The organism is Micromonospora sp. RV43 (assembly GCF_001029515.1).
Classification (GTDB): Bacteria; Actinomycetota; Actinomycetes; order Mycobacteriales; family Micromonosporaceae; genus Micromonospora; species Micromonospora aurantiaca.
The window spans coordinates 1-56,463 of sequence record NZ_LEKG01000016.1; the positions used below are offsets into that span (position 1 = coordinate 1).

52 protein-coding genes, 1 tRNA gene and 1 pseudogene (1 of these 54 only partly in view) are annotated in these 56,463 nt (G+C 73.2%); 26 read left to right on the forward strand and 28 right to left on the reverse strand.

Annotation, left to right across the window (positions count from 1 at the left end; genetic code table 11):
• The 6 genes and pseudogenes from ABD52_RS06195 to ABD52_RS06220 all read left to right on the forward strand — a co-directional run.
• A pseudogene (locus tag ABD52_RS06195) lies at positions 1-489 on the forward strand (histidine kinase); the annotation flags it as partial.
• Positions 486-950 carry a roadblock/LC7 domain-containing protein gene (locus ABD52_RS06200; RefSeq protein ID WP_013288866.1) on the forward strand — a complete coding sequence of 155 codons (465 nt, stop codon included), beginning with the start codon at positions 486-488 and terminating at the stop codon, positions 948-950. The pseudogene ABD52_RS06195 and the gene ABD52_RS06200, both read left to right, overlap by 4 nt.
• The gene (locus ABD52_RS06205) at positions 947-1,396 is read left to right on the forward strand and encodes a DUF742 domain-containing protein (protein ID WP_013288867.1); all 450 of its coding nucleotides are present in this window, start codon (positions 947-949) and stop codon (positions 1,394-1,396) included. The genes ABD52_RS06200 and ABD52_RS06205 overlap by 4 nt, the downstream gene beginning before the upstream one ends.
• Entirely contained in the window at positions 1,374-2,135 is a 762-nt protein-coding gene (locus ABD52_RS06210; RefSeq protein ID WP_200905166.1) for an ATP/GTP-binding protein, read from the forward strand. The genes ABD52_RS06205 and ABD52_RS06210 overlap by 23 nt, the downstream gene beginning before the upstream one ends.
• Positions 2,136-2,180: 45 nt before the next feature.
• Positions 2,181-2,675 (forward strand): hypothetical protein, encoded by a 495-nt coding sequence (locus ABD52_RS06215; RefSeq protein ID WP_047891118.1) that lies wholly within the window; start codon positions 2,181-2,183, stop codon positions 2,673-2,675.
• A 37-nt stretch (positions 2,676-2,712) separates the two neighbouring features.
• Positions 2,713-4,953 (forward strand): AAA family ATPase, encoded by a 2,241-nt coding sequence (locus tag ABD52_RS06220; protein ID WP_047891119.1) that lies wholly within the window; start codon positions 2,713-2,715, stop codon positions 4,951-4,953.
• A gap of 19 nt (positions 4,954-4,972) precedes the next feature.
• Here the strand turns inward: ABD52_RS06220 and ABD52_RS06225 are convergent, their stop codons facing one another.
• From ABD52_RS06225 to ABD52_RS06240, 4 genes are all read right to left on the reverse strand, one after another.
• The gene (locus tag ABD52_RS06225; protein WP_030272101.1) at positions 4,973-6,004 is read right to left on the reverse strand and encodes an SRPBCC family protein; all 1,032 of its coding nucleotides are present in this window, start codon (positions 6,002-6,004) and stop codon (positions 4,973-4,975) included.
• A gap of 3 nt (positions 6,005-6,007) precedes the next feature.
• The gene (locus ABD52_RS06230) at positions 6,008-6,463 is read right to left on the reverse strand and encodes a hypothetical protein (RefSeq protein ID WP_013288872.1); all 456 of its coding nucleotides are present in this window, start codon (positions 6,461-6,463) and stop codon (positions 6,008-6,010) included.
• Between the two features lie 150 nt (positions 6,464-6,613).
• Positions 6,614-7,123, reverse strand: coding sequence for a GNAT family N-acetyltransferase (locus ABD52_RS06235; RefSeq protein ID WP_013288873.1), 510 nt, complete (start codon positions 7,121-7,123; stop codon positions 6,614-6,616).
• Between the two features lie 150 nt (positions 7,124-7,273).
• Complete coding sequence (locus ABD52_RS06240; RefSeq protein ID WP_047891120.1) at positions 7,274-8,176, reverse strand: hypothetical protein; 903 nt, start codon at positions 8,174-8,176, stop codon at positions 7,274-7,276.
• Between the two features lie 152 nt (positions 8,177-8,328).
• Between ABD52_RS06240 and ABD52_RS06245 the strand changes: the two genes are divergently transcribed.
• The gene (locus ABD52_RS06245; protein WP_013288875.1) at positions 8,329-8,541 is read left to right on the forward strand and encodes a hypothetical protein; all 213 of its coding nucleotides are present in this window, start codon (positions 8,329-8,331) and stop codon (positions 8,539-8,541) included.
• Between the two features lie 6 nt (positions 8,542-8,547).
• On the opposite strand, the gene ABD52_RS06250 is transcribed toward ABD52_RS06245, so the two are convergent.
• From ABD52_RS06250 to ABD52_RS06265, 4 genes are all read right to left on the reverse strand, one after another.
• A complete protein-coding gene (locus ABD52_RS06250) occupies positions 8,548-9,036 on the reverse strand; it encodes a DUF3263 domain-containing protein (protein WP_047891121.1) in 489 nt (162 codons plus the stop codon).
• A gap of 136 nt (positions 9,037-9,172) precedes the next feature.
• Positions 9,173-10,186, reverse strand: coding sequence for an ABC transporter permease subunit (locus ABD52_RS06255; protein ID WP_013475074.1), 1,014 nt, complete (start codon positions 10,184-10,186; stop codon positions 9,173-9,175).
• Complete coding sequence (locus ABD52_RS06260; protein ID WP_047891122.1) at positions 10,183-11,181, reverse strand: ATP-binding cassette domain-containing protein; 999 nt, start codon at positions 11,179-11,181, stop codon at positions 10,183-10,185. Before ABD52_RS06260 ends, ABD52_RS06255 begins: the two co-directional genes overlap by 4 nt.
• 142 nt (positions 11,182-11,323) lie before the next feature.
• On the reverse strand, positions 11,324-12,109 hold the full coding sequence (locus tag ABD52_RS06265) for a DeoR/GlpR family DNA-binding transcription regulator (RefSeq protein ID WP_013288879.1): 786 nt from the start codon (positions 12,107-12,109) through the stop codon (positions 11,324-11,326).
• 199 nt (positions 12,110-12,308) lie between these two features.
• Between ABD52_RS06265 and ABD52_RS06270 the strand changes: the two genes are divergently transcribed.
• The 3 genes from ABD52_RS06270 (at position 12,309) to nagA (ending at position 15,389) form a co-directional block, all read left to right on the forward strand.
• Complete coding sequence (locus ABD52_RS06270) at positions 12,309-13,238, forward strand: SIS domain-containing protein (RefSeq protein ID WP_047891123.1); 930 nt, start codon at positions 12,309-12,311, stop codon at positions 13,236-13,238.
• Between the two features lie 112 nt (positions 13,239-13,350).
• Entirely contained in the window at positions 13,351-14,283 is a 933-nt protein-coding gene (locus ABD52_RS06275; protein WP_013475069.1) for an ROK family protein, read from the forward strand.
• Entirely contained in the window at positions 14,280-15,389 is a 1,110-nt protein-coding gene (gene nagA / locus ABD52_RS06280) for an N-acetylglucosamine-6-phosphate deacetylase (RefSeq protein ID WP_047891124.1), read from the forward strand. Before ABD52_RS06275 ends, nagA begins: the two co-directional genes overlap by 4 nt.
• Positions 15,390-15,402: 13 nt before the next feature.
• Here nagA and ABD52_RS06285 read toward each other — a convergent pair whose 3' ends face one another.
• On the reverse strand, positions 15,403-16,611 hold the full coding sequence (locus ABD52_RS06285; RefSeq protein WP_047891125.1) for a DUF4032 domain-containing protein: 1,209 nt from the start codon (positions 16,609-16,611) through the stop codon (positions 15,403-15,405).
• Between the two features lie 112 nt (positions 16,612-16,723).
• Between ABD52_RS06285 and ABD52_RS06290 the strand changes: the two genes are divergently transcribed.
• Both ABD52_RS06290 and ABD52_RS06295 read left to right on the forward strand, forming a co-directional pair.
• The gene (locus ABD52_RS06290) at positions 16,724-17,491 is read left to right on the forward strand and encodes a phosphatase PAP2 family protein (protein ID WP_047891126.1); all 768 of its coding nucleotides are present in this window, start codon (positions 16,724-16,726) and stop codon (positions 17,489-17,491) included.
• Between the two features lie 85 nt (positions 17,492-17,576).
• Positions 17,577-20,111 carry a glycosyl hydrolase family 18 protein gene (locus ABD52_RS06295; RefSeq protein WP_047891127.1) on the forward strand — a complete coding sequence of 845 codons (2,535 nt, stop codon included), beginning with the start codon at positions 17,577-17,579 and terminating at the stop codon, positions 20,109-20,111.
• A gap of 97 nt (positions 20,112-20,208) precedes the next feature.
• Here the strand turns inward: ABD52_RS06295 and ABD52_RS06300 are convergent, their stop codons facing one another.
• The gene (locus ABD52_RS06300; RefSeq protein ID WP_047891128.1) at positions 20,209-21,354 is read right to left on the reverse strand and encodes a hypothetical protein; all 1,146 of its coding nucleotides are present in this window, start codon (positions 21,352-21,354) and stop codon (positions 20,209-20,211) included.
• A 297-nt stretch (positions 21,355-21,651) separates the two neighbouring features.
• Between ABD52_RS06300 and ABD52_RS06305 the strand changes: the two genes are divergently transcribed.
• Positions 21,652-22,893: an APC family permease gene (locus ABD52_RS06305; RefSeq protein WP_047891129.1), complete on the forward strand. Its 1,242-nt coding sequence runs from the start codon at positions 21,652-21,654 to the stop codon at positions 22,891-22,893.
• A 144-nt stretch (positions 22,894-23,037) separates the two neighbouring features.
• On the opposite strand, the gene ABD52_RS06310 is transcribed toward ABD52_RS06305, so the two are convergent.
• Complete coding sequence (locus tag ABD52_RS06310) at positions 23,038-24,822, reverse strand: TrkA family potassium uptake protein (RefSeq protein ID WP_200905167.1); 1,785 nt, start codon at positions 24,820-24,822, stop codon at positions 23,038-23,040.
• An 87-nt stretch (positions 24,823-24,909) separates the two neighbouring features.
• On the opposite strand from ABD52_RS06310, the gene ABD52_RS06315 reads away from it, so the two are divergent.
• The 4 genes from ABD52_RS06315 to ABD52_RS06330 all read left to right on the forward strand — a co-directional run bounded on the left by ABD52_RS06315 (position 24,910) and on the right by ABD52_RS06330 (position 28,946).
• Entirely contained in the window at positions 24,910-25,389 is a 480-nt protein-coding gene (locus ABD52_RS06315) for an MSMEG_6728 family protein (RefSeq protein ID WP_047891130.1), read from the forward strand.
• Between the two features lie 197 nt (positions 25,390-25,586).
• A complete protein-coding gene (locus tag ABD52_RS06320; protein ID WP_047891131.1) occupies positions 25,587-27,131 on the forward strand; it encodes an FAD-dependent oxidoreductase in 1,545 nt (514 codons plus the stop codon).
• A 54-nt stretch (positions 27,132-27,185) separates the two neighbouring features.
• Entirely contained in the window at positions 27,186-28,325 is a 1,140-nt protein-coding gene (locus tag ABD52_RS06325; RefSeq protein ID WP_047891132.1) for a hypothetical protein, read from the forward strand.
• A gap of 180 nt (positions 28,326-28,505) precedes the next feature.
• Complete coding sequence (locus ABD52_RS06330) at positions 28,506-28,946, forward strand: HNH endonuclease (RefSeq protein WP_047891133.1); 441 nt, start codon at positions 28,506-28,508, stop codon at positions 28,944-28,946.
• A gap of 75 nt (positions 28,947-29,021) precedes the next feature.
• Here the strand turns inward: ABD52_RS06330 and ABD52_RS06335 are convergent, their stop codons facing one another.
• A complete protein-coding gene (locus ABD52_RS06335; protein WP_235437372.1) occupies positions 29,022-29,645 on the reverse strand; it encodes a TetR/AcrR family transcriptional regulator in 624 nt (207 codons plus the stop codon).
• Between the two features lie 69 nt (positions 29,646-29,714).
• Here ABD52_RS06335 and ABD52_RS06340 point away from each other — a divergent pair, with 69 nt between their 5' ends.
• Positions 29,715-30,266, forward strand: a complete 552-nt coding sequence (locus ABD52_RS06340) for a peroxiredoxin-like family protein (RefSeq protein WP_047891135.1) — start codon at positions 29,715-29,717, stop codon at positions 30,264-30,266.
• A 48-nt stretch (positions 30,267-30,314) separates the two neighbouring features.
• Here the strand turns inward: ABD52_RS06340 and ABD52_RS06345 are convergent, their stop codons facing one another.
• A complete protein-coding gene (locus ABD52_RS06345) occupies positions 30,315-31,079 on the reverse strand; it encodes an enoyl-CoA hydratase/isomerase family protein (protein ID WP_013475057.1) in 765 nt (254 codons plus the stop codon).
• Positions 31,080-31,155: 76 nt separating this feature from the next.
• Positions 31,156-33,555 carry a M4 family metallopeptidase gene (locus ABD52_RS06350; protein ID WP_013475056.1) on the reverse strand — a complete coding sequence of 800 codons (2,400 nt, stop codon included), beginning with the start codon at positions 33,553-33,555 and terminating at the stop codon, positions 31,156-31,158.
• A 170-nt stretch (positions 33,556-33,725) separates the two neighbouring features.
• On the opposite strand from ABD52_RS06350, the gene ABD52_RS06355 reads away from it, so the two are divergent.
• Positions 33,726-34,175 (forward strand): hypothetical protein, encoded by a 450-nt coding sequence (locus ABD52_RS06355; RefSeq protein ID WP_152748193.1) that lies wholly within the window; start codon positions 33,726-33,728, stop codon positions 34,173-34,175.
• A gap of 75 nt (positions 34,176-34,250) precedes the next feature.
• Positions 34,251-34,907 (forward strand): type 1 glutamine amidotransferase domain-containing protein, encoded by a 657-nt coding sequence (locus tag ABD52_RS06360; RefSeq protein ID WP_232236698.1) that lies wholly within the window; start codon positions 34,251-34,253, stop codon positions 34,905-34,907.
• A 1-nt stretch (position 34,908) separates the two neighbouring features.
• Here ABD52_RS06360 and ABD52_RS06365 read toward each other — a convergent pair whose 3' ends face one another.
• Positions 34,909-35,520, reverse strand: a complete 612-nt coding sequence (locus ABD52_RS06365) for a histidine phosphatase family protein (protein WP_047891137.1) — start codon at positions 35,518-35,520, stop codon at positions 34,909-34,911.
• Between the two features lie 64 nt (positions 35,521-35,584).
• Entirely contained in the window at positions 35,585-36,004 is a 420-nt protein-coding gene (locus ABD52_RS06370; protein WP_013288900.1) for a VOC family protein, read from the reverse strand.
• 160 nt (positions 36,005-36,164) lie between these two features.
• Here ABD52_RS06370 and ABD52_RS06375 point away from each other — a divergent pair, with 160 nt between their 5' ends.
• Positions 36,165-38,045, forward strand: a complete 1,881-nt coding sequence (locus tag ABD52_RS06375; RefSeq protein WP_047891138.1) for a hypothetical protein — start codon at positions 36,165-36,167, stop codon at positions 38,043-38,045.
• Here the strand turns inward: ABD52_RS06375 and ABD52_RS06380 are convergent.
• Both ABD52_RS06380 and ABD52_RS06385 read right to left on the reverse strand, forming a co-directional pair.
• Positions 37,980-38,501, reverse strand: coding sequence for a helix-turn-helix domain-containing protein (locus tag ABD52_RS06380; RefSeq protein WP_235437373.1), 522 nt, complete (start codon positions 38,499-38,501; stop codon positions 37,980-37,982). The two genes, ABD52_RS06375 and ABD52_RS06380, sit on opposite strands and share 66 nt — an antisense overlap.
• Before the next feature lie 38 nt (positions 38,502-38,539).
• On the reverse strand, positions 38,540-39,040 hold the full coding sequence (locus ABD52_RS06385; RefSeq protein WP_047891139.1) for a GNAT family N-acetyltransferase: 501 nt from the start codon (positions 39,038-39,040) through the stop codon (positions 38,540-38,542).
• Between the two features lie 160 nt (positions 39,041-39,200).
• Here ABD52_RS06385 and ABD52_RS06390 point away from each other — a divergent pair, with 160 nt between their 5' ends.
• On the forward strand, positions 39,201-39,587 hold the full coding sequence (locus ABD52_RS06390; RefSeq protein WP_013288904.1) for a VOC family protein: 387 nt from the start codon (positions 39,201-39,203) through the stop codon (positions 39,585-39,587).
• 83 nt (positions 39,588-39,670) lie between these two features.
• Here ABD52_RS06390 and ABD52_RS06395 read toward each other — a convergent pair.
• Positions 39,671-39,747: transfer RNA gene (locus ABD52_RS06395), tRNA-Thr, on the reverse strand.
• A gap of 365 nt (positions 39,748-40,112) precedes the next feature.
• On the opposite strand from ABD52_RS06395, the gene ABD52_RS06400 reads away from it, so the two are divergent.
• A complete protein-coding gene (locus tag ABD52_RS06400; protein ID WP_047891140.1) occupies positions 40,113-41,204 on the forward strand; it encodes an ABC transporter ATP-binding protein in 1,092 nt (363 codons plus the stop codon).
• 57 nt (positions 41,205-41,261) lie between these two features.
• Here the strand turns inward: ABD52_RS06400 and rlmB are convergent, their stop codons facing one another.
• Positions 41,262-42,377: a 23S rRNA (guanosine(2251)-2'-O)-methyltransferase RlmB gene (gene rlmB, locus ABD52_RS06405; protein WP_013288906.1), complete on the reverse strand. Its 1,116-nt coding sequence runs from the start codon at positions 42,375-42,377 to the stop codon at positions 41,262-41,264.
• Complete coding sequence (cysS, locus tag ABD52_RS06410; protein ID WP_013288907.1) at positions 42,377-43,792, reverse strand: cysteine--tRNA ligase; 1,416 nt, start codon at positions 43,790-43,792, stop codon at positions 42,377-42,379. The genes rlmB and cysS overlap by 1 nt, the downstream gene beginning before the upstream one ends.
• A gap of 63 nt (positions 43,793-43,855) precedes the next feature.
• Here cysS and ABD52_RS06415 point away from each other — a divergent pair, with 63 nt between their 5' ends.
• Positions 43,856-44,503 (forward strand): IclR family transcriptional regulator, encoded by a 648-nt coding sequence (locus tag ABD52_RS06415; protein ID WP_047891141.1) that lies wholly within the window; start codon positions 43,856-43,858, stop codon positions 44,501-44,503.
• A 1,115-nt stretch (positions 44,504-45,618) separates the two neighbouring features.
• The gene (locus ABD52_RS40640; RefSeq protein ID WP_235437374.1) at positions 45,619-46,197 is read left to right on the forward strand and encodes an endonuclease domain-containing protein; all 579 of its coding nucleotides are present in this window, start codon (positions 45,619-45,621) and stop codon (positions 46,195-46,197) included.
• 68 nt (positions 46,198-46,265) lie between these two features.
• On the opposite strand, the gene ABD52_RS06425 is transcribed toward ABD52_RS40640, so the two are convergent.
• The 3 genes from ABD52_RS06425 to ABD52_RS06435 form a co-directional block, all read right to left on the reverse strand.
• Positions 46,266-47,954: a S8 family serine peptidase gene (locus ABD52_RS06425; RefSeq protein ID WP_030272055.1), complete on the reverse strand. Its 1,689-nt coding sequence runs from the start codon at positions 47,952-47,954 to the stop codon at positions 46,266-46,268.
• Between the two features lie 88 nt (positions 47,955-48,042).
• Positions 48,043-48,741, reverse strand: a complete 699-nt coding sequence (locus tag ABD52_RS06430; protein WP_047891143.1) for an HAD family hydrolase — start codon at positions 48,739-48,741, stop codon at positions 48,043-48,045.
• Positions 48,738-49,700, reverse strand: a complete 963-nt coding sequence (locus ABD52_RS06435) for a DMT family transporter (RefSeq protein WP_123111468.1) — start codon at positions 49,698-49,700, stop codon at positions 48,738-48,740. The genes ABD52_RS06430 and ABD52_RS06435 overlap by 4 nt, the downstream gene beginning before the upstream one ends.
• A 72-nt stretch (positions 49,701-49,772) precedes the next feature.
• Here ABD52_RS06435 and ABD52_RS06440 point away from each other — a divergent pair, with 72 nt between their 5' ends.
• Positions 49,773-50,321, forward strand: coding sequence for a CGNR zinc finger domain-containing protein (locus ABD52_RS06440; RefSeq protein ID WP_013288914.1), 549 nt, complete (start codon positions 49,773-49,775; stop codon positions 50,319-50,321).
• On the opposite strand, the gene ABD52_RS06445 is transcribed toward ABD52_RS06440, so the two are convergent.
• From ABD52_RS06445 to ABD52_RS06460, 4 genes are all read right to left on the reverse strand, one after another.
• Positions 50,285-50,884: a GNAT family N-acetyltransferase gene (locus ABD52_RS06445; protein ID WP_047891145.1), complete on the reverse strand. Its 600-nt coding sequence runs from the start codon at positions 50,882-50,884 to the stop codon at positions 50,285-50,287. The two genes, ABD52_RS06440 and ABD52_RS06445, sit on opposite strands and share 37 nt — an antisense overlap.
• Before the next feature lie 54 nt (positions 50,885-50,938).
• Positions 50,939-52,348, reverse strand: a complete 1,410-nt coding sequence (locus ABD52_RS06450) for a class II fumarate hydratase (protein WP_184977698.1) — start codon at positions 52,346-52,348, stop codon at positions 50,939-50,941.
• 44 nt (positions 52,349-52,392) lie between these two features.
• Entirely contained in the window at positions 52,393-55,374 is a 2,982-nt protein-coding gene (locus ABD52_RS06455; protein WP_047891147.1) for a BTAD domain-containing putative transcriptional regulator, read from the reverse strand.
• 248 nt (positions 55,375-55,622) lie between these two features.
• Positions 55,623-56,463: the 3' portion of a fumarate hydratase gene (locus tag ABD52_RS06460; protein WP_013288918.1), read on the reverse strand. Its footprint extends 827 nt past the window's final position; the window shows 841 of its 1,668 coding nt (coding positions 828-1,668); its start codon lies off the right edge, out of view — the gene reads right to left on this strand; its stop codon occupies positions 55,623-55,625.

Genomic DNA, 56,463 nt, shown 5'->3' on the forward strand with positions numbered 1-56,463 from the left:
GGTTCGGCCCGGTCGGCGCCCGCCGGGTCATCCCCGGTCATGCCGGCGCCGACCGGGCCGAACCCGGTCGGACCGCCCGCCGGGCGGCCCGGTACCCGCTCGCCGATCCGGCAGCGGGTGCCCGGCGCGAACCTGCCGGCCACCCCGCCCGCCGGCCCGGCCGGACCGGCCACCGGCGGACCGCTGATCGGCGTACCGGCGGACCCGTCGAGCGTCCGGGCCCTGGTCGAGGCGTTCCAGGACGGAGTACGGCGGGCCGAGGGCGACGTCGACCACGCGCCCCCGGCTGCGGAACGGCCCCGGCTCAGCCGCCGGGTGCCCGGCGCGAACCTGTCCGTCTCCCCGGCGCAGTCCGTGCCCCCCACCAGCTCCGACCCCGGCGACCCCGTCGAGGTACGCAACCGGATCAGCGAGTTCGAGGCGGGCGTCGCCCGTGCTCTGCGCGAAGTCAGTACCGACCGCCGCTACGAAGAGGACCCATCACGGTGACCAGCCCCTTCCTCCACGAGAACGTCGAACAGAGCACCACCGGCGATCTCAGCCCCGAGGCACGCACCTTCAACTGGCTGCTCGACTCGTTCACCTCCAGCACCGCCGGGGTGATGGAGGCGATCGCGGTCTCCTCGGACGGGCTGCTGATGGCCATGTCCGCGATCAAGGACCGGTCCAACGCGGAACGGCTCGCCGCCGTGGTCTCCGGCATGACCAGTCTCGCCGGGGGCGCGGCGAGCTGGTACGCGCTCGGCGCGCTCAACCGGGTGATCGTCGACATGGCCGAGGGATACCTGCTGATCAGCGCGATCAGCAGCGGCTCGGTGCTCGGCGTCGTCGCCGACCGCACGGCGAACCTGGGCACCGTGGCGTACGAGATGACGCTGTTCGCCGGCCGCGCCGGCGGCGCCCTGAGTCCGCGCCTGATCGCCGAGCTGAAGAACGCCGTACAGCAATGATCCCAGGGGCCGCCGGCGCGGACCCGGAGCCGGAACCCGGCGTCCGGATCCGCCCCTTCCTGCACGCGTCCGCTCCGGTGCCGGAGCCGGACGCGGGCGACGGGGAGCCGACCGGCCCACGCCCCTTCGTGCTGACCTCCGGACGGGTGGACGGCGACCCGGCGATCGGCCTGGAGACCCAGGTCACCGCTCGTCCGGGCAGCACCTCGTGGGCGGTGACCGCCCGGTTGGCCCCGGAGCTGGCGGCGATCGTCGCGATCTGCGCCGAGCCCGTCTCGGTGGCCGAGATCTCCGCCCGGACCCGGATGCACTTCGGGGTGACCCGGGTGCTGGTCGGCGACCTTCGCGCCGCCGGCCATCTCGACGTGCACGTCGCGGACGTCGACGACGCCCTCGATCCCGACATCATCCTGCGAGTGATTGATGGACTCCGTGCGATCTCCTGAATGGCCGGCGGCCGCCACGGGTGGGCCGGCCGCCAACAGCGCCCCGAGCCGCTACGGCGGCCCGGCGCCGCTGATCGGCCGGGCCACGCCACCCCCGCCCACGCCGCCGCTGCCGTACCTGCCGCCGGGTGTGCCGCCGGCCGAACCTGCCCCGATCGTCAGCCGGGTACCGGCGCCCCGGCCGCCGATCCCGGTCAAGATCCTCATAGCCGGCGGGTTCGGGGTCGGCAAGACCACCACTGTCGGCGCGATCTCCGAGATCGCGCCGCTGACCACCGAGGCGGAGATGACCACCGCCGGCATCGGCATCGACGACCCGGGCGGGGTCGCCGGCAAGACCACCACCACCGTCGCCATGGACTTCGGCTGCGTGACCATCGACCGCAGCCTGAAGCTCTACCTCTTCGGTACGCCCGGACAGGCGCGCTTCGGGTTCATGTGGGACGACCTGGCCCGGGGCGCGCTCGGCGCGCTCGTGGTGGTGGACAGCGCCCGGCTCGACGACTGCTACCCGGCGATCGACTTCTTCGAGCGGTCCGGTCTGCCGTTCGCGGTGGGCGTCAACGCCTTCGACGGCCGGCTGGCCCTGGACCTGCCGTCGATCCGCTGGGCGCTGGCGATCGGCGAGCACGTGCCGCTGGTGCAGTTCGACGCCCGGGACCGCCTCTCGGTACGGGACGCCCTGCTCGTCGTCCTGGACCGTGCGCTGGACCGGGCCACCCGATCCCGGGCAGGCTGAACTCGCAGTCGTTTCGATCCGTTGTCTGGCGAAGGGGTGGACGCCATGAGAGGTGATCTGGACGAGACACTGGCCCGGATGGCACGGCGCGAGGAGGCGCTGCGCCGCCGGGCGCCGATGCCCGGCGAACCGGCCGGGACGCCCGAGCGGGACGTACCCGTGGAGGCGGCGGACGAGCCGGGCGACGAGCGGGCGGGACGCGGCGCGTACCGGCTGCGCGGTGGCGAGGCGCCGGTTCGGCGTGACCCGGTCGAGGAGGTCGCCGAGGCGGTCCGGCGGGTGGTGGCGGAGCACCCCGGGCTGGCCGTGACGCTGCGGGTGGAACTGGGCGAGCAGGCGTACCCGCTGCGGGTCTCCTGGTCCGGCGCGGCGGTGACGGTGGGCCCGGCGGCGCCGCCCGCGCCGCCGCCGGCGTGGCCCATGTCGGTGAAGACGGTGCCCGCGCCCGGCCACGACCCGCTGGAGTCCGACCCGGCGGCCCGGCTGGCCGAGATGATCCGGCGCGACCCCTCGCTGCTGGACGATCCGGGTTCGCGCTGACCCGGCACCCGATGATCGGGGCGGCTACTGTCGGCGGGTGGCCGAACCCGACCTGACCCTGACCGCGACGCTGCGGCCGGCCGCGCTCGACGCCCGCCGCGGCGTGGTGCGCCTGCATCCCGAGGTGCTCACCGCGCTGGCGCTGCGCCCCGGCGACCCGGTCCGCCTGACCGGCCGCCGGGTCACCGCCGGCATCGCGGCCGCCGCCGAGCCGAGCACCAGCGGCGCCCTGCTGCACGCCGACGACCTGCTGCTGGGCAACCTCGGCCTGCGGGCCGGCGGCCAGGTCACTGTGAGCCCGCTGCCGGCGACCCCGGCACGTCGGCTCACCCTCTCCGGCCCGGCCGCTGTGGTCGCCGCGGTCCCGCCGGAGATGCTGCGGCTCGCGCTGCTGGGCAAGGTGGTCACCGCCGGGGACGACGTCTCGCTGCTGCCGCAGGACGTGCTGCCGGACGCCGCCGTGCGCGGCCTGATCGAGGCCGCGCGGCGCAGTCTGGCCAGTTCCGTCGGGTACGCCTGGACGAGCACGCTGCTCACAGTCGTGTCGGCCGAACCGGCGGTCGGCGCGCTCGTCACCATGGACACGGTGGTGGGCTGGGAGCACGGCGCCGCCACCCGCGGCTCCGGCCCGGCGTCCTCGGCCTCCCCCGCGCGGTTCTCCGCCCCCGCCACGCCGCCCGGGACGGAACCCGACGGGGACCTGCTCGGTCCGGAGGACGCGCCCGACGTGGACGAGCTGCCCGGCCTGCGCGCCCAGGCCGAGGAGCTGACCGAACTGCTGGATCTGGGCTTCCACCACCGCGAGGTGCTGGGCCGGCTCGGCACCACCGTGTCGCTCGGTGTGCTGGTGGAGGGCCCGGCGGGCTCGGGCAAGTCCGCGCTGGTGCGTGCCGTCGCCGCCCGGGTCGGCGCGGGCGTACGGCCGCTCTGGGCGCCGGAGCTGGCCGCGCTCAGCAATGACGCGGCGGCCCGCCGGCTGCGCGAGGCGGCCTCGGCGGTACGCGCCGGTGGTCCCGCCGTGCTGCTGGTCACCGACGTGGAGTCGATCGCCCCGGCCGACGAGCCGGGCCCCCTGGCCACGGTGTTCCGCCAGGTGGTGGCCGAGACGCTGCGGGCCGGTGCCGCTGTGGTGTGCACCAGCGGACGCCCCGAGGCGGTCGATCCGGCGCTGCGCGGCCCGGACCTGCTCGCGCTGCGGATCACCGTGCCGCTGCCCGACGCGGCGCTGCGCCGGGAGCAGTTGACGGTGCTGACCCGTGAGGTGCCGCTCGCAGGTGACGTCCGGCTGGACGAGGTGGCCGCCCGTACCCCCGGGTTCGTCGCGGCGGACCTGGCGGCGCTGATACGCGAGGCAGGGGTACGCGCGGCGCTGCGCCAGAAGACGGCGGAGACGCCGACGGTGGCGATGGCCGACTTCACCGCCGCGCTGGAGGTGGTCCGGCCGACCACGATGTCCGCGTCCACGCTGGAGCTGGCGTCGGTGACGCTGGACGACGTGGGCGGGCTGCACGAGGTCAAGCAGACGCTCACCGAGTCGGTGCTGTGGCCGCTCACCTATCCGGACACGTTCGCCCGGCTGGGCGTGACGCCGCCGCGCGGGGTGCTGCTCTACGGTCCGCCCGGCTGCGGCAAGACCTACCTGGTGACCGCGCTGGCCGGGTCCGGGCGGGCGAACGTGCTGTCGGTGAAGGGCGCGGAGCTGCTCTCGAAGTGGGTGGGTGAGAGCGAGCGGGCGGTCCGGGAGCTGTTCCGCCGCGCCCGCCAGGCCGCACCCACGCTCGTCTTCCTCGACGAGGTGGACGCGCTGGCCCCGGTACGCGGGCAGGCCACCGACGGCGGTACGACCGACCGGGTGGTGGCGGCGCTGCTGACCGAACTGGACGGGGTGGAGGCGCTGCGCAACGTGGTGGTGGTCGGCGCGACCAACCGCCCCGAACTGGTCGACCCGGCGCTGCTGCGTCCCGGCCGGCTGGAACGGCTGGTCTACGTGCCGCCGCCGGACGGCCCGGCGCGTACGGAGATCCTCCGCGCCTCGGCCCGGGACGTCCCGCTCGCGCCGGACGTGGACCTCGACGCGCTCGGCGCAGAGCTGGACGGCTTCTCCGCCGCCGACTGCGCCGCGCTGATCCGGGAGGCGGCGCTCGCAGCCATGCGGGAGTCGCTGAGCGCGAGCACCGTGACCGCCGCGCACGTCGAGGCGGCCCGGAACCGGGTCCGCCCCTCCCTGGACCCGGTGCAGCTCGCGCACCTGGAGTCGTACGCCACGGGCCGGTCCTGACGAACCGGCCCGCCTCCGGTCAGCGCTCGTCGCGGCGGCGGGCGGCCGGGCGGCGGGGCCTCTCCGGGACACGGCGGCGGCGCTCGGGTTCGCGCTGCCCGCGTGCCGTCCGGCTGCGGGCACGCTCCGGCTCGGTCAGGACCGGCTCGTCGGCGTACTCGTCGTCGTCGAAGTCGTTGCCCTCGTCGTAGGCGGCGTACTCGTCGTCGGCCGGCCCGGCGTCTCCCCGCTCCTCCCGGAGCGCGGTCTCGTGGTCCTTGACGACCTGGGAGTCCTCGATCTCGCCGCGCCAGCCCTCGACCGCGTCCGGGTCGAGCACGGTCCGGGTCATCACGTGCCGGACGAAGTGCTTCAGCTCCAGCCGGACCCGCCGGCCCTGCGCCCGCCACAGGTTGCCGGTGTGCTCGAAGAAGCCCTGCGGGTGGTACTCCAGCACGACCAGGATCCGGGTCAGCTCCGGGGCGACCTCGTGGAAGCTGACGGTGCCGTCGACCGAGCCCTTCTCGCCCTTCGACCGCCAGTGGACGAGCCGGTCCGGGATCTGCCGGACGATCGTCGACTCCCAGCTCCGGTGCGACCAGAGCACCTGCGCCTTCCAGGTCATCTTCTCGTCGGCGTCGCAGTCGGCCTGCTCGACCTTCTTCATGAAGCTCGGGAAGTCGCCGAACGTCGTCCACTGGTTGTAGGCGACCCGGACCGGCACGCCGACCTCGATGGTCTCGACGATGTTGGTGACCTTGAGCTTCTGGCCGCCGTCCCGGCCACCCTTGCGACCGAACGCCGCCATCAGCTTCTCCTTACCGCCGGCCAGGCCGGCATGGAACATCGCCCTCACCGGGGAGGCGCCCTCGGCGAGCCGTTGCGCGCCGGTGGCGGCGGCGACCAGGCCAGGGTCGCCGCCCTGCTTCGCGTACTCGCTCAGCCGCCCGGTGGCGTCGGTGACCCGTTCGGTGACCACCTGCACGGCCCGCTCACCGAGCGCGGAGGCGAGGTTGCGCAGCTCACCGCCGATCTGGTCGCGGGCCCGGTCGGCCAGGCTGCCCGTCGCCACGGCTCACCGCCCCCGATCGGCTCGGGCCGGCACCGGCGCGCCGGGCTGGTCGTCCAGTTCCTGCTCCTCGTCCGGCGCGGAACGCTCGGCGCCCGGCCCGGAACGGTCCTCGTCCGACGCGGAACGCCCGGCGTCCGGCCGGCCCGTACCCGCCTTGCGGCGCAACGCACCGGCGCCCTCACGCAGTCGTCCGCCGATGGCGTCGATGCCGTTGCCGGCGGCGGCGGTCGCGGCCGCGCGGCCCGCGGCCACCAGCGGCGGTGCCAGCCCGCCGAGGTTGCGCAGCTGCGGGTTCGCGGCCATCAGGTCCGCGCCGAGCTGCTTCAGGCCGCCCGGGCGCCGGCTGGCCCGCCCGGCGGCGACCGCCGCGGCGAGCGTCAGCGCGGTACGCATCTTCTTCCGGCGACCCAGCAGGTAGCCGAGACCGACGGCGAACGCCACCCGTGTTCCGCTCTTCATCCGCTCTCCTCCGCGCTCCCCGGGAAAGTCAGGGCCCGGAGACGCGGGCAGTACCCGTCACCCCCTCGGCAAAACACTTCCGTGCAAGCACGAAACCACCCACCGAGGCGACTCTGAGCAGGAGAAACGTGATCGGGGAAGGAAGCGGGGTCAGCGGATCGGCAGGGCCGAATCCAGGGACATCCGGGCGTGCAGCACTCCGTCTTCCTCACGCAGTTCCGCGCCGCACTTACGCAGCACCGAGATCGCCCCCGCGTTGTCCGGCGTGGTGTTCGCGACCACCGTGTGCATCCCGGCCCCGGCGGCGACGTGCAGCAACTGCCGCAGCGCCGCGGCGCCCAGGCCCCGGCCCCGCGCGGACCGGCCGAGCCACATGCCGGTCTCCACTGTTCCCGGCTCGTCCCGGCGGGTCATCCGCACCATGCCGACGACCTCACCGCCGGAGACGATCGCGTACATGGCGGTGCCGGTCGGGCCGTTCAGCCCGCCGAGGCTCGCGCGGTGAAACTCGCGGAACGCGTCGCGGCGGGCCAGCGACCAGCCCGCGGGGGCGTCCACCGGAGGCATGACGTCCTCCGGTTCCGCCTCGGCCGCCGCTACGGAGAGCAACGGTTCCAGGTTCCGTTCGTCCACCGGCTCCAGCCGTACAGCACCCGTCACGTCGCGCAGTCTGCCGCGCGTGGTCCGGGTCGTCCACCCCTTTGGGGAGGGATTGCCGCTATGGCCGACCGCCTCGTCCGGTCGTACCCCCGGGGTGTTCCCGCCTCACGCTGCGTTGTCATCCGACCGGTCGTTCCGACGTGAGCGTGCTCACGCCGAAGGGCCGAACTCGCAGAGCACAGCCGAGGCGTCGTCGGTGCGCTTGTGCCGCCGCAGCCGGTCCGGGTGGTCCCGCTCGGCAGCGCGGACCCGGTCGATCAGCCCTTCCGGACCCTCCACGGTCAGCACCTCCAGCAGCCCGGCCCAGTCGAACAGGCCGAACTGGTCGACAGCGCAGGAGGCGCCGTCACTGAGCAGCGCGGCCCGCCGCAGCGCACCCGGACCGCGCAGCGGAAGCGTCCCGGTCAGCGCGTGGTACGCCGCGTCCGGGTCGCTCGCCGCCGCCCAGTAGCCGTGGGTGCGGTTCATCCGGGTCCGCTGCACGGTCGTCGCGCGCCGGAACCGGGTCACCGGGTCGGTCTCGCCGTCCGGCAGTGCGGCGACGCTGCGGCGCAGGTCCGCCACCGCGTCGGCCAGCCGGTCGTCGGTGACCACCTCGATCCCCTGGTCGGTGTCGAGCACCAGCGGGCTGTCGCAGAGCACCAGGTAGTCGACCCGGTCGCCGCTGTGCCGGAGCAGGCAGACGGTGGAGGACGGGGTGCCGGGATGGTCGAGGTCACACGTTCCGCCATGATCGGCCCGCACCGCGAGGATCGCCGCCGCGAGGCTGCTCATCAGCGTGGCGGCGGGGCGGGCCGCGATCGCCAGGCCGATCCGGGCGGCCAGGTGCCGGACGTACCAGGCGGGACCGTGCACGCAGCCGGTGTCGAAGCCCTCGGGCACCGTCGCGCCGTCGAGGACGCCGACGAGCGGGCCGAACCGGAAGACCGCGTCCTCGTTCTCCGGTCGGCCGGGCGCCGGGTCGGAGGCGGAACGCACCCGCATCACCGGCGCCTCCGCGACCGGGCGGGCCGGCCTGCTGCCGATCACGTACCGGCGGTCTGGTGCCCCCATCGTCGGCCTCCGTTCGTCGTCGCGGACCGCCTACCCGGACCGCGGCCGGTCATCCGCCGGCCGACCCGATCGAGGTAACCGTGCGTCATCTTCTCCGGACTTTCGGTAGCGTCGGACGCGACCGGGTCGGTCCCGGCGACAGGGGGTTCGAGATGTTGGAGCGGTTGCACGAGGGCGGCATCCGGGCGGAGCACGCCTACCTCGCCGGGTTCGTCAGCATCGGCCTCTCGGTGACCAGCTGGTTCCTCTCCAAGCACATGGAGCGCGCCGGGGTGGCGCGGGCGGACCGCTGGGGCATCTTCATCGGCGAGTGGGCCCCGACGTTCTTCGCCATCGGCAACGGGTTGCGCACGTACGAGAAGTGACGCCGGTCAGCGGCGCCGGTTACGGGCACGCGACGAGCGCAGCCGACGCAGCCGGCCGATCAGCACGGGCTCGGCGGCGAGCGCGGCCGGCTGGTCGAGCAGGGCGTTGAGCAGCTGGTAGTAGCGGGTCGCGGAGAGCCCGAACGTGTCCCGGATGGCTTGTTCCTTGGCGCCGGCGTGCTTCCACCACTGCGCCTCGAACGCGAGGATCCGCTGCTCCCGCTCGGTCAGGTCGGCCGGCGTCGTGCCTACAGCGGCCGCCTCTGCCGCGTCTGGACCGGCCTGCTCGACCGGCGCGGCGGACTCGACGGGCGGAGCGGCGGGCCCGGCCGTGGCGGGCTCGGCGGGCCGGGCGGACTCCGACGGCTCCGACGGTGCGGTGGACTCGACGGGCGGAGCGGTGCGCGGCGGCGGAACCGTCCCGCCCGCGTGGCGCGTACCCGCTGCCGGGCCGGACCGGTCGACGGCGGCCCGCTGCGAGGCGTCGGCGGACATGGCGCTCCTCTCCGACGGCGGGTGACCGGCACGCGGAGCGCGCCGGCCGGGGGAGCCCCAGCGTAACCAGGGCCGCCCCCGGCCGCATCGGACGCGGGGTCCGCGCCGCCGGCACCGGCCGGCGGCGCGGACCAGGTCAGGCGATGTCCCGCCGGCGCATCGTCCAGAACGCGGCCGCCAACGCGCCCACCAGCGCCACGCCGAACACCACAGCCGACTGCTGCCAGGTGACCACGTACGTCGCAGGCTCGCAGGCGCCCTGGGAGAACTGGCAGGTGTCGTAGTCGAACAGTTCCGCCTGCTTCAGGAACCACGACTGGGCGTACGTGGACAGCACGTACCGGTCACCGAACTGGACCCCGAGCACGGCGACCGCGATCCGGATGCCGATCTCGCTCACCGCGAAGATGCCCACCGCAGCGCCGAGCGCCATCGCCGTGTGCCGGCCGAGCGAGGCCAGCGCGAACCCGACCGCCGCCACGAGCAGCGTCATCCCCAGCGCCCGCAGACCGTCCAGCCCGATCGACTGCCACACTCCGGCGGTCATCTTCGCGGTGCTGCCGCGCTGGCTGGCGATCAGCCAGAACGCCGCCGTCCAGAGCGCGCCGAGCACCACGGTCAGGCCGAACACGGTGGTGAGCAGGGCGGCCAGCTTCGTGCCCAGCACGGTCAGCCGTTTCGGCCGCCAGAGCAACAGGTTCATCATTCCGCCGGTGTTCCACTCGGCGCCCACGAAGGAGGCGCCGACGATGAAGCCGAACAGCGCCACGGAGGCGGCGAACACGGCGATGAACAGGGGGAACTCGGCCCGGAAGTCGAACTGGTACGGCAGGTACCACTTCGCCTCGAACATGTCGGGCTGCGGCTGGTAGTCCTTGCCGCAGTTCGGGCCGTACCGTTCCTCGGTCTTCTCGCCGCGCGCCTGGGCCGCCTCGCACTCCGCGATGGTGCGCTTCCATTCCGTCATCGCGGACTGGTAGTCGTTGTTCGCCTTGGCCTCGGCCTCGGCCACCACGACGGGCGAGAGCTTCTCGCTGGAGAAGCTGAACGCGGTCGCGACGGTGGCCAGGCCGAGCACCAGCAGCACGAGCATCAGCCGGGTCACCCGGCGCTTGCCGAGCCGGCGCAGCTCGGTGACGAACAGGCTCATGCGCCCCAACCTCCTGCGGTGCCGGTCTGGTCGACCTTGGCGGACTGATCGACCTGACGGTGCTGGCCGGGGACCGGCGCGGTGGCGGTCAGTTCGAGGAAGACGCTCTCCAGGTCGACAGCGACCGGGGTGAGCTCGCTGACGTACAGGCCCTGCTCGGCGAGGAGCCGGCTGACGGTGGCCGGCTTGTCCACGCCGGACAGCATCAGGTGGTCCGGCTCGGCGGCCACGTGGACCCCGGCCCGGGTGAGCGAGTCGGCGGCCTGGGGCAGGTCGCTGACCGCCTCCAGGCGTACCCGCACGGCACCCTGGGAGTGGGCCGCGAGCACCTGGTCGACCGGACCGAACGCGACCCGGCGGCCGAGCGAGATGATGGTGACCGAGTCGCAGATGAGCTGGATCTCGCCCAGGATGTGGCTGGAGAGCACCACTGTCATCCCGGCCTCGGACAGCTCCCGCATCAGCCCGCGCATCTCCCGGATGCCGCCCGGGTCGAGGCCGTTCGCCGGCTCGTCGAGGATCAGCAGCTTGGGGTTCTTGAGCAGCGCGGAGGCGACCGCGAGGCGCTGCTTCATGCCGAGCGAGTAGGTCTTGACCCGCTCGCCGGCCCGGTCGCGCAGCCCGACCAGCTCCAGCACCTCGTCCACGCGCTGCTTGGGCAGCTCACCGGCCTGGGCGAGCAGGCCGAGCGTGTCCCGCGCGGTGAAGTGCGGGAAGAACTGCGGACTCTCCACGATGGCGCCGACCTGCCCGGCGACCGCCGGCAGCGCGTGCGGCAGCTCCTGGCCGAGGATGGCCATCCGGCCGCCGTTCGGCTTGATCAGGCCGAGCAGCGTCCGCAGCGTGGTGGTCTTGCCCGAACCGTTCGGGCCGAGGAAGCCGTGCACCTGGCCGGCTTCCACTCGCATGTCGAAGCCGTCGAGCGCGTGGCGAACCCCGCGTTTCCGGCTTCGGTACGTCTTGCGGAGACCTTCGATCTCCAGGACAGCCGACACAGCTGACCTCCCCCGATAAGTAGGCGTCAGCGACACCATACGCGGTATGCACCGGAAGGCAATACCCGGTATGCAGTGTCGGCGCGTTAAAAAGGGGCCCCTCCTCTACCGCAGGCGTTAAGAAGGGGCCCTTCCTTGCACGTCAGGCGCAGACGACGTGGACGCCCGCCTCGCGGAACGCCGCCACCACATCCGGCGACGCGCCGGAGTCGGTCACCAGCGTCTCGACCCGGTCCACCGGGCAGATCCGGGCGAACGCGTGCCCGCCGAGCTTCGACGAATCGGCTATCACCACGACCCGCTTGGCCCGGGCCACCATGAGGCTGTTCATGGCCGCCTCGCCCTCGTGGTGCGCGGCGGCGCCGAGCTGCGGGTCGATCGCGTCCACGCCGAGCAGCGCCACGTCCAGCGTGACCTCGCGCAGCAGCGCCCCGCCGAGCGGGCCGACCAGCTCGAACGACTTCGGCCGGACCACGCCGCCGGCCACCACCACCTTCATCCGCGAGCGCACCAGCAGCTCGTTGGCGATGTTCAGCGCGTTCGTGACCACTGTGAGCTGGGCGCCCTCGGCGCTGGTGTTGAGATCGGGGCGGACGGCGAGCGCCCGCGCCACCTCGGTGCTCGTGGTGCCGCCGTTGAGACCGACGACGGTGCCCGGCGACACGAGCGCCGCGGCGGCGGTGCCGATCCGCTGCTTCTCGGCCGAGTGCTTCGCGGTCTTGTAGCGCAGCGGCAGGTCGTAGGAGACGCCGTTGGCGACCGCGCCACCCCGGGTACGGGTGATCATCTGCTGCTGGGCGAGCTGGTCGAAGTCGCGCCGGATGGTGGCCTGGGAGACGTCGAGCCGCCCGGCCGCCTCCTCGACGCTGACCCGGCCGCTGTCGGTCAGCATCTCCAGCAGCGCGTTCCAGCGCGCGTAGCGGTCCACCGCGGGGCCCTCCCCAGACTGTGCGTGAACGGTGATCGGTTGCGTGCACACTAGTGCGCGAAACTAGGTCCGCGCAAAACCCTGCGCTGCGCGAACGGAGAGACGGTTGCCACGGCCACCCCGTTTCACGCAGAATGACGCGCGAAAGGCGGCCGTATCGCGCCGTATTGCGCAAGGTCTCCCCTGGGGAGGAGTTGTCATGGCGTACGTGCACGCGGAGATCGCGAGCCAGCCCGACTGCTGGCGGGAGGCGGCGCGACTCGCCCCGACCGTCGCCGAGCACCTGCCGCGCCCCGGCGAGCGGGTCGCCGTGGTCGGTTGCGGCACGTCGTGGTTCATGGCGATGGCGTACGCCGGGCTGCGCGAGGCCGCCGGCCAGGGCGAGACCGACGCCTTCCAGGCCAGCGAGTTCCCGGCCGGCCGCCGCTACGACCGGCTGATCGCGATCACCCGCTCCGGCACCACCACCGAGGTGCTCGACCTGCTCACCGCGCTGCGCGGGCGGATCCCCACCACGGTCCTGGTCGGCGACCCGGACTCGGCAGCCGTCGCGCTCGCCGACGCCACGGTCGCGCTGCCCTTCGCCGACGAGCGGTCGGTGGTGCAGACCCGCTTCGCCACCACCGCGCTGGCGCTGCTGCGCGCCCACCTCGGCGAGGACCTCGGGCGGCTGGCCGCCGACGCCGAGGTGGCCGTACGCGCGCCGCTGCCGATCGACCCGGCCGGCATCGAGCAGGTCACCTTCCTCGGTCGCGGCTGGACCGTCGGGCTGGCCCAGGAGGCCGCGCTGAAGTGCCGCGAGGCGGCCACGTTCTGGGCCGAGGCGTACCCGGCCATGGACTACCGGCACGGCCCGATCTCGGTCGCCGCGCCCGGACGGCTGGTCTGGGCGCTCGGCGAGATCCCGGACGGCCTGCCCGAGGACGTGGCCGCGACCGGCGCCGCGTTCGTGCACAGCCGCACGCACGGCTGGCGCACGGTGCTGACGAGCTGGTCGGCCGGCCGCAACCCGGTCGACCCGATGGCCGACCTGATCCTGGCCCAGCGCTTCGCGGTCGCGCTCGCCACCAGCCGCGGCCTCGACCCGGACGCGCCGCGCCACCTGACCCGGTCCGTGGTCCTGGCATGAGCGAACGCACCGAGCGCAGCGAGGGCCGTGAGCGCATGCGCAGCCGGCACGGCATGAGCGAACGCACCGAGCGCAGCGAGGGCCGTGAGCGCATGCGCAGCCGGCAGACGGCATGAGCGCAGGCGACGAGGTCGTCGTCGCGCTGGACGTGGGCGGCACCGGGATGAAGTGCGCCCTGGTCCGGCCGGACGGCACGACTGTGCACACCGAACGGCACGCCACCGACGCGCAGCGCGGCCCGGAGGCGGTGGTCGGCACCATCCTCGACGTTGCCGAAGGGCTCGCCGGCAAGGCCCGCGCCGACGGCCGCACCCCGGTGGCCTGCGGCATCGCCGTACCCGGGGTGGTCGACGAGGCGCGCGGCGTGGCGGTCTGGTCGGCGAACGTGGGCTTCCGGGACGTACCCCTGCGGGAGCTGGCGGGCACGCGGCTGGGACTGCCGGCGGCGCTCGGCCACGACGTGCGGGCGGGCGGCCTGGCCGAGGCCCGGCTCGGCGCCGGGCGGGACGGCGGGCATGTGCTGTTCGTCGCGATCGGCACCGGCATCGCCGCCGCCCACGTGGTCGACGGGTCGGCCGCCACCGGCGCGCACGGCGCCGCCGGGGAGATCGGCCACATCCTGGTACGCCCCGGCGGCCCGCGCTGCGGATGCGGGCGGACCGGCTGCCTGGAGGCGGTGTCGTCGGCGTCGGCGATCGGGCGCCGGTACGCCGAGCTGTCAGGCGCGCCCACCACCGCCGCCCAGGTGGCCGACCGGGCGGCCGCCGGTGAGCCGCTCGCCGTGGAGGTGTGGCAGGAGGCGGTAGAGGCCCTCGCCGACGGACTCGCCACCGGGCAGGCGCTCTACGATGTCTCGACAGTGGTGCTCGGCGGCGGGCTGGCCCAGGCCGGTCCCCGGCTGTTCGACCCGCTGCGGACGGCGTTGCGCGAGCGGCTGACGTTCCACCGCGAGCCGCGCCTGGTCGCGGCCGACCTCGGTGACGAGGCCGGCTGCCTGGGCGCCGCCCTGCTGGCCCTGGACACCCTGGCGAAGGAGAGTCGATGACCCGGCGCGTGACCGGCAAGGTGGTGACCCCGACCGGCGTCATCCGGCAGGGTTGCGTGGAGATCGCCGACGGGCGGATCACCGCTGTCGCCGAGTATCCGTCGGTGCGCGACGGCCACTGGATCGTGCCGGGCTTCGTGGACATGCACACCCACGGCGGCGGCGGGCACACGTTCACCACCGGCGACGCGGAGTCGGCCCGGCAGGCTGCCGCGTTCCACAGCGGGCACGGCACCACCACGCTGCTGGCCAGCCTGGTCAGTTCCCCGTTCGAGCTGATGCGCGACGCCACCGCCGCCTACCGCCCGCTGGTGGAGTCCGGCGTGCTCGCCGGCGTCCACTTCGAGGGCCCGTACCTGTCCGCCGACCGTTGCGGCGCGCAGAACCCGGAGTTCCTGCGCGACCCGTCGACCGCGGAGCTGACCGAGCTGATCGAGCTGGGCGGCGGCGCCGTACGCATGGTCACCATCGCTCCCGAGCGGGACGGCGCCACCGAGGCGATCGAGCTGCTGGTGTCGCACGGCGTGGTCGTGGCGGTCGGGCACACCGACGCCACCTGGGAGCAGACCCGGGCGGCGGTGGCCGCGGGCGCGACGGTCGGCACCCACCTGTTCAACGGGATGCGCCCGGTGCACCACCGCGAGCCCGGCCCGGTGGTGGCGCTGCTGGAGGCCCCGAACGTGGTGTGCGAGCTGGTCGCCGACGGGGTGCACCTGCACGACGGCATGCTCGGCTTCGCCACGTCGGTGGCCGGCCCGGAGCGGGCCGCGCTGATCACCGACGCGATGGCCGCCGCCGGGATGCCGGACGGCGAGTACGAGCTGGGCGGCCAAGCGGTCACCGTGTCCGGTGGGGTGGCCCGGCTCAGCCGTGACGGCGCGATCGCCGGCAGCACGCTCACCATGGACGCGGCGCTGCGGCACGCGGTCGGCGCGGGTGTGGCCCTGCCGGACGCCTGCCGGATGGTCGCCACCACCCCGGCCCGCGCGATCGGCCTGGGCGACCAGGTGGGCGCGCTGGTCGCCGGGCTGCGCGCCGACCTGGTGATGTTGGACGACGACCTGAACGTGGTGCGGGTGATGCGCGGCGGCGACTGGGTGGAGTGATCCGCCCCCGGCGTCAGGCGCTCGGCACCTCGACGCCGAGCACCGCCTGCTCGTCCGGCCGGTGCACGAGCACGTCGGCCAGGTACGACTGCACCGCCCGGCGCATCCCGACGTCCCGCCCGGCCTGCTCGGAGAGCAGCCACTTGTGCTCGATGATCTGGGCGAACAGCTCCTGCGGCTCCAGCTTGTTCCGCAGGTGCGCAGGCACGGCCCGGACCACCGGCTCGAAGACCTCGGTCAGCCAGCGGTGCGCCGCCTGCTGCTCGTCGGTCAGGTCGCTCTCCAGCCGGTAGGCGTCGAGGTCGTTGAGGAGCCTGCGGGCCTGGTTCTCCTCCGCGTCCAGGCCGGTCAGGCGCAGCAGCCGCCGGGTGTGGTAGCCGGCGTCGACCACCTTCGGCCGCACCAGGTAGCGACCGTTGTCGACTGTCGACATGGCCACCTCGGCCACGTCGAAGCCCAGCTCGTTGAGGCGGCGGATGCGCCCCTCGATGTCGTGCCGGGCGGTGCGCTCGACCTGCTGCTCGTAGGTGATCTCGTGCCAGAGCCGCTCGTAGCGCTGCACGACCTCCTCGCAGACCACCTCCGGGTCGATCGACTCGTGCAGCAGGCCGGCGGCCTGGAGGTCGAGCGCCTCGCCGAAGATGTTGACCCGGGCGATCTCCAGGTCCTCGCCGCGCTGGCCGTTCGACAGCGACGGGTGCAGCGCGCCGGTCTCCGCGTCGACCAGGTACGCGGCGAACGCGCCCGCGTCCCGCCGGAACAGCGTGTTCGACAGCGAGCAGTCGCCCCAGAAGAAGCCGGTCAGGTGCATCCGCACGATCAGCGCGGCCAGCGCGTCGAGCAGCCGGTTCATGGTCTCCGGCCGCAGCGTGTTGGAGAACAGCGCCCGGTAGGGCAGCGAGAACTGGAGGTGACGGGTGATCAGCACCGGGTCCAGCGGTTCGCCGTCGTCGGTCTGCCGGTCGGCCACGATCGCGATGGCCTCGACCGACGGGAAGTCGATCCGCTCCAGCGCCCGCAGCAGGTCGTACTCGCGCTCGGCGACCCGCTCGCCGGTCTCCTTCACCGCGTAGACGTACCCGCCGAGCCGGACGAACCGCACGATGTGCCGGGAGATGCCCTGCGGCAGCGCCACCAGGTGTTCGGCAGGCCACTGCTCCAGCGGTGTCGACCAGGGGAGGTCGAGCAGCGCCGGGTCGACGAGAGCCGAGGTGATCCGCACGGCAACCAGTGTGACCGCTGACCCCCGCGCCGCGCTTCCCTTCGTGGTTGGGCACACAGCCGCCGATGCCCGCGCCGCCCCCGCCGCCGCCGGCGGCCGGTAGCGTGGTCGTGTGCGTCAGACCTCGGGGGTACGCGGTGACCTGCGGCTGCGGCCGGTCCGGCCGACCGGGTGGTGGTTCGACCTGCTGCTGCTCGCAGCAGTGGTGGCGCTGACCGTCGCGCTCGCCTCCGGTCACCTGTTCGGCCTCGACCGGGCGGTGGCCGACTGGTCCGACGAGAACCGCCCGGCCGCCGCCCGCTGGGTGGCGATGACGCTGAACCTGCTCGGCCAGGGCACGCCGCTGACGCTGCTCGCGGCCGGGCTGGGCGTGCTGCTGGCGTGGCGGCTGCGCTCGGTGCGGCCGCTGCTGCCGTCGGTGGCCGGGTTCGTGCTCACGTTCTTCACGATCGGCCCGCTGAAGGTGTGGACGGCCCGCCCGGCGCCGAGCGCCTCGGTCAAGGAGCCGTTCCTGTCGCCCGAGCAGACGCTGCCGCTGTTCCAGCACGACCTGCCGGTGCGTTTCGCGCAGTCGTACCCGTCGGGGCACGTCGCCAACTCGATCGTCTGGTACGGCGTCCTGGCCCTGCTGCTGGCCCCGCTCGTGCGCACGCTCGGCCGCACAGTGCCGCCCCGGCTGGTCACAGTGGTCCGGGTGGTGCCACCGGCGGTGGTCTTCTGCACCACCGTCTACCTGGGCTGGCACTGGCTGACCGACTCGGTCGCCGGGCTGCTGCTCGGCCTGCTGCTGGACCGCCTGCTGCACCGGGTGCCCTGGAACAGCCTGCCGCTGCCGGCGCGGCTCCACGGCTGGGCCCGGCCGGCGGAGCATCTCGACTAGCAGTCCGCCTCTTGTCTCGGCGTATCGACACCGGTATACATTTAGCAACCTTAACAGTTAAGTTTGTTAAATGTAGGAGGTGCGCGTGCTGGCGAGACGAATCAGCCGCTGGCTGTCGGCCGGCGCCGCCGGTCTGCTGACCGCGATGATGGCGGTGGTCGTGGCCGCCCCGGACGCCCGGTCGGCCGCCGCCGACGACGAGGCGTGCCGGCCCGACGGGCTCTACCGCACGCCCGGGGTCTCGGTGCCCTACTGCACCGTCTACGACACCGCGGGCCGGGAGAAGATGGGTGCGGACCACACCCGCCGGATCATCGGTTACTTCACCAGCTGGCGGACCGGCCGCAACGGCGCCCCGGCCTACCTGGTGAACCAGATCCCCTGGCAGAAGGTCACCCACATCAACTACGCGTTCGCCCACGTCGACGGCGGCAACCGCATCTCCGTGGGCGACCCCGGCGCCCCGGACAACCCGGCGACGAACATGACCTGGCCCGGCGTGGCCGGCGCCGAGATGGACCCGGCCCTGCCGTACACCGGGCACTTCAACCTGCTCAACAAGTACAAGAAGCAGAACCCCGGAGTCCGCACGCTGATCAGCGTCGGCGGCTGGGCCGAGACCGGCGGCTTCATCGACGACAGCGGCAACCGCATCGACTCCGGCGGCTTCTACCGGATGACCACCACCGGCACCAACACGGTGAACACCGCCGGCATCAACACGTTCGCCGACTCGGTGGTGACGTTCCTGCGCACGTACGGCTTCGACGGGGTGGACATCGACTACGAGTACCCCACCTCCAACAACAAGGCCGGCAACCCGCTCGACTTCGCCCAGGCCGACGCCAAGCGGGCCGGTCTCAACGCCTCGTACCAGGTGCTGATGCGCACGCTGCGGGAGAAGCTCGACCGGGCCGCCGCCACCGACGGCAGGCACTACCTGCTCACCGTGGCCGCGCCCGCGTCCGGCTGGCTGCTGCGCGGGATGGAGTCCTACCAGGCGTTGCAGTACCTCGACTACGTCAACGCGATGTCCTACGACCTGCACGGCGCGTGGAACCACTTCGTCGGGCCGAACGCGGCGCTCTACGACAACGGCGACGACGCCGAGCTGGCCGCGGGCGGCGTGTACGGCGCCTACTCCGGCATCGGCTACCTGAACACCGACTGGGCGTACCACTACTTCCGGGGCGCGCTGCCCAGCGGCAGGGTGAACATCGGCGTGCCCTACTACACCCGGGGCTGGCAGGGCGTCACCGGCGGCACCAACGGCCTGTGGGGACGGGCGGCGCTGCCCGACCAGACCAAGTGTCCGGCCGGCACCGGCGGCTCGATCGGCTCCACCACCCCCTGCGGCAACGGCGCGGTCGGCATCGACAACCTCTGGCACGACCTCGACGCCGCCGGCAACGAGGTGCCCGGCGGCGCCAACCCGATGTGGCACGCGAAGAACCTCCAGGCCGGCATCACCGGCGACTACCTGGCCGGATACGGCCTCACCCCGGCCACCGACCCGGCCGACCGGATCAGCGGCAGCTACGCCCGTAACTACTCGGCCGCGCTGGTCGCGCCCTGGCTGTGGAACGCGGAGAAGAAGGTCTTCCTCTCCACCGAGGACGACCAGTCGCTCGCCGCCAAGGCCGACTACGTCGCGGCCAAGGGCCTCGGCGGCGTGATGATCTGGGAACTCGCCGGCGACTACGCCTACGACTCCGCCAAGGGCCGGTACGGCATGGGCGACACGCTGACCACGCTGCTCTACGACCGGCTGAAGGCCGCACCGGCGTACGGCGCCCGCAAGGCGGGCATCACCATGCCCACCCGGACGCTGGACGTGGCAGTCGGCATGGGTGGTTTCGCGCTCGGCGACAACAACTACCCGATCAACCCCGAGCTGCGGCTGACCAACAACACCGGCGCACCGATCCCGGCCGGCGCGCACCTGGAGTTCGACTATCCCACCACCACCCCGGCCACGCTCAGCCAGCAGTCCGGCTGGGCGCTCACCACTGTCACCACCGGCCACACCGGCAGCAACGTGGGCGGCTTGAAGGGCGACCACAACCGGGTACGCCTCACCGTGCCGGCCGCAATCGCGCCCGGCTCGTACGCCGAGGTGACGCTCAACTATCAGCTCCCGATCTCCGGCCCGGCCAACTTCACGCTCGCCTTCGGCGGCCAGACGTACGCGCTGGCCGGGGACTGGGCACGTGGTGGCGAGGTGGTCACGCCGTCGCCCAGCCCGAGCGGTTCCGTCCCACCCGGCGGGGGCACCTGCACCGCGCCGGCCTGGTCGGCGTCCACCGCGTACTCCGGCGGTGCAACCGTCTCGCACGCCGGACGGACCTGGAGCGCGAAGTGGTGGACCCAGGGCGAGACGCCGGGCAGCGCCGCGGTCTGGGCCGACCAGGGTGCCTGCACGGGCTCCCCGACGCCCACCGGCTCGCCGTCACCCACCGGCGGTGCATGTGCCGCGCCGGCCTGGGCCGCGGGCACCGCGTACACCGGAGGTGCCGTGGTGTCCTACGGCGGACACCGGTGGACCTCCCGGTGGTGGACCCAGGGAGACGTGCCGGGGACCAACAGCCAGGGCGTGTGGACCGACAACGGGCCCTGCTGAACCCGATCCCGGTGCCGTCGGCGGAATCCTGCCGGCGGCACCGGCCGTTCACCCGGGGCACCCGGGCCTCCGGTGTGTGGAACGGCGGGCACGGCGCTCAGCCTGCCGTCCGGATCTCCACGATGCTGATCCGGGTACGGGTGCTGTAGGTCAGCCTGCGGCGGTGGTCGTCGTCCGCCGGCCGCACCGCCACCTGGACGCGGATCTGGGTGCCCTTCGGCAGCTCGACCCGTTCGTCCGGCGTGCTCACCACGAACACCCCGCCGGTGGTCTCCGGGTCGACCGACACCCGCTCCTGCCGCAGCAACGGGGTGTCGTTCTCCGCGTCTCCGGGCCGGGTGTACTCGGCGCGTATCCGGACCAGGTCGTCACGCCGCAACCCGCGCAGGTCGACTGTCGCCTGGATGCTCACCAGCCCGGTCTCCGGCACCGTCCAGTGGTACAGGCCGGTGGCCCAGCGGATGGCGTGGAACCGGTCGGTGGTGTCGAGCGTGTCGCCGGCGTGCGCGGTGCTGTGGAAGGTGGCGATCACGTCCCGCTTGGTCGTCGTGGACGTCTTCTCCCCGATCATCTTCGCGAAGTCGTCGGCGGTGCCGCGGAACGCGTCCGCGTCGCAGGTGTGCTGGCGGCCGATGATGGCCGAATCGGTGAACTGCCAGATGCGCGGCGTCTCCGCCGGCTTGCCGTAGCGCGTCCAGCCCGGGCCGGAGTCCCCGCCGGCCCGCGCGTACGCGGCCTTGAAGTCCTCGGCCACCCGGTACGGGTAGTCGGCGTTCCAGCGCGGGAAGTCGCCCAGGTCGTCGTCGCCGTACTGGCCGCGCGACGCGTACATCACCGCCACCTTGCCGGTGCGTTCCTCCAGTTCCCGGCCCACGTCGACGCCGATGTGCGGGGGCACGTCGTCGGTCGGCCAGCGCTCCAGGTCGATCTGCCAGAAGAACCCGTCGTACGTGCGCCACCAGGGGGAGTGCTTGTCGGCGTAGTCGATGGCGGTGCTGGCCTGGTCCTCGATGGAGACGTCGGAGTGCACCACCACGTACATGCCCAGGAACGGGATGCCCGCGTCCTTCGCGGCGGTGAGCATCACCCCGTAGTACTGGCTGTGGAACGTGCCGTCACGCGACTGTTCCGTGCCCTTGTAGGTCATGAAGTCGATGCCCGCGGCGCGGGCCTCCCGGATCCGGTCGGCCGTCAACCCCCGGTCGACGTCGTAGTCACTGGCGTCCCAGCCGAAAAGCGTCATGTGCGGTACCTCCCGCGTTCGCGGAGAAGACGTTCCCGAAATTGCCGGAGCCGATTCGAGGGCACCATTGCCCGATCGACGCAGAAAGAATCTGATCATCGCCATCGGATAATCGGCACGGAACATTTGCGAACCGCGCTGGCGGGGCGATTCGCTCCCGCTTTGACCTGCGTAAACGACGATACCGAGGGTTCGGCGATCGGCCACCGCTGAACGTCGATTAATTATGCAAATCATTTTCGTCAATTTCGAGCCGGTGGGCACCTGCCGTTCATCTGAGCGCCCTAGGCTGCCGGTGTGGAACAACTGGCGCGGCGACTCGGCGTACCCGATGCGGTGGTCATCGGTCTGGGCTCGATGCTCGGCGCGGGCGTCTTCGTGGTCTTCGCACCGGCCGCGGCTGCCGCGGGCGGTCCGGGCCTGCTGGTCGCGCTGGCGGTCGCCGGCTTCATCGCCTACTGCAACGCGACCAGCTCGGCCCGGCTCGCCGCCCGCTACCCCGAGTCCGGCGGCACCTACGTCTACGGCCGGGAACGGCTGCACCCGTTCGCCGGTTTCCTCGCCGGCTGGGGATTCGTGGTCGGCAAGACGGCGAGCTGCGCGGCCATGGCGCTGACCGTCGGGGCGTACCTGTGGCCGGGGCGGGCGCGGCTCGTCGCGGTCCTCGCGGTGGTGGCGGTGACAGCGGTGAACCTGCGCGGCATCGGCAAGACCGCCACCGCCACCCGGGTCCTCGTCGCTGTGGTGCTCACGGTGCTCACCGTGGTGGCGGTGACCGGCGCGCCGCAGGTGGCGGCCGACCGGCTCACCGCGCCGGCCGGAATCGGGGCGGGCGGCGTGCTGACCGCCGCCGGCCTGCTGTTCTTCGCCTTCGCCGGGTACGCGCGGATCGCCACGCTGGGCGAGGAGGTCCGCGACCCGGAGCGCACCATCCCCCGGGCGATGCCGCTGGCGCTCGGCGCGGTGCTGGCGATCTACCTGACGCTGGCAGTGGTCGCGCTCGGCGTGCTCGGCGCCGACCGGCTGGCGTCCACCGACGCGCCGCTGGTCGAGGTGGTGACCGCCGCCGGGCACCCGGGCCTGGCCTGGCTGGTCCGGGCCGGCGCCGCAGTCGCGGTGACCGGGGTGCTGCTGTCGCTGCTGGCCGGCGTCGGCCGCACCATGCTGGCGATGGCCCGGCGGCACGATCTGCCGGGCGCGCTGGCGGCGGTCCATCCGCGCCACCGGGTGCCGCACCGCGCCGAGCTGGCGGTGGCCGCCGTGGTCGCCGCCGTGGTGACAGTGGGCGACATCCGGGGCGCGATCGGCTTCTCCAGCTGCACGGTGCTGGTCTACTACGCGATCACCAACGCGTCGGCGCTGACGCTCGGCCCGGACCCGGCCCGGCGCGTCCCGGTACGGCTGCTCGCCGCCCTCGGGCTCGTCGGCTGCCTGGTGCTGGCGGTCAACCTGCCGCTGCCGAGCGTCCTCGCCGGGTTCGGCGTGCTCGCCCTCGGCGCGCTCGGGTACGCGGTCCGCAGCCGTCGTCGACCTGCCTGACGCGGCCCGGCCGCCTTGCCGCGGCCGGCAGCCCTTGATGCGCCGGCTGCCCTTGACGCGCCCGGCGGCCTTGACGCGCCCGGCGGCCTTGACGCGCCCGGCGGCCTTGAGGCGCCCGGCGGCCGTCACCGCTGACGCGTCCGGTCACTCCTGCGGGCGGCGTGCGGCGGGCGGGCCGGTGGGTGCCGGCGGCGGCGCGGGCGTGGTCTCCCGGAGCAGGGCGGTCAGCCCGGCCCGCCGGGCCACCACAGTCAGCCGGTCACCGGCCTGGATCACCATGCGGGGGTCGGCCGACCAGTCGGCCTTCTGGTTCGGCCGGGTGTGCGCGAGCAGGCGTACCTCGCCGGGCCGGGCCACCGCGCTCAGCGGACTCCCGTCCAGCGGCGAACCGGCCACCACCGGCACCTCGGTGACCAGCAGCGCGTGCCGGTCGACCGGGATGGTGGCGACCACAGCGCGATCCAGCAGGGCCGCCGCGAACGCCGGTGCGGCCAGATAGGACACGCTGCGCGAGATGCCGATGCCGAACGCCTGCTGGATCCGCTCGGCGAAGTCGCCGTCGAACAGCCGCAGCACCACGCGCAGGTCCGGGTCGAGGGACCGGGCGATCAGCGCCGCTCGCAGGTTCGTCCCGTCGTCGGTGGACACCACCACGAGCGCCTGGCAGGTGTCCACCGAGGCGGACCGGAGCGTCTCCTCCCGGCCCGCGTCGCCCACGATCAGCGGCACCCCCAGCCGGCGCGCCAGCGGGGCGCCGCGCGCGTCCGGGTTCTTGTCGATCGCCACCACCTCGACACCGAAGTCGTGCAACTGCGCCATCACCCGGGTGCCGATGTTGCCCAGCCCGACCATCACCACGTGCCCGGAGCGGTCCGGCTGGACCCGGCCCGCGTGCAGCGCCAGCCGGGCGTTGACGATGCCGTCGACCACCGCGGCCGTGATCAGCGGGATCAACGCCAGCCCGGCCAGGTTGAGCACCACCTGCATCACCTGGGCCGCGACCGGCTTGTTGACGTCCGGATCCTGGCCGGTGAGCGTGGTGACCAGCGTCAGGTAGACCGCCTCGCTCCAGCTCACGTCGGCGGCCCGCGCGTTGAGCCAGCCCAGCGCCGCGATCACCCCGAGCAGCACCAGCACCGCGATACCGATCTTGCGGGTGGCGAAGTGACGGACCGCGCGCAGCAGGACGGCGACCGGCTGCCGGCGCCGCCGCGCCCGTACCAGCCGCCGCGCGGCGACCTCGGTGCCCGCCGGCCGCCCGGTCGCCTCGGCCAGCACCACGTCGGCCGCCGCCTCGTCAGCGGGCAGCACCCGGACCAGGTCCGGATCGGTGGTGACGGCAAGGCCGCAGACCACGTCCTGCTGGCGTACGTCGTCGCGGCGGGCCACGTAGAGCGTGCGCCCCTGGTGCCGGAAGTGGGTCGGCGCCACCTCGCCCAGCGCGGCGGCCACGAAGGCGGGCGCGGCGATCGAGGCGTCCGAGAGCACCGCCGAGTCGGGGAAGAGCTGCCGCAGCCCGTCCGCCAGGTTGGTGTTGAACATCCGCACCACCAGGCGCAGCCGCGACTCGACCTCCTGCGCGCAGAGCGCGGCGTGCATGTTGCCCACGTCGTCCTGGTGCAGCAGGGCCAGCCCGGCCGCGCCGGCCAGCCCGGCCCGGCGGAACGCGGCCTCGTCGAGGCGCTCCGCCGTGACCACACGTACCCCCGGCACGTCCCGGCCGTCGGGGCCCTCGGACCGGCGGCGGCCCGGCACCACGAGCGTGACCCGCACCCGGCCGTCGGCGCTGTCGGTGGCGAGCAGCGACCGGACCACCCAGTAGGCGAGCGGGTCGGAGCCGCAGACCACGTAGTGGGGGCGTTCGTCACCGTTCATCCGGAGCCGCCAGCCGGTTGCGCGGCGCGCGCGGTCGCGCAGTGGCTCGGCCATGTCCGGATCGTAGTCAGCCGCTCGCGATCCGCGCAGCCCCGGCGATCATGAACGCATGGCACGGCCGGGTACGGGTAGAGCACCGCCATGCAGACGTTCCTGCCGTATCCGGACTTCCTGGCCAGCGCGCGCATGCTGGACCAGAAGCGGCTGGGCAAGCAGCGCGTGGAGGCGATCCAGGTGCTGCGCGGGCTGACCCGGCCGGACTACGGCTGGCGCAACCACCCCGCGGTGAAGATGTGGGCCGGGTACGAGGAGGCGCTGACCCGGTACGGGCTGGACATGTGCGCGGTGTGGTGCGAGCCGGGCCGGGCCGACACCTGCGCCGGGACGCTCGCCACCGACCTCGCCGCCGCCTGCGGCATCTCGGTGATCCGCACCCAGGACGAGCTGGCCGCCGCCGGCGAGCTGCCGCCCTGGCTGGGCCGCGACGACCTGCACCGCAGCCACCGGTCGTCGCTCCTGCGCAAGGACCCCGCCCACTATGCACGGTTGTTCACCGACGTCTCCCCCGACCTGGAGTACGTCTGGCCCCCGTCGGACCGCCCCCGCCGCTGCCTGCCGTGAAAGGAAGGGCCCCTTATTAACGCCTGCGGTAGAGGAAGGGCCCCTTGTTAACACCTCGCCCCGCCCACCCACGCGGCGCACCCAGCACGGGGGCGACGCGGCGTTAAGAAGGGGCCCCGCACATCCGTATGCGTTAAAAGGGGCCCCTTCCTTTCACCTCGGGCAGACTGGGGGGACCGCCGACTGGAGGATGCCCCGTGGGTCTGTCGCAAGTGGTAGGTCGCCTGATCGGCGTACGCGAGCACGTGGTGGACCCGGGCGGCGGTGGCGCCGACCGCGTGCCGCGCCCGGTCCCGGCGCTGGTGGTCGGCGGCGGTATCGCCGGCATGTCGGCGGCGGTGGTGCTGGCCGAGCGTGGGGTGGCGGTGACGGTGCTGGAGGCGGCGCCGCACCTCGGTGGGCGGCTCGGCGCCTGGCCGGAGGATCTGTCCGACGGCGTCCAGCGCAACGAGCACGGCTTCCACGCGTTCTTCCGGCAGTACTGGAACTGGCGGTCGATCCTGCGCCGCGTCGACCCGGCGCTGGGCTTCCTCAAGCCGATCCCGGGCTACCCGATCCTGTCCGAGCAGTGGCCCACGGAGGAGTTCGGCAAGCTGCCGCCCGCGCCGCCGGCGAACCTGCTGGCGCTGCTGCTGCGCAGCCCGAGCCTGCGCCTGGCCGACCTGCGGTCGATGGACCGGGACGCGGCGCTGCCGCTGCTCACCTACGACCCGGTACGCACGTACGAGGAGTTCGACGAGCGGACCGCCGACGATCTGCTCACCTCGCTGCGGCTGCCGGACCGGGCGCGGGCCATGCTGTTCGAGGTCTTCTCGCACTCGTTCTTCAACCACGAGGCGGAGATGTCGGCCGCCGAGATGATCGCGCAGTTCCACTTCTACCTGCTCGGCAACCCGGAGGGGCTGGCCTTCGACTGCCCGGACCGGGACTACGGCACGGCGATCTGGGAGCCGCTGACCCGGCACGTGGAGAAGCACGGCGGCCGGGTGCTGACCGGCGCGGCGGCGGCCCGGCTGGACCGTACCCCGGCGGGGTGGCGGGTGACCGGCGCGGACGGCGACGTCTGGGAGGCGCCGCACGTGGTGCTCGCGGTGGACCCGCCCGCGCTCGCCGCGCTCGTCGACGCCTCGCCCGGCCTGGCCGCGGCGGCACCCGAGCTGGTGGCGCGGATGCCCGCGTTCGGCAGACCCGGACCGCCGTACGCGGTGGCGCGCTACTGGATGGACGGGGACGTCCGGGCCGACCGCGCGGTGTTCAGCGGCGTCTCCCGGCAGCCCACGCTGGACTCGGTGACGCTCTACCACCGGCTGGAGGACGAGCCCCGCCGCTGGGCCGAGCGCACAGGCGGCTCGGTGGTGGAGCTGCACGCGTACGCCTGCGAGCCGGACGTGCCGGCCGACGAGCTGGCCGCCCGGATGCTGCGGGAGCTGACCGCGCTCTGGCCGGAGGTGGCCGACCTTCGGGTACGCGAGCTACGGGCCCGCGTCGAGGCACAGGCGCCCGCGTTCACGCCTGGCAGCCACGCCTGGCGCCCGGGGGTGGAGACCGACGCGCCGGGCCTCTACCTGGCCGGGGACGGCATCCGCACCGAGTTCCCGAGTGCGCTGATGGAACGGTCGGCGGCCACCGGGATCCTCGCCGCGAACCACATCCTCCGTGCCGAGGGCGCGGCGGCCGAGCCGGTCCGGTCGATCCGGCCGCGCGGCCTGCTGGCCGGCAAGGCTGGGCCGAAACGGTCATAAGCGCATAAAATCGGCTCTACGCTCGACTGATCCGGTGATACGGGAGGTCGGGCGGTGAGCACCGCGACGCGGGATCGGCGCGACGAGGACCACGGGACACCTCGGGACGAACGGACCGCGGTGGTCACCGCGCTGCGACTCGGCTGGTCCATGGCGGACGCCTACCACCACGCGCAGACCGCCGACCTGACCGGAGACGGGCACCGGCCGGCGCCCGCGCCGCCGAAACTGTCGAACCTGACCGAGCTGGCCGGGCGGCACCGGCTCGGCATGTACCTCGACGGCGTGGACGTCGCGCTGGCCCAGATCGCGCCGCTGACCACTGCGGGCCGTACGGTGCCGTCCACCGCCGCCGCCCGGGGCGCCACCGAGGCGGGCCGGGAAACGCTGCTGCGCGCGCTCGACGACCTCAACATCGACGTGCTGCGCTGGACGATGGCGACGAACCACCGGGTGGGTGTGGCGTACCGGCTCGGGCGCTCGCTCGCCGACACCGTGCGGCGCGGCGACGCCGGCCAGCTCGCCGCGCGCTTCGGCGGCCGGCATCTCCAGATCAGCAGGTGGCTGGACGAGCTGGCGAGCGTGCTGCCGCCGTACTCGGCCGCCGTGGTGCGCCGCTCGCTCGCCGCCTGGGCGACGGCTGTCGGTCGTGCCACTGTGGGCGACCCGGGCGAGGCCGGGCTCGCCGAGCTGGCCCGCGAGCTGCGCAACCAGGGCGACCTGTGGCAGGACGTACTGACCGGCGGCCTGCACCCGCGCGACCTGCTGGACGAGGAGAACTGGGCGGTGATCGCCCGCAACGTCGTCATCCGGGACCGGAAGCTGGTGGCGCAGGCCGCCCGTGGGATCTTCTGGCCGGTGCTGGCGCCCCTGCTGGTGGTGCTGTTGGCGGTCGTCGGGGTCAGCGCCGCCGCGGCGGCCGGCTCCCCCACCACCCGGGCGGCGGTGGCGCTCGTCGGTCTGGGCGCGGGGCTCACAGCGATCTGGCGGTCGATCTCCACGCCCACGCTGTCGGTGGCGGCCGAGGTGAACCGCCCGCTGCTGGACAGCGAGCTGGTGGTGCAGATGACCGCCCGCATCGACCGGCCGCTCGCCGCCGCGAGGCGCGCCGGCCGGGCCGGACGGCAGCGGCGGCGGCCCACCGACGACGGATCGAAATACGTTGCCCACGATTCCCGAGTCGATCTACCGTGAGCGCGCAAGGTCAACCACCGTTCCGGGAGCCGTCGATGTCGCTACGACCCGCCACCGCGATGACGTCGTGGCTGCTCGGCGACGGCTGCCGGGAACACGGTCCCTGGCCCGGAGGGCACGACTGACGCGCCTCGCGCGTCCCCGTCGTCGCCGTACCGCCGATCGTGAAGGGAGAACCCGGTGGACGCCGTCCTCGTCGTCAACGCCGACCTCGGCCCGCTGCACCGGGTCACCGTCAAGCACGCGATCCGGATGCTCTGCCGCCGGGTCGCCGAGATCCACGAGGCCGAGCCCGACCGGGTCATCGGAGTCTTCCCGCTGCCGCGTGTGGTCCGCCTCGTCCGGTACGTGGTGACCCGCTGGCGGTTCAGCGCCGGCCCGGCCTGGTCCCGGGCCGGGGTGCTGGCGCGCGACCGGCGGAAGTGCGCGTACTGCGACGGCGCGGCGAGCACGATCGACCACATCCTGCCCCGCTCGCGCGGTGGCCGGAACACCTGGGGGAACACCACCGCCGCCTGCTACGCGTGCAACCAGCGCAAGGGCGACCGGACCCCGGCCGAGGCGGGCATGCCGCTGCGGCGGGAACCGGCGACGCCGAGCTGGGCCGCACTGGCGCGGTGACGGACGGCCGGCGGGCACAGGGGGCGGTGCCGGGGGTGAGCCCCGGCGCCGCGCCCGCCGGTCCCACCAAGTCGCCTAGCTGTCGAGACGCCGGGCCAGCCCGTCGAGCAGGAGGTCCAGCCCACCGCCGAACTCGTCCTCCGGTGCGACCGCGCCGGCCTCGCGTGCGGTCTCGGCGAGCAGGGGGAACTCGTCGCGGGGCAGCGCCGCGATGACTGCCGTGCCGGGGCCGGCGAGCGCGCCGAGGTGTTCCATCTGGATCGCCCCGACCACGTGGCCGAGCAGGGCGCGGAACGCGATCACCCGTCCGACGCCGGTGAAGCCGGCCCTTGTCAGCACCGCGAGCACCGCCTCGCCCCAGCGCAGGATCGTCGGCGAGCGGTGCCGGTACGCGGGGAGCAACGGCACCACTGCCGGATGGACGCCGACCGCGCGGCGCACCCGGTCGGCCAGGTCCCGGATGCCGTCCGGCCACGGGACGTCGCCCGGCGGACGGGTGTCCACCCGTTCGAGGACCCGCTCGACGACGAGCGCCTCCAGTTCGTCCCGGTCGGCGACGTAGCGGTAGAGGCCCATCGTGCTGGTGCCGAGCTGCGCGCCGACCGCGCGCATGGTGAGGCCGGCGAGGCCGTCCCGGTCGAGCACCGCGAGCGCCGCGTCGGCGAGCCGGGCCGGGGTCAGGGAACGGGGACGGGGCATGGCCTTGACAGCGTACAAGATACGCCTACGGTTGTAGGAGTACGTCGTACGCCTACAACGGGAGCGCGCATGGACGTCGTCACCCCCCGCCACCTGACCAGCGTGACCGGCACCGGGATCGACCTGCCGGATCCGGACCGCCTGATCCACCTCCAGTTCCGGCGCTTCGCCGGCTGCCCGGTCTGCAACCTCCACCTGCGCTCGATCGTCCGCCGGCACGCCGAGATCGAGGCCGCGGGCGTACGCGAGGTGGTCCTCTTCCACTCCCCCGCCGACGAACTGCGCGAGCACGTCGCCGACCTGCCGTTCGCCGTGGTGGCCGATCCGGACCGGCGGCTCTACCGGGAGTTCGGCGTGGAGTCGGCGCGGCGGTCGCTGCTCGACCCGCGCGCCTGGCTGCCGATCCTGCGAGCAGTGGTGACCGGCACCTGGCACGTGCTGCGCGGCCGGGAGCGACTGCCGTCCACCTCCCCGCACGGCGGGCGGCTCGGGCTGCCGGCCGACTTCCTGATCGCACCCGACGGGCGGGTGCTCGCCGAGAAATACGGCGAACACGCCTCCGACCAGTGGTCGGTGGACGAGCTGTTGGCCCACGTCAGCGCGGACCGCGCGTCGCGGTGACGGCGGACCGTGCCGGCCGGCCGTTCGCGGCTGACGCCTGCCGGCCGGTCAGACGGCGGGCGGCGTCCAGCCGAAGCGCGGCGGGCGCCGCTCGTTGATCGCGGCCACGCCCTCGCGGGCCTCGCCGCTGTCCCGCACCTGGTCGTGCCACCAGGCGAGCCGGTCGGCGTCGGCGCGCCCGTCGACGATCTCCTTCGCGGCGGTCACTGTGAGCCGGGACCGCTCGGCGACCGTGGCGGTCAGCGCCGCCACCCGCCCGGCCAGCTCACCGGCCGGCAGCACCTCGTCCACCAGGCCGATCCGCAGCGCCCGCTGGGCGTCGACCAGCTCGCTGGTGAAAAGCAGGTGCTTGGCCGCCGACGGGCCGACCAGCGCGGCCAGCCGCCGCGTGGTCGGTGCCGGGTAGACCAGGCCGAGCCGGGCCGGGGGTACGCCGAACCGCGCGTCCGCCGCGGCCAGGCGCAGGTCGCAGGCGACGGCGAGCTGACAGCCGCCACCCACGCAGGCGCCCTCGATCGCGGCGACTGTGGGGCGGCCGAACGCGGCGAGCCGTTCCTCGGCGGCCACCGCGATGCTGCCGTCACCGGCTGCCAGCAGCTCGTCCAGGTCGCCCAGGTCGGCGCCGGCGCAGAACGTGCCGCCCGCGCCGGTGAGGACCAGCACCCGTACCGCCGGGTCCGCCTCCAGGCCGTCTAGCAACACCGGGAGCTGCCGCCACATGGCCGGGGTCATGGCGTTGCGCCGGGCCGGGTTGTGGATGACGACAGTGGCCACCGGGCCGTCCAGGGTGACTGTCAGTTCCGCGTCGGACATGGGTCCGACCGTAACGGCCGGGGCCCGCCGACCACCCGCGTGGGGTGGCCGCCGGGCCCCGGGATCGGCGGTCAGGTCAGGAGACGTTGATCGCGGTGTCGTCGATCACGAACGAGGTCTGCAGCGAGACGTCCTCGGTGCCGGTGAACTTCAGCGTGACGGTCTGCCCGGCGTACGCCGCCAGGGAGAACGACTTCTGGCTGTAGCCGCTGGCCTTGTTCAGGTTCGAGTAGGTCGCCAGCGTGGCCAGCACCGAGCCGGACGAGTTGAGCACCTGCACGTTCAGCTTGTCGTACTGGACGCTGGTGGTGCTCTCGGCCGAGTCGATGTGCAGCCAGAACGAGAGGTTGTACGCGGAGCAGCCGCTCGGCAGGCTCACCGACTGCGACAGCGTGTCGGTGCGGGTGCTGCCGTAGCCGTTCAGCCACGCGTTCCACGTACCGGTGCGGGTCGGCTGGCCCTGCGAGCCGTACTGGCCGATCACGCCGGAGGTGGTGGCCCAGACCGTGTTGCCGGACTCGAAGCCGGGGTTGCCGAGCTTCTGGCCGGCGCCGGTGCAGCCGCCGCCCGTGCCGGTCACCGTCAGCGAGTACGTGGCGGTCTTGGTGCCCGACGCCGCGCTGCCGGTGACGGTCACCGAGTAGGTGCCGGTCGGGGTGCCGGAGCTGGTGGCGATGGTGAGCGTGGACGAGCCGCCCGAGGTCACCGAGGCGGGGCTGAACGACGCGGTGGCGCCGGTCGGCAGGCCGGACGCGGAGAACGTCACGGTCTGCGCGGTGCCGCTGGTGGTGGACGTGCCGACGGTGGCGGAGGCCGATCCACCCGCGGTCACCGACCCGGAGGTCGGCGAGAGCGAGACGGAGAAGTCGTTACCGGTCGAGCTGCACGGAGCGTCGTTGCCGGCCACGTTCACCGCGGTCCACGCCGCCTGGACGGTCTTGTACTCGGTGGAGCAGTTGCCGTACAGGTCGGTAGCGGCCCGCAGGGTGTACGCGCGGGCGGTGTTGGCCGGGTTGCTGGTGTTGACGTACGAGGTGTTCGAGGTGAAGTACACGTCGAGCGCCCGGTACCAGATCTTCTCCGCCTTGGCGCGGCCGATGCCGGTCACCGCCGGGGCCGAGCCGCAGACCGGCGAGGTGCCGTACGCGGTGGCGCCGGTGCCCTCGGCGAGGTTGAAGAAGAAGTGGTTGCCGACGCCGGAGGAGTAGTGCACGTCCTTGTTCTTCGTGCTGGTGGACCAGCAGGAGTCGGACGAGCCGTCCAGCGACGGGTTGTACATGTAGCGCAGCGGCGTACCGTTGCCGTTGATGTTGATCTTCTCACCGACCTGGTAGTCGCCCGGGTCGCTCGGCGCGGCGGCGTAGAACTCCACCATGTTGCCGAAGATGTCGCTGGTGGACTCGTTGAGGCCACCGGACTCACCGGAGTAGACCAGCCCGGCCAGCGCCTCGGTGACGCCGTGGCTCATCTCGTGACCGGCCACGTCCAGCGAGACCAGCGGGCGGGAGTTGCCCGAGCCGTCGCCGTAGGTCATCTGGGAGCCGTCCCAGAACGCGTTGACGTAGTTGTTGCCGTAGTGCACCCGGCTCGGCACGCCCTGGCCGTTGCCGAAGATGCCGTTGCGGCCGTGCACGTTCTTGAAGTAGTCGAACGTCTTGGCGGCGCCGAAGTGGGCGTCCACGGCGGCCGACTGCCGGTTCGAGGTGGCGCCGTTGCCCCACGCGTTGTCCGCGTCGGTGAACGTGGTGCAGGTGGAGGTCCCGTTGTTCATGTCGCAGGTGCGGCCGTTGCCGCGCACCGGGTCGATCATCTGGTACGTGCTGCCGGAGAGCGTCGTGTCGATGGTGACCGAGCCGCTGTAGACGCCCTGGCCGGTGCCGGCCACCGTCTCGATCTCGTCGTACGACCCGATCACCTTGCCGGTGGTCGCGTCGGTGATGACGTGCAGCTTCGACGGCGTCTGCTTGTCCGCCTTCCAGCCGGTCGCGACGGTCTCCCAGGCGAGGCGGCCCTTGCCGCTGCTGGCGTCGACGAACAGTTCCGGCGCGCCGACCGAGGTGAGCGACCCGGAGAACGTCTTGCGGGCGCTGGCCTTGGCCGCGTCCGCGCCGACCTTCGCGGTGGTGCTCAGGGTCAGCGGGGCGGACAGGCTGACCGACGCGCTGGTCAGGGTGCCGTTCGGGGCGGTGTGGATGACGAAGTCACCGCCGTACACCCGGAGACCCTGGTAGGTCCGGCTGTACCGGGTGTGCGCCGCCCCGGAGGGGTCGACCTTGGTGCGAACGGCCTGGTAGGCCTCACCGCCGGCGCCCTGGACGACGCCGGGGTTGGCGCGCAGCAGGCTCGCGGCCTTGGCTGCGGCAGAGGTCTCGGGGCTGGGGGCGGTTGGCGCTGCCGCTTGCGCCGAGGTGGTGACGCAGGCCAGCACGCTGCTGGTGAGCAGCGCTGCGCTGACGGCGGCGACGGATCTTTTCACGGGCCCTCCTGGAAGGCGAAGTTGTGACGGGGGTAGTCACTGATGTAGATATAGCGATACATCGAAGAACGTGAAAGAGGCTGGCGAGATCCCGCCTGAGACATTGACCGAACGGATGAGGAGGACCGGTGGGCCGGAACCGGGTGGTCCCGTCGCGCGTCCGATCGGGTATGAGAGCTGCCTCCGCCGCGGCGGCCGTCGCCGCCCTTCTCCTCCCGCTCGCCGGCTGCGCCCGCACCGACGCCCCACCCGTCCTCACGGACGGACCCTCGCCGCTGGCCACCGAGGTCGTACTCGTGAAGTCGGGCGGCATCGCCGGGCTGTCCGACACCGTCCGGGTCGAGCCGGACGGCCACTGGACGAGGACCGACCGCGGCGGCGCCTCCCGCGAGGGACAGCTCGCCGCGGAGAAGCTCACCCGGCTGCGGCAGCTCGCGGCCGACCCCCGGCTCGCCGCCGAGGCCGCCGTCACCGTGCCGCCGACGATGTGCGCCGACGCGTTCACCTACCGGCTCACCATCGGGCCGAACCAGGTCGGCTACGTGGACTGCCCGCCGGAGACCACGCCACCGGCCGTCACCTCGCAGGTGGTGGACCTGCTCAACGGCGCCACCGGCTGACCGGCCCGTCAAACCCGTTCCGGCTGTGACATCGGCCTATGGCCGGGGCGGGCCGGCCGCGCCAGCATGGAAGGCATGACTCGCGCACTCATCGCCCTGACCAGTCACTCCGAGCTGGGCCGCACCGGCCGCTCGACCGGCTACTACGTCGGCGAGGCCGCCGAGCCGTGGGAGGTGTTCCGGGCCGCCGGGTACGACGTCGACCTGGTCTCCGTGGCCGGCGGGGAGCCGCCCGTCGACGGGCGGGACGAGAACGACAGCACCCAGAACGACTTCCTCGCCACCGCCGGCGTCACCGACACCCCGAAGGCCGCCGACGTCGACCCGGACGGGTACGACGTGATCCTCTTCGCCGGTGGTCACGGCACCATGTGGGACTTCCCCGACGACCCCGACCTGGCCCGGATCGCCCGCTCGGTCTACGAGCGCGGCGGCGTGGTGGCCGCCGTCTGCCACGGCCCGTCGGCGCTGGTGAACCTCACCCTCACCGACGGCTCCCGGCTCGTCGCCGGCAAGCGGGTGGCCGGGTTCACCAACAGCGAGGAGGCGGCCGTCGGCCTCACCGACGAGGTGCCGTTCCTGCTCGCCGACAAGCTCGGCGAGGCGGGCGCGCAGCACGTGCCGGCACCTGATTTCACCGAGCACGTGGTGGTCGACGGGCGGCTGGTGACCGGCCAGAACCCGCAGTCCGCCCGCGCCGTGGCCGACGCCGTGGTGAAGCTGATCGCCTGAGTCAGATCCGGTAGTCGTCGGGCAGGCCGGTGGCACGCAGCTCGGGCGGCAGGTGGGCGACGTCGTTGAACGCGACGAGCGCCGGCGGGCCGCCCGAGCTGTAGCGGATCACGGTCAACCCGCAGTTCTGCTGGTTCAGCCCGATCCACCGGCGCGCCGGCGCGTCCACCGCGTGCAGTACCAGCCACGCGACCAGGAAGTTGTGGGTGACGACCAGCTCGCGTACGTCGCCCTCCGCGGGGGCGGTGGCGAACCGCGCCACCGACTCCGCGGTCACGCGCGGTCCGTCGCGCCGCTCCCGCTCGGAGAAACCGGCCAGGAACGCCGCGTACGACTCCGGCAGGCCGGCCGGGTCGGTGTCGTGCGGCATGTGGTCGCCGGCGCGGTCGTCCTCGCGTACCGGAACACCCGGCAGCGACGCCGCGACCAGCGCGGCGGTCTCCGCGGCCCGCCGGGCCGGCCCATGGTGTACGGCGGCGAAGCGCGTGCCGCGCAGCCGCTCGCCCAGCAGCGTCGCCTGTCGGCGGCCGCGCTCGGACAGTCCGGTGTCCGCCTCCTCCTCCGGCCGGTCCTGCTCGCCGTGACGGACCAGGTAGAGCAGGCGGCTGGGCATCGGCACCTCCACGGTCGGGGACCGCGAGACTAGCCCGCCGAGCGCCGCCCGGGTGGCCCGCCGGTCACGGGTGCTGGTGCATCTGCCCGATCCGGATGCGGTTGCCGAACGGGTCACGGATGCCGAAGTCGATGCCGTACGGCCGGTCGGTCGGCTCGTCGGTCACCTCCACGCCCTTCGCGACCAGGTCCGCGTACGTCTTGTGCGCGTCGTCGGTGGTGAAGAACAGGAAACCGCCGGCGGCGCCCTTGGTGAGCAGTTCCCGGACCTGCTCGGCCGTCTTCGGGTCCAGAGCCGGCGGACCCGGCTTCTCCAGCAGGATCTCCCGGCCCGGGTCACCCGGCACGTTCACGGTGAGCCAGCGCATGAAACCGAGGTCCTGGTCGGTGCTGACCTCCAGGCCGAGCTTGCCGACGTAGAAGTCGAGCGCCTCGTCCTGGTCGAGCACGTAGATCTGGGAGCGGGAAGTCGAAGTCATCGTCATGCCGACGACGCTAGAGCAGCGCCCCGACCTGCTGCTTATCCGAAACTGCGCAGTCCCGCCGTCGAGCCACCTCGCCCGATTTGCGTCGTTTGTCCGCGCGGGGACACCGCCCGGACATCCGCTGTTAACGTCCCCGTGACATAAGCCGGGGGGTTACACGATGCAGCTGATGGTGGCCTGGGCCGCGACCGGGGCGTTGCCACAACCGCGCCTCGATGCCGCCGTGGCCCGGTTCGACAAGGCCGTGGCCGACCTCGTACCCGAAAGCTGGCACCGCCGGCGCTTCGGCGGCACCGACTGGGGCGTGCTGGTGCTGCACCCGGCCGATCCGGGCGGATACCGATGGCCGCCCGTCGCCACCGACGGCCCCGTCACGGCCGTCTCCGTGGGCATCCCGGTAGGGGCCGACGGCGACGACCCGGTGACGCTCGCCAACCGCCTGATCACCGGCGAGGACGTGCACCGGGACGTCGTACCGCCGTTCACGCTGCTCGCACTCGACCGCGACCGTCTCGCCCTGCAACAGGACTGGCTGGGCATGGCCCGGGTGTTCACCGGCGCGGCCGACGGGATCACCGCCTGGTGCACCCGGCCCGGTCTGCTCGCAGACTTCCTGCACGGCGAGGCCCGCCCCGACCCGGCCGGCTGGACGTCGTACCTGCTCACCGGCCACTTCGGCGGCGACCTCTCACCGCTCGCCGGCATCCGGCTGCTCCAGCCGGGCGAGCGGGTCACCGGCCGCCGCCGCGCCGACGGCGGCTGGCAGCTCACCACCGAGGTCCGGTACGCCGCCGACGACGTGGTCCGCAGCGGCCTCGCCGACCGGGACCGGCCGACCGACGAGCGGCTGGACCTGGCCGCTGACGCGTTGACCCGATCCGTCGCCGGCCTGCACCGGCTGCACGACGGCGAGGTCACGCTCGGTCTCTCCGGCGGCAAGGACTCCCGGCTCATCGCCGCGACGCTCGTCGCCGCCGGCCGTACGCCGGACCTGGTCACCAACGACGACACCCCCGCCGAGGGCGACGTGGCCCGCGAGCTGGTGCGGCTCCTGCGGGACCGGCGCGGCCTGGAGCTGCCGCACCGCCTCACACCCGCAGCGCCGCCGGACGCCGTCCTCGGCACCGGCCTCCGGGACCGGGCGCGACGGCTCGCCGCGCTGCACGACCACCAGTTCCCGTCGACCTACCTGACGCGCCCGGCGGCGCGGACCCGGCTGCCGGACCAGGTACGCCCGCCGAGCCTCACCGGAGCGGCAGGCGAACTGGTGGTCGGCTTCTGGTATCCCCGCCCCGACGCCGACCCGGCGCCCACGCCCGAGCAGGCGGCCATGAGCAAGTTGCTGGCGGCCGTGCCGCGCGGGACCACGACGCCCGAGGCGCTGGCCGCCGAACGCGACCGCGTCACCGCGCTGACGGCCCACGCCCGAGAGCTGGGCCTACGCGACGAGCACCTGATCGACTACGTCTACCTGGTCGAGCGGATGCGCCGCTGGTGCACAGCCGCGTACACCACTGGCATGGTCACCCCGTTCCTGGCGCCCGGCTTCGTCGCGGCCAGCTTCGCGTTCACCGCGGCCGAGAAGCGGGCGCGACTTCCGCACACCGCGCTGATCGCCCGGCTCGTACCGGAGTGGGCGGACGTGCCGTTCGTCAGCTCCGCCACCGGACCGTCCCGCGCCACCCGGATCTGGGAGGGCGACGGCGTCGCCGCCGTGGCCGGCCTGCTGGACACCGTCCACGGGCCGCTCACCGAGCTGATCCGGCGTCCGGCCGTGGAGCGGGAGCTGCGTACCGCCGCCCGGGGCGGCCGGCCCGATCCGCGGGTGCTGGCCCAGTTCACCGCACTGGCGGTCGCCTCCGAACGGCTGGAACCCGACTTCACCGGGCCGTCGACCGGCGCCACCTACGAGCGGGTCACCGCGCCGCCGCGCCCGCGTACGCCACCGGAGAGCCGGCTGGCCGGACTGCGCTGGCTACGGCGGACCCGGCTCGGCGACCGGCTCTGGGTCATGGTGCGGCGGAGGGTGCGGGGCCGCTGACCGCGGGGCTGGCTTCTTGCCCTCCGTGGCCGGCTTGCCCTCCGTGGCCGGCTTGCCTGCCGTGCTGCTCGGGCGCATCCAGGCCTTGGTGAAGCAGCTCGGGACGTCGGCCGGCGCGGCCTTTCGGCGCCGGTAGGCCGACGGCGACTCACCGACGATGCCGTGGAACGTCCGGCTGAACGTGCCCAGGCTGCCTAAGCCGACCAGGTGGCAGATCTCGGTGACCGGTTCGCCGGTGCGCGCCAGCAGGTACATGGCGCGTTCCACCCGTCGGCGTTGCAGGTAGCGGTGCGGTGTCTCGCCGAAGGTGGCCCGGAAGGTGCGGATGAAGTGCGCCTCCGAGACGTGCGCGATCCGGGCCAGGGCGGGGATGTCGAGCGGCTGCGCGTACGCCCGGTCCATCGCGTCGCGGGCGCGCAGCATCGCCCGGTTGGACTCCTCGACCGCGCGACTCATCGCTGGTCAGCCTACTGCGCGTGCCGCGCCCGCACCGTCTACGGCTGGTCCAGGAGACTCTTGGTCATGATGTGCTCGCGGCGCACGCCGTCGGGCATCAGGCCGCCAACTTCGCCCGTGTCCCGGAAGCCGTTGCGCAGATACAGGGCCCACGCGTTGGGGTTGCCCTCCGCCACGGCGAGCCGCAGCGTCCGCGCGCCTGCCTGCCGGGCCCACTGCTCGACCTCCCGGACGAGGTGGTCGCCCACGCCCCGGCCGCGTCCGGCGGGTGCCACGTACATCGAGATCAGCTCGACCACCCCGTCCTGCTCGGTCGGCATCCCGCTGGCCATCCCGACCGGTTGCCCGTCGAGCATCACCACGACGTTGTACGAGCCGGGGACGGCCAGCCGCCCGCGCCAGCGTTCCTCGCGGTCGCCGTCGCCCTGCCAATCAGCCAGTCGGGCGCCGAAGGCGTACCCGGCCTCGGCGAGCGCGGCGAGCCGCAGTTCCCGCCACACCTTCCAGTCATCCTCGCCGAGGACGCGCGTTTCGAGCATGCGGAGAGGGTGGCGCAGGCCTGCCGAGCAGGCAACCGGTATCCGGCAACCGTGACGATCGGGTGCTGTCGAATCCCGCCCGAGTCGGGTCTAGCCTGAAGTCGGCAGGCTCAGCCAGGTCGAAGAGGGCACGGACAGCGCCCAGCGGGGAGAAGACATCGTGGAACGCGTGACGGGCATCGGCGGCGTCTTCTTCCGCGCCCACGACCCGGACCGGATCAACCGCTGGTACGCCACCCATCTCGGGGTCGAGCTGGCACCGGAGTCCTACGACGTGTCCTCCTGGTGGCAGAAGCCCGGTCCTACCGTCCTGGCGGCCATGTCGGCGGACTCCGAGCACTTCGGCGGCCCCGAGCACTCCTGGTCGCTCAACTTCCGCGTCGTCGACCTGGACGCGATGGTCGACCAACTGCGCGATGCGGATATCGACGTCGAGGTGGACCCCGAGGAGTACCCGAACGGCAGGTTCGCGAGCCTCAGAGACCCAGAGGGCAACATGATCCAGCTCTGGGAGCCCGCGGGGGCCGACGCCCGTGGGCCCGCCTGACCCCTCGCGGGTGTACCGTCAGGTCGCTGCTGACGGAGCCGGGCGTCCCGCGGCGACATCGGCCCCGGAACGCCTTGTGGAACTGGAGCCCCCGGCCGGGATCGAACCGGCGACATCTCGCTTACAAGGCGAGTGCTCTGGCCAGCTGAGCTACAGGGGCGCGTGCGTCGGGCTCAGCATAGCGACTGAGCCCCGGAATTCCCGCCTCGCAGGGCTCCCGAGCACGGAAAACGTCGGCATCCCGACCGGTACGACCGATGGATCATCGCTCGGCCGCGCTCACAGGCGGGGAGATTGATGCCTCGCAGTGCCTTCCTGACCGTTATGCGTATGCCATCCGTCCCACCCGACGTGCCACGTCTTGGCACGATCGCGAAAGCCGTTTACCGTGCAGTGACACGGACGACACTCCGGCCGGCCTCGGCTGCCTGAGCGACGACCCCGTTGGCCGGTGCCTTGGGCGCCGGTCGCTCCTTCACTCGGATCGTCCGGCACGTTCCTGCCGGTGAAAGGAAGCGCTCCATCATGGCTACGGTCACCTACGCGAAGGCGTCCCGGATCTATCCGGGCACCGAGCGCCCCGCCGTCAACCAGCTCGACCTCCAGATCGGTGACGGGGAGTTCCTCGTCCTGGTCGGCCCGTCCGGCTGCGGCAAGTCCACCAGCCTCCGGATGCTCGCCGGCCTGGAGGACGTCGACGACGGCGCGATCTACATCGACGACCGGGACGTCACCCACCTCCCGCCGAAGGCCCGCGACATCGCGATGGTCTTCCAGAACTACGCCCTCTACCCGCACATGACGGTGTACGAGAACATGGCGTTCGCGCTCAAGCTGCGCAAGACCTCGAAGTCGGAGATCGACCGGCGGGTCAAGGAGGCGGCCGGGCTGCTCCAGCTGGAGGAGTTCCTCAGCCGCAAGCCGAAGGCGCTCTCCGGCGGTCAGCGCCAGCGTGTCGCCATGGGTCGCGCGATCGTCCGCGAGCCGCAGGTCTTCCTCATGGACGAGCCGCTGTCGAACCTCGACGCCAAGCTGCGCGTGCAGACCCGTACCCAGATCGCCTCGCTGCAGGCGAAGCTGGGCGTCACCACGGTCTACGTCACCCACGACCAGGTCGAGGCCATGACGATGGGTCACCGGGTGGCGGTCATGCTCGACGGCGTGCTCCAGCAGGTGGACACCCCGCGGGCGCTCTACGACACCCCCTCCAACGTCTTCGTCGCCGGCTTCATGGGCTCCCCGGCCATGAACATCAAGACGGTGAAGCTGACCGAGCAGGGCGGCGCGTTCGCCGAGATGATCGTGCCGCTGACCCGCGAGCAGGTCCAGGCGGCCGGCGCCGAGGGCGGCGACGGCAAGGTCACCGTCGGCTTCCGGCCGGAGGACTGCGACCTGGTCAGCCCGTCCGAGGGCGGCATGCCGGTCGTGGTCGAGCTGGTCGAGGACCTCGGCTCGGACGCCAACGTCTACGGCCACGCCGCGCTGGAGGGCCACAACGAGCGGTTCGTGGTCCGCACCGACCGCCGCAGCATGCCGAACATGGGCGACACCGTGTTCGTCAAGCCGCGTACCGGCCGCAGCCACGTCTTCCACGCCGCCACCGGCCAGCGGATCTGACGTACGCGAGAAAGGGGCGGCCCGCCACGGCGGACCGCCCCTTTTCGTTGCTCTCGATCAGGCCTCGACGGACCGGCGGCGGGCGACCTCGGCGAGCGTGACCGCGGCGGCCACGCTGGCGTTGAGCGACTCCACGTCGGAGACCATCGGGATGCTGACGGTCAGGTCGCAGGTCTCCCCGACCAGGCGGGACAGCCCGCGCCCCTCCGAGCCGACCACCACGACGAGCGGGCCGACGGCGGCCTCCAGGTCGTACAGGTCGGTCTGTCCGTCGGCGTCCAGGCCGACCACGACGAAGCCGGCCTCCTTGCACGCCTTGAGCGACCGGGTCAGGTTGGTGACCTGGGCGACGGGCACGCGCGCGGCCGCGCCGGCGCTGGTCCGCCAGGCGGTCGCGGTGATCCCGGCGGCACGCCGTTCGGGTACGAAGACACCCTGCGCGCCGAACGCGGCGGCCGACCGGATCACCGCCCCGAGGTTGCGCGGGTCGGTGACGCCGTCCAGCGCGACCAGCAGCGGAGCGGCCTGCTCCAGCGCGGCGGCGACCAGGTCGTCGAACGGCTCGTAGGCGAACGGCGGCACCTGGAGGCCGACGCCCTGGTGCAGCACCCCGCCGGTCATCCGGTCCAGCTCGGCGCGGCTGACCTCGAGGATCGCGATGCCCCGGTCGGCGGCGGTCCGGACGATCTCCTTGACCCGGTCGTCGACGTCGATGCCCTGCGCGGTGTAGAGCGCTGTCGCGGGCACCTGGGTGCGCAGCGACTCCAGCACCGGGTTTCGCCCGACCAGCAGCTCGGGGCTGTCCTTCGCCGGGTTGGCCTTGCGGCCCGGCGCGACCCGGGGACCGCCCCGGCCGCCGGGCTTGCCCTTGCCGCCCTTGAGCGGCACACCGGCCCGGCTGCCCTTGCCCCAGGTGGTGTCCTTGGTGCCGGGCTGGCCGATCTTGGGCGCGCGGCCCTCCTCGGCGGCGGCGCGGCGCTCCTTGTCCTGCTTCCAGGCGGTGCGCTGGGGCAGCTTCTCGGTGCCCGAGTACGCCTTGTGCCAGGGCCGCTCGTCGGCGGGCAGCGTGCGACCCCGCCCGGCGAGCGAGTCCTTGTTCTTGCCACCGGTGCCCTTGGGGGCGCCCGCCTTCGGCGTCAGTCGCCGGCCACGGCGCTGCGAGTTGCCGGCCATCAGTCCTGCTCTCCAATAGTCCAACGCGGGCCCTGGGGGGTGTCCTCGACGACCACGCCGGCCTGCTTGAGCTGGTCGCGTACGGCGTCGGCGGCAGCCCAGTCCTTGCGGCTGCGGGCCTGCGCGCGCTGCTCCAAGGCCAGCGCGATCAGGGAGTCCACCACGCCGCGCAGGTCGTCCGTGCGGCCGCCGCCGGTCCAGGCCGGGTCCAGGGGGTCGACGCCGAGGATATCCAGCATCGCCCGGGTGGCGGCCAGCGTCGTGCGGACGGTCACATCGTCCCCGGCGGTGAGCGCGGTGTTGCCGTCGCGGACCACCTCGTGCAGCGCCGCGAGCGCCGCCGACGTGTTGAGGTCGTCGTCCATCGCGGCCACGAACCCGGCCGGCAGGTCGCCGGGCCGGCCCGGGCCGACCCGCTCGGCCGCCCGCTGCACGAAGCCCTCGATCCGCCGGTACGCGACGGCGGCCTCGCGCAGCGCGTCCTCGGAGTAGTCGATGCGGGACCGGTAGTGGGCGGCGACGTAGTAGTAGCGCAGCTCGACCGGGCGGACGCCGAGCGCGGCCACGTAGTCGAGGTCGAGCGTGTTGCCGAGCGACTTGCCCATCTTGGTGCCGCCGATGCCGAGCAGGCCGTGGTGCACCCAGTAGCGGGCGAACGGCAGGTCCGCGGCCTGCGACTGGGCGATCTCGTTCTCGTGGTGCGGGAACGTCAGGTCGAGCCCGCCGCCGTGGATGTCGAACTCGGGACCGAGGTAGCGCCAGCACATGGCCGAGCACTCGATGTGCCAGCCCGGCCGGCCGCGGCCCCACGGCGACGGCCAGTAGGCGTCGGCCGGTTCGCCCGGCTTGGCGCCCTTCCAGAGCGCGAAGTCACGCGGGTCGCGCTTGCCCCGGTCGGGGGCGTCGCCGGCGGGCTGCATGTCCGCCGGGGACTGGCCGGACAGCGAGCCGTACGCGGGCCAGGAGGCCACGTCGAAGTAGACGTCGCCGGAGCCGTCGGTGGCCGGGTAGGCGTGACCGGTCTCGATCAGCCGGGCGATCAGCTCGTGCATCTCCGGGACGTGCCCGGTCGCCCGCGGCTCGTACGTCGGCGGGAGCACGTTCAGCGCCCGGTAGGAGGTGGTGAGGATCTGCTCGTTCGCGTACGCGATCGACCAGAACGGCCGGTCCTGCTCCATCGCCTTGGCCAGGACCTTGTCGTCGATGTCGGTCAGGTTGCGGATGAACGTGACCTCGAAGCCCTTGCTGAGCAGCCATCGGCGCAGCACGTCGTAGTTGACGCCGGAGCGAAGGTGACCGATGTGCGGCGGGGCCTGGAGCGTGAGACCACACAGGTAGACCCCCACCTTGCCGGCTTCCCGCGGGACGAAGTCCCGCACCGATCGGGTGGCGGTGTCATACAGGCGTAGCGTCACCTCACAAGGGTAGCCGTCCGCACATTTCCGGGTTGGCCGGAGCCGGGTCGTACGCTGCGTGCTGTGGACACGGCGGCGCGCACGGGAGAGACGGCACAGACCCTGGACCGGGGCCTGCGGCTGCTGCACCTGGTCGCGGACGCGCCGGGCGGGCTCACAGTCACCGAGGCGGCGCACCGGCTGGGCATCGGCCGGGCGGCCGTCTACCGGCTGGTCGGCGCGCTGACCGGCCACGGCATGCTCCGGCGTGACGGCGAGGGCCGCCTGCGGATCGGCGTGGGCGTACTGCACCTGGCCCGCCGCGCCCAGCCGCTGCTGGCCGAGGGTGCGCTGCCCGCGCTGCGCCGGCTCGCCGAGGGCACCGGGGCGACCGCCCACCTCACGGTGGTCGAGGGCGGCGAGGGAGTCGCGCTCGCGGTGGTCGAGCCGAGCTGGACGTCGTTCCACGTGGCGTACCGGACCGGCACCCGGCACCCGCTGGAACGGGGCGCCGCCGGCCGGGCGGTACTGGCCGGGCGGGCCGGCGATCCGGGGCCGGTGAGTACCAGCGGCGAGCTTCAATCAGGCGCATACGGGGTGGCGGCGCCGGTGCTCGGTGTGCCCGGGCTGGAGGGGAGCGTCGGGGTGGTGTCGCTGACCCCGCTCGACGTGGCGGACGTCGGCGCCCAGGTCACCGCCGCCGCCGAGGCGGTCGCCGCCGCGCTCTCCTGACCCCGCATGCCCCCACGCCGTCACGCCCTCACGCCCTCGCGCCAGCTCGGGGAAGTGGCTGCATCAACGCGGCCCGGACACCGCCACCTCCCCGAAGTGGAGTCGATCAAGCCAGCTCAAGGCACCGGCGGCCACACGGCCCAGCCCACCCCGCAACCCTCACACCGCCACGCCGAAGTGGCTGGAACCCGCCCTTCTCCACACACCCTCACGCCAGCTCGGGGAAGTGGCTGCATCAACGCGGCCCGGATGCCGCCACCTCCCCGAAGTGGAGTGGATCATGCGCTGATCGAGGGCCATAGCACACGGACAGGGGCGGTCGGGGGTTGTCCACAGGGCGCGGCGGATGGCACGGCTGCGGCTGTCCACAGGGGTACCGATCTCGACCCGTACGCCGCCACGCTCGTCACATGCCACCTCATCCTCATCGACCATCGGAGTTGGCCTGGCAGGTCTTCCGGGGCTCGGAAGCGATCCGGCGCGGGCTGCTGTCCCGGCACCATCTGCGGGGCGCGTCCTGGATCCGGCTCCGGCAGGACGTCTACGCCGACGCGCGGCTCGACCGCGACCACGCGCTGGCCTGCCGCGCGGCGCTGCTACGCATGCCACCCGGTGCGGCGATCGCCGGCCCTTCGGCGGCCTACCTGCACGGGGTCGAGCACGCCGCCGACTTCACCGACGACGTGCACGTCCTGCTGCCGGCCACGGTCCGGGCCGACTCCCAGCCGGGTGTCCGGGTGCACCAAGCCCCGATGTCGAGCACCCGCAGCGGCCTCCTGGTCCCCGTCGGCGCCGCCGCCGCAGCCGCGCGAACGAGCCCAACCGCCGGCACGAACCCACGCGCCAGCACGAACCCACACGCAGGCACGAACCCATACGCAGGCACGAGGTCGACCACCGACACGAAGCCACCCGCAAGCACGAGGTCGCCCGCAAGCACGAGCCCACCCGCAAGCACAAGGTCGCGCGCCGGCACGAGGCCGCCCGTCGCGGCACCGTCGACAACGGACCGCCCACCGGGCACACCGGGCCGGACCAGATCGCCGAATCCGGCCGACTCCCGCAGGGCGCCCGGACCGCACGGCCCGGCCACCCCGCCGGCTTCAACCGCCGCATTGAACCCGTTCGCGGGGTCGTACCCCGGCGCGGAAATGATCCTGGCCGGGCCGACGCCCCGCACCGAGCCGGCCGCCTGTGCCTGGGAGACAGCGGTCTGGGCCGATCCCGTCAAGGCGGTCGGCATCATCGACGGGCTGCTGCGTACCGGTTCGGTGAACCGGTCGGCGCTGGCGAGCGAGGCGGCCCGGAACGCGTGCCGCCCCGGTGGGCGGCGAGCCGCGTGGGTGTTCGGCCTGACCGACGGGCTGGCTCAGTCCCCGCCCGAGTCCCACCTGCGGGTCCGCCTCGTCCTCGCCGGCCTGCCCCGCCCGGTGGCCCAGTATCCGGTGCGTGTGCCGACCGGCCTGATCCTGCACCCCGATCTGGCCTGGCCGGAGTTCCGGGTCGCCGTCGAGTACGACGGTCAGTGGCACTCCGACGCGGACCGGATGCACCTCGACCGGCGGCGGCTCAACCAGCTCGTCGCGGCCGGCTGGCTCGTGTTGCACGTGACCGGCCGCCGTCTGCGTAAGGAGTTCCCCGCCCTGGTGCGGGAGATCCGGGCGGCACTGGTGGCCCGGGGGTGGCGGCCGTGACACCGGCCGGAACGCCGAGGTGGCGGCGTCCGGGAACTCCGGACACCGCCACCTCGGGTAAACTGTCGTTACGGTCGTACGTTCGGCTTGACCGGGGTCTTCACCGCGGCGTAGGCGTCGACGATGCCGTAGCCGTAGAAGCCGTTGAAGTTCAGCGAGCCCGCGCAGTACGCGTCGAACTCGGCGTCCCGGCCCTCGTTGGTGTAGCTCTGCAGCCGCGGCTCCGGGCAGGCGTGCTCGGCCGCCGTCCGGTAGAGGTGCTGCTCGACCAGGTTCGGCGCCATGCCGTAGCCGTTGCGGCCCTGCTTCTTGCCGTGCTTGCTCACGATCAGCGCCGCCACGCCCGAGACGTGCGGGGACGCCATCGAGGTGCCCTGGAGGTAGGTGTAGTAGCCACACTCACCCTTGGCGGTGCACTGCTTGAACACCGAGTTCTCGAAGCCGGCGACGATGTCGCCGTTCTCGTCGACCGACCCCTCCTCCTGGAGCACCTTCTTCGGGTACGTGGAGAGGATCATGTTGGCGTCGGTGCGGTACGTGTCGGTGCCGAAGCCGTCCCGGAACCAGCCACCCGGCGCCGCCACGGAGATCTGCTCGGTGCCGTAGTTCGAGTAGTCCGACTTCTTGCCGGACGGACCGACCGCCGACACGCCGATCACGTGCGGGCCCTCGACCGGCAGGTCCCAGCAGGTCGCGTTGTCGATCGGGCGCGGGTACGGGTCGGCGCCGTAGTCCGGGCTGCTCACATCGGTGCGCGGCGCGCCCAGGTCCTCGTGGTTGTTGCCGAGCGAGCCGACGAGCGTGACGCCCTTGTGGTGCGCGAAGTTCAGCGCCCGCTTCATCGCCTCGATGACGGTCCGCTGCTCGGCCTGCGCCTCCGGCGAGTCCGCCGGGTTGGCGGTGCAGTTGTAGAGCCACGGGTCGACGTAGAAGGACATGTTGACCACGTCCAGCCCGGAGCGGCCCGCGTGCACCAGGGAGTTCACCACCGGGTTGAGGAAGAAGTAGCCGCTGTCCTGGCCACCCTTCAGCTCGACCAGGGAGACGTTCGGGGCCACGCCGGAGAGGCCGAAGCCGTTCGCGGCGGCGCCGATGGTGCCGGCCACGTGCGTGCCGTGCCCACCGTCGTCGGTGCCGACCGGGTCGAGGCAGCTCGCCACCTCGCACGGGCCGTCGACCTCGGGGATGTCCGGGGCGAAGTTTCGCGACAGCGCCCAGTTGAAGTTGGGCGCGAGGTCGGGCTGGCTGGCGTCGACGCCGGTGTCCAGGATGCCGACGGTGACCCGGCGGTCGCCCGGCTCGATCTTGCGGGCCTTGTCGGCCCGGATCATGTCCAGACCCCAGAGCTTGTCGTCGAGCGGGTCCATCTTCTTGCCGTTGTTCCTGGCGGCCTTGCCCTTGGTCGCCGCGGCGGCCAGCAGGTGCTCCTGCTCGACCCGGTCCAGCTTCGGCTTGCGGCCGATCGCCTTCTCCTCGGCGGCGCCGACCAGCGCGCCGGCCGCGGTGGCCCGGCTGGCGAAGTCCGCCCGGTCGCTGGTGACCTGGAACAGGCCGACGTCGTCGGTGCGGGCGACGACCTTGCCACCGGCGGCGGCGATCGCGGCGATCGCGGCGTCGGTGGAGACGCCGCTCTCGGCCAGCACGGTGAAGGTCCGGGTGTCCGACGGCGCGGCGTTCGCCGGGATGCTCAGACCGGTCACCGTGAGTGCCAGCGAGGCCGCAGCCGCGACCGCGCCGACGGTGAAGCGCTTGCTCACCACATCAGATCCTCTCGTTGAGGGACGTGGTGTCATCCCACATCACGGGAGCGGGTTCCGCCAGATCGACGTCCGTTATCGGCGGCAACTAGGCATTCGCGTTCGCCACGGTGGTGAGCACCGTGGACAGTCCGGCGAGCGTGGACACTTCGGCGTCCGGTTCGAGGCCCCGCGGGCGGGGCAGTCCGGCCCGGTTGAGCCAGACGGCACGCAGTCCGGCCCGCTGGGCGGCGGCCACGTCGTGCTCCGGCGAGTCGCCCACGTGGACGATGCGCGCGGCGGGCAGCCCGGACGCCGCCACCACCGCCGTGAAGAACTCCGGCGCCGGTTTCTTGGGCACGCCGCCCTCGTGCGCGTACACCTCGAAGGCGAACTGCCCGGCGAGGCCGCAGCGTTCGGCGCGGCTGTTGCCGTTCGTGGCGAAGCCCAGCACGTGGTGCGGGCGCAGCGCCGCCAGCGCGGGCAGCACGTCGGGGAAGGGGCGGCTCAGCGCGTACCGGCTCGCGAAGAACAACGCTGCGAACTCGTCCAGGTCCGCCTCCAGCCCGGCCCGGGCCAGCGAACGGGCCAGGGCGGCCCGCCGGATCTCCTGCACCGGGGCGGCGCTGAGCGCGCCGAAGACCGCACCCCAGTCCCCCTCCAGGTCCGCGAGCGCCACGGCGGCCGCCGCCGGGGTCCGCCGCCGCATCTCGTCGAGTACGGCGACGAGTGCGCCGGTGACAGCCGGGCGCAGGTCGACGAGTGTCTCGTCGGCGTCGAAGACGACGGCGCCGCGCGGCCCGCTCATCGCTCGCCGGTCAGCACCGGCTCGGCCGGCGCAGTCGCCGAGGTCGACGGTGTGCCCCGCAGTTCGTCCGCCCGGACCAGGGCGACGCCGCCCAGGATGAGCGCCCCGCCGGCCAACTGGATCAGGCTGGGCAGTTCGTCGAGCACCAGCCAGGCGATCAGCACCGCGAACATCACCTCGGTCAGCCCCACGAAGGAGGACAGCCGTGCCCCGAGCAGCCGGGTGCCGGCGACACCGGCGAGGTACGCGACCACGGCGGCGATCAGCGACAGCCCGGCGATCGGCACCAGCCAGCTCACCCGGTGCCCGCCGAAGGTGACGTCGGCGGTGCCGGCCGCGAGCGGCAGCGCTCCGAGGCCGCCGAGCAGGAGCAGCGCCACCGCGCCGACGGCCATGCCGCCGCTGGCCATCACCACCGAGGGCAGGCCCGCGTCGATCCGCCCGGCGATGACGAAGTATCCGGCCAGCCCGACGCCCGCGCCGAGGCCCCAGAGCACGCCCACCGGGTCGAGTCGTCCGGCGCCGGTGAGGTCGAGGACGAGCCCCAGCCCGCACAGGGCGGTGACCGAACCGGCCACCGTGAGCAGCCGGGGGCGCTGACCGTGGACCAGCCACATCCATCCGACCACGAGCACGATGCCGAGGTATTCCAGCAGGAGCGCCACGCCGACCGGGAGGTAGCGGACCGCGTTGAAGAAGCAGGCCTGCGCAGTGGCCACGCCGAGCAGCCCGAACAGCACCACGCTTCCCGCGTTGCGGCGCAGCACGGTCCACCTGCCGCGCAGCGCCAGCACGGCGGGGACGGCGAGCACCAGCGCGGCGATGCCGACCCGGGCGATCACCACGGCGACCGCCGACCACTCGCCGGTGATCAGCGGGCGGGCGAAGGTGCCCGAGGTGGCGAACGTGATCGCGGAGAGCAGTGCCAGGCCGAGCCCGACGCTTGACCGTTCACGCATCGGCATCTCCTGGTCATGAGTCAAGGGAGGTTATGCTGATGACGCTAGGCGTAGCCTCCGACAGGAGTCAAGTTGCTTTTCGCCCATGACACCGAATGCGCGCTGGTCAGCGTCGCCGCACTGGTGAACACCGCCGGCGACGACCGGGAAGGGCTGCCCGACGTGGCCGCCCTGGACGCCTTCTTCACCGCCCACGGGTGGAGCGGCCGGCACGAGCACACCGACGCCGAACTGCGCCAGGTCCGCGCGCTGCGGCCCCGGCTGCGCCGCATCTGGTACGCCGACACCGACGAGGTGGTGACGATCGTCAACACGCTGCTGCGCGAGTCGCACGCGCTGCCGCAGCTCGTCCGGCACGACGACGAGCCGTACCATCTGCACGCCGTGCCGCGGGACGCGCCGCTGGCGACCCGGATGGCGGTCGAGGCCGCGATGGCGATGGCCGACCTGGTCCGGATGGGCGAGCTGAGCCGGCTGCGGCACTGCGACCATCCCGACTGCGACAACGTGCTCGTCGACCTGTCCCGGAACCGGTCCCGCCGGTTCTGCGATGCCGGGTGCGGCAACCGGGCCGCGGTGAGCGCCTACCGGGCCCGCAGGGCCGCCGCGTCCCACTCCTGACGCGTCGCGGGCCAGGCGTCGCGGCGCAGCTCGTACTCCACCTCGCCGTGCTCCGTACCCGGGATCGGGTCGTCGAAGGCCAGATGGAAGGTGCGGACGTAGCGCAACCCGGCGCGGGCCATGACCGCGCGGGAGCGGTCGTTGACGGCCATCGTCTGAGCCCACACCCGGCGGACGCCGACCGTGTCGAACGCGTGCCGCACCAGCGCCCGCGCGCCCTCGATGGCCAGCCCGTGTCCCCACGTCGCGCGGCGCAGCCGGTAGCCCAGCTCCGCCTCGCCGCCGTCGTCGGACGGGTCGAGCGAGTGCCAGCCGAGGAACTCGCCGGTGAACCGGTCGAGCGTCGCCCAGCGGCCGAGCCCGGGATGCCGGGCGTACTGCGCGAGCACCCGGGGCAGCACCTCGTCCCGGTACGTCCCGGCCGGGGTCGGCGCGCCGCCGGTCAGGAAGCGCATGACCTCCGGATCGGCGTCCAGCGCCACCAGCCGATCCACGTCGTCCATCGTGAACCGGCGCAGCGTCAGCCGCGCGGTCTCCAGCAACACGCCGCCGTCGTCACGCACGGTCGGATCATGCCGCGCCCACCGTGACGGGTCGAGGCAATTACCGGCGCCGGCTCAGGGGTGGGTCATCCGGAGCAGGTCCAGGGCCTCGTCCAGCTGGGTCTCGGTGAGCTTGCCCGAGTCGACGTGCCCCCGGGCGATCACCACCTCGCGGATGGACACCTGCTTGGCCAGCGCCTCCTTGGCGATCGAGGCGGCCTCGTCGTACCCGAGGTGGCGGTTGAGCGGGGTGACGATCGACGGTGAGCCCTCCGCGTACGCCAGGCAGACCTCGGCGTCAGCGACCAGGCCGGCCACCAGCCGCTCGGCGAACAGGCGGCTGGACGCGGCGATCAGCTTGATCGACTCCAGCAGGTTGCGGCCCATCACCGGGAGCATCACGTTCAGCTCGAAGTCGCCCTGCGACCCGGCGAAGGCCACCGCGGCGTCGTTGCCGATCACCTGGGCGCAGACCTGCCGCATCGCCTCGGCCACCACCGGGTTCACCTTGCCCGGCATGATCGACGACCCCGGCTGGAGGTCGGGGATGCGCAGCTCACGCAGCCCGGCGCGAGGGCCGGAGCCCATCCAGCGCACGTCGTTGGCGATCTTGTAGAGACCGACCGCGATGGTACGGAGCTGGCCGGACGTCTCCACCAGCGCGTCCCGGGCGCCCTGCGCCTCGAAGTGGTTGCGCGCCTCGGTCAGCGGCAGCCCGGTCGACTCCCGCAGCTTGCCGATCACCCGGTCGGCGAAGCCCAGCGGCGTGTTGATGCCGGTGCCCACAGCGGTGCCGCCCAGCGGCAGCTCGGCCAGCCGGGGCAGCGCCGACTCCAGCCGCTCGACGCCGTAGCGCACCTGCGCGGCATACCCGCCGAACTCCTGCCCGAGCGTGACCGGCGTGGCGTCCATCAGGTGGGTACGCCCGGCCTTGACCACCGTCTCGAACTCGGCCGCCTTCTCCTCCAGCGCGCCCGCGAGCTGCTTCAGCGACGGGATCAGATCCTCCACCACGAACTGGGTGGCGGCCAGGTGGATCGAGGTGGGGAAGACGTCGTTGCTGGACTGTGACGCGTTGACGTGGTCGTTCGGGTGCACGTCACGGCCCAGCTCGCGGCTCGCCAGGGTGGCGATCACCTCGTTGGTGTTCATGTTGGACGACGTGCCGGAACCGGTCTGGAACACGTCCACCGGGAACTGGTCGTCGTAGCCGCCCTCGGCGACGTGCGCGGCGGCGGTGGCGATCGCCTGTGCCACGTCCGCGTCGATCACCCCCAGCTCACCGTTCACCAGGGCCGCCGCCCCCTTGATCTGCGCCAGGGCCTTGATCTGGGCCGGTTCCAGCCCGCGCCCCGAGATCGGGAAGTTCTGCACCGCGCGCTGGGTCTGCGCCCGCCACAGCGCCTCGGCGGGCACCTCCACCTCGCCCATCGAGTCGCGTTCGATCCGGTAGCCGGTCGCCTCTGGAGTCGTCACGCGTTCCATCCTGCCGCGCCGCCGGTCGGTGTGCAGGGAAAGTGGCGCGGCCCTCAGCCCAGCTCGGCGAGCAGCCTCTCGGTCTCCCGCCGGTCCGGCGACTCGACCTGGCGGAACAGCGCCAGCGCCCGCCCGGCGTACCGGCGGGCCTGGTCGGGGTCGGTGTGACGCAGGCAGCGGGCCATGCCGTCGAGCGCGCAGGCCTGCTCGTAACGGGCGCTGAGCCGGGTGGCGTCGGTGAGCACCCGGCGGTGCAGGTCCAGCGCGCTGGCGACGTCCCCCTGGTCCAGCATCGCCCGGGCCAGCAGGTTCCGGGACGCACACTGCCCGCCCAGGTCCCCGGCGTCGTTCATCGCCATCAAGGCCTCCCGATGCAGCGCGGCGGCCTGCTCCGGCCGGCCCTCCTCGCGCTCCATCATGCCCAGCTCGTTGAGCAGCTCGCCCTCGCCGTAGCGGTTGCCGATCTTGCGCTTCAACGTCAGACCGGTACGCAGGAGCCGCCGGGCCGGTCCACGCTCGCCGCGCCGGTGCCGGACCATGCCCAGGTGGCCGACGGCGTTGCCGAGCTGACGCGGGTCGCCGACCTGCCGGGCGAGCGCCAGATGGTGGCGGCACTTCCGCAGGGCCTCGTCGTACCGCCCGGACCACATCAGGCAGAGCGAGAGGTTGTTCAGCATGTTGGTCAGCGCGAACGGATCGTCCAGCCGGCGGGCGAGCGCGGCCGACGCGTCGTACATCTCGATGGCCTGCCTGTGGTGCCCGTCCACCGCGTAGGCCGTGCCGAGGTTGTCGAGCGCCTTCCGCAGCTCGACCGGCCGGTCGAGCCGCCGGTAGATGCCGACCACCACTTCCATCCGCCGGATCACCTCGGCGAAGCGCGCCCGGCGGTAGTCGGCCGACGCGAGATAGTTGTGCATCGTCGCCACGGCCTCGTCGTCGCCCAGACGCTCGGCGGCCCGCAGGCCGATCTGGTGCGTCTCGATCAGGTCGTCGAGGTGACCACCGTAGAAGTTGACGGTCCAGCCCACCCGGGCCAGCTGCCAGCTCTGCCGGAGGAAACCCTCGGCCTCCGCCAACCGGACCAACGCGGTCAGCGTCGGGCGGTTCTCCTCCAGCCACGGCCGGCCGAGAACGACGGTGGCCGCCACCAGGTCGGGCCGTACCGGCTCCGATCGGGCGAAAATGCCGTGCGGAGCGGTCTGCTCCAGAGTCAGCGCGATGGCGGCGGCGACGTGCAGGTGATGATCGAGCAGCCGGGCGATCGCCGCCCGCCGCTCGTCGCCGGTCTCGCGCTCCGCCCCGAGCGTGTGGGCGTACTCCCGGATGAGGTCGTGCAACCGGTACCGGCCGGGTTCCACCTCCTCGACGAGGTGCGCGTCGACCAGTTCGTCGAGTGCGTCCTGCGCCTCCGACAGCGGCAGCTCCGCGAGCACGGCCGCCACCCGGTTGTCGATGCGGCTGCCCGGGTGGAGTCCGAGCAGCCGGAACACCCGCTGCACCACCGGCGGCACCTGCTCGTACGACAACGCGAAGGCACGCGCGACCGAGCGCTCCCCGACGGTCAGCTCCGCCAGGGGATCGGCCGCCCCGGCCAGGCGTTCGGCCAGGTCGGCCATCCGCCACCGCGGCCGGTGCGCGAGCCGCGCCCCGGCCAGCCGCAGCGCGAGCGGAAGGTGTCCGCAACGGCGCGCCACCTCCGCCGCCGCCTCCGGCTCGGCGTCGACCCGTTCCGCGCCGGCCACCCGGGCCAGCAGCTCGACCGCCTCGTCGGCATCGAGTACCGGCAGGGAGGTGGGCCGCCCCGCGTCCACGCCGACCAGCCTGCGGCGGCTGGTGATCAGCACGGTGCAGTCCCGCCCGTTGGGCAGCAGCGGCACGACCTGCGCGGCGTCCGCGGCGTTGTCGAGCACCACCACGGCCCGCCGGTCGGCCAGTTCGGAACGCCACATCGCCAGCCGGCCCGCCAGGTCGGCCGGAACCCGCTCGGCCGGCACACCGAGCTGCTGGAGCAGGATGGCCGCCGCAGCGGCAGTGCTCAGCGGGCTGCGGTCGCTGTGCCCGTGCAGGTCGACGAAGAGCTGCGCGTCGGGGAACCGGTCGACGAGCGCGCTCGCCACCTCAACGGCCAGTGTGGTCTTGCCGCTGCCGGCCATACCGTCCAGGAGCTGGACCCGGCTTCCCTCCTCGGCGACCTCCTTGACCAGCCGGGCCACGGTCTGCTGGCGCCCGGTGAAGTCGCTGATCGCCCGGGGCAGCGCCCGGACCGGCGCGGTGACCCGGCTCTCCGGCACGCCCAGCACCAGGTCGCCGCCGAGCACCCGCTGGTGCAACTCCTGCAACGCCGCGCCGGGCTCGATGCCCAGCTCCTCGGCGTAGATCCGGCGGCCCTCCCGGTAGACGGCGAGCGCGTCCGCCTGCCGGCCGACCGCCGAGAGAGCCAGCATCAGCTGCCCTCGCAGCCGTTCCCGCAGCGGGTTGTGCTCGACCGCCTCGGTCAGCTCGTCGACCAGTTCGGTCCCCCGGCGCAGCCGCAACTCGACGTCGACGCAGTCCTCCAGCACGGCGAGCCGCTGCTCGTCGAGCGCCTGGGCCCGCAGTCGCACCAGCCGGGCCGGGATACCGGCGAGCGCCGGACCGCGCCACAGCGCCAGCGCCGCCCGGTAGTGACGGCGGGCCTCGGCAAACCGGCCGGCGGCGGCCTCGGCGCGGGCCGTCTCCACGGCGCGGGCGAACATGTCGGCGTCGAGGTCGTCCGGCTCGATCCGGATGCCGTAGCCCGCCGGGTCGGTGACGATGGTCCCGGCCGGCAGCCCGAGCGCCGCGAACCGCTGCCGCAGTCGCGACACACAGATCTGGAGCTGGGTCCGCGCGGTCGCCGGGGGACGCTCCTCCCAGACGGCGTCGACCAGATCCTCCACCGGCACCACCCGGCCGGGGCGCAGCAACAGCATGGCGAGCACGGTGCGATCCCGGCCCGCGGTGACGGTGGCTTCGCCGCCGCCGACCCGCAAGGGCCCCAAGATCCCGAATCGCATCCGCGCCCCCGCCTGCCGCCATGCAACTTCCAGCAGCGTAGCCCGGCGGTCACCGAGCGGCGCGGCGAGGCGATAGCGATCCGATAGCGACGGCGCACAGACTCGTCACCGGTTGTCGGTGACGACATCCGACGGGGGCGGTGCGCCTGTCCGGCCACCCTGCCGGGCAGGCGCACCGATGTCGATGCATGACGAACACGCCGAGGGGCGCCCGGACCATCCCGGGCGCCCCTCGTGTACGTCTGCCGTCAGCGCCGGCCGACGGTGAGGACCGGCTTGGTGACCTCGGCGAAGAAGTCGTTGCCCTTGTCGTCGACGACGATGAAGGCGGGGAAGTCCTCCACCTCGATCTTCCAGACCGCTTCCATGCCCAGCTCGGCGTACTCGAGCACCTCGACGTGCTTGATGCAGTCCTGCGCCAGGCGGGCGGCCGGGCCGCCGATCGAGCCGAGGTAGAAGCCGCCGTGGGCCTGGCAGGAGCGGGTGACCTGGGCGGACCGGTTGCCCTTCGCGAGCATCACCATCGAGCCGCCGGCCGCCTGGAACTTCTCCACGTACGCGTCCATCCGGCCCGCCGTGGTGGGACCGAACGAGCCGGAGGCGTAGCCCTCGGGGGTCTTCGCCGGGCCGGCGTAGTAGACCGCGTGGTCGCGGAGGTATTGCGGCATCGGCTCGCCCGCGTCCAGCCGCTCGGCGATCTTCGCGTGCGCGATGTCCCGGGCCACGACGAGCGGGCCGGTCAGGGACAGCCGGGTCTTCACCGGGTACTTCGACAGCTCGGCCCGGATCTCGTCCATCGGCCGGTTCAGGTCGACGCGGACGACCTCCTCGGTCTCCAGCGTCTCGTCGGTGACGTCGGGCAGGTAGCGCGCCGGGTCGGTTTCGAGGCGCTCCAGCCAGACGCCCGACGGGGTGATCTTCGCCACCGCCTGCCGGTCGGCCGAGCAGGAGACCGCGATCGCCACCGGGCAGGAGGCGCCGTGCCGGGGCAGCCGGACCACCCGTACGTCGTGGCAGAAGTAGCGCCCGCCGAACTGAGCGCCGATGCCGAAGTTGCGGGTCAGCTCCAGCACCTCGGCCTCCAGCTCC

What these genes read in the sequence shown, in the direction of transcription:
- ABD52_RS06205 (WP_013288867.1), top strand. Translation starts at nt 947, where the DNA reads ATGATCCCAGGGGCCGCCGGCGCGGACCCGGAGCCGGAACCCGGCGTC.
- ABD52_RS06210 (WP_200905166.1), top strand. Translation starts at nt 1,374, where the DNA reads ATGGACTCCGTGCGATCTCCTGAATGGCCGGCGGCCGCCACGGGTGGG.
- ABD52_RS06215 (WP_047891118.1), top strand. Translation starts at nt 2,181, where the DNA reads ATGAGAGGTGATCTGGACGAGACACTGGCCCGGATGGCACGGCGCGAG.
- ABD52_RS06230 (WP_013288872.1), bottom strand. Translation starts at nt 6,463, where the DNA reads ATGAAGAGCGGAACACGGGTGGCGTTCGCCGTCGGTCTCGGCTACCTG.
- ABD52_RS06240 (WP_047891120.1), bottom strand. Translation starts at nt 8,176, where the DNA reads ATGGGGGCACCAGACCGCCGGTACGTGATCGGCAGCAGGCCGGCCCGC.
- ABD52_RS06245 (WP_013288875.1), top strand. Translation starts at nt 8,329, where the DNA reads ATGTTGGAGCGGTTGCACGAGGGCGGCATCCGGGCGGAGCACGCCTAC.
- ABD52_RS06250 (WP_047891121.1), bottom strand. Translation starts at nt 9,036, where the DNA reads ATGTCCGCCGACGCCTCGCAGCGGGCCGCCGTCGACCGGTCCGGCCCG.
- ABD52_RS06255 (WP_013475074.1), bottom strand. Translation starts at nt 10,186, where the DNA reads ATGAGCCTGTTCGTCACCGAGCTGCGCCGGCTCGGCAAGCGCCGGGTG.
- ABD52_RS06270 (WP_047891123.1), top strand. Translation starts at nt 12,309, where the DNA reads ATGGCGTACGTGCACGCGGAGATCGCGAGCCAGCCCGACTGCTGGCGG.
- ABD52_RS06275 (WP_013475069.1), top strand. Translation starts at nt 13,351, where the DNA reads ATGAGCGCAGGCGACGAGGTCGTCGTCGCGCTGGACGTGGGCGGCACC.
- nagA (WP_047891124.1), top strand. Translation starts at nt 14,280, where the DNA reads ATGACCCGGCGCGTGACCGGCAAGGTGGTGACCCCGACCGGCGTCATC.
- ABD52_RS06300 (WP_047891128.1), bottom strand. Translation starts at nt 21,354, where the DNA reads ATGACGCTTTTCGGCTGGGACGCCAGTGACTACGACGTCGACCGGGGG.
- ABD52_RS06310 (WP_200905167.1), bottom strand. Translation starts at nt 24,822, where the DNA reads ATGGCCGAGCCACTGCGCGACCGCGCGCGCCGCGCAACCGGCTGGCGG.
- ABD52_RS06315 (WP_047891130.1), top strand. Translation starts at nt 24,910, where the DNA reads ATGCAGACGTTCCTGCCGTATCCGGACTTCCTGGCCAGCGCGCGCATG.
- ABD52_RS06335 (WP_235437372.1), bottom strand. Translation starts at nt 29,645, where the DNA reads ATGCCCCGTCCCCGTTCCCTGACCCCGGCCCGGCTCGCCGACGCGGCG.
- ABD52_RS06340 (WP_047891135.1), top strand. Translation starts at nt 29,715, where the DNA reads ATGGACGTCGTCACCCCCCGCCACCTGACCAGCGTGACCGGCACCGGG.
- ABD52_RS06345 (WP_013475057.1), bottom strand. Translation starts at nt 31,079, where the DNA reads ATGTCCGACGCGGAACTGACAGTCACCCTGGACGGCCCGGTGGCCACT.
- ABD52_RS06355 (WP_152748193.1), top strand. Translation starts at nt 33,726, where the DNA reads ATGAGAGCTGCCTCCGCCGCGGCGGCCGTCGCCGCCCTTCTCCTCCCG.
- ABD52_RS06360 (WP_232236698.1), top strand. Translation starts at nt 34,251, where the DNA reads ATGACTCGCGCACTCATCGCCCTGACCAGTCACTCCGAGCTGGGCCGC.
- ABD52_RS06365 (WP_047891137.1), bottom strand. Translation starts at nt 35,520, where the DNA reads ATGCCCAGCCGCCTGCTCTACCTGGTCCGTCACGGCGAGCAGGACCGG.
- ABD52_RS06370 (WP_013288900.1), bottom strand. Translation starts at nt 36,004, where the DNA reads ATGACGATGACTTCGACTTCCCGCTCCCAGATCTACGTGCTCGACCAG.
- ABD52_RS06375 (WP_047891138.1), top strand. Translation starts at nt 36,165, where the DNA reads ATGCAGCTGATGGTGGCCTGGGCCGCGACCGGGGCGTTGCCACAACCG.
- ABD52_RS06380 (WP_235437373.1), bottom strand. Translation starts at nt 38,501, where the DNA reads ATGAGTCGCGCGGTCGAGGAGTCCAACCGGGCGATGCTGCGCGCCCGC.
- ABD52_RS06385 (WP_047891139.1), bottom strand. Translation starts at nt 39,040, where the DNA reads ATGCTCGAAACGCGCGTCCTCGGCGAGGATGACTGGAAGGTGTGGCGG.
- ABD52_RS06400 (WP_047891140.1), top strand. Translation starts at nt 40,113, where the DNA reads ATGGCTACGGTCACCTACGCGAAGGCGTCCCGGATCTATCCGGGCACC.
- rlmB (WP_013288906.1), bottom strand. Translation starts at nt 42,377, where the DNA reads ATGGCCGGCAACTCGCAGCGCCGTGGCCGGCGACTGACGCCGAAGGCG.
- ABD52_RS06430 (WP_047891143.1), bottom strand. Translation starts at nt 48,741, where the DNA reads ATGAGCGGGCCGCGCGGCGCCGTCGTCTTCGACGCCGACGAGACACTC.
- ABD52_RS06435 (WP_123111468.1), bottom strand. Translation starts at nt 49,700, where the DNA reads ATGCGTGAACGGTCAAGCGTCGGGCTCGGCCTGGCACTGCTCTCCGCG.
- ABD52_RS06450 (WP_184977698.1), bottom strand. Translation starts at nt 52,348, where the DNA reads ATGGAACGCGTGACGACTCCAGAGGCGACCGGCTACCGGATCGAACGC.
- ABD52_RS06455 (WP_047891147.1), bottom strand. Translation starts at nt 55,374, where the DNA reads ATGCGATTCGGGATCTTGGGGCCCTTGCGGGTCGGCGGCGGCGAAGCC.